This window comes from Pseudoflavonifractor sp. An176 (genome assembly GCF_002160435.1).
GTDB classification, from domain to species: domain Bacteria; phylum Bacillota; class Clostridia; order Oscillospirales; family Oscillospiraceae; genus Enterenecus; species Enterenecus faecium.
On record NZ_NFKO01000003.1, the window covers coordinates 115,344 to 173,014 of the forward strand.

Genomic DNA, 57,671 nt, shown 5'->3' on the forward strand with positions numbered 1-57,671 from the left:
GCAGAGCAGGGGCTTCTGGAGCAGTTCCCCACCACCTGCCACCGAGTAGAGGACGTGCTGCGCTACTTCTTAGATACCAACCAACTGCCCTAATCTCACCATATAAGACGGAGGACAACTCATGTTTCCAGAAGGATTTCTCAAACGGCTGGAGGTCCAGCTGGGCCCGGAAGAGCTGGCGGAGTTTCTGGCGGCGGCCGAACATCCCCGGTGGGTGGCGCTGCGCCTGAACAAACTGAAAACCCACACCCCGCCCCCTCTGCCCCAGTTTGGCCTCTCCCCGGTGCTTTGGGCAGACAGCGGCTATTACTATGACCCCGATACCCGGCCCGGCCTGTCTCCCTACCATGAGGCGGGGCTGTATTATCTCCAGGAGGCCAGTGCCATGGCCCCGGCAGGGCTGCTGGATGTGCAGCCAGGCATGCGGGTGCTGGACCTGTGCGCTGCCCCTGGCGGGAAGTCCTCCCAGCTAGCTGCCCTGTTGGACGGACAGGGGCTGTTGGTGTCCAACGAGATCGAACCCAAGCGGGCGGTGATTCTCAGCCGCAATCTGGAGCGCATGGCAGTGGCCAATGCCCTGGTGCTCAATGAGCATCCCCGCAAGCTGTCTGAGCGGTTCGTGGAATATTTTGACCGGATTCTGGTGGATGCTCCCTGTTCCGGCGAGGGCATGTTCCGCAAGGAAGAGGCGGCCTCCACCGACTGGAGTGTGGAGACGGTACAGATGTGTGCCCACCGCCAGGGCGAGATTCTCCACTCTGCCGCCCAAATGCTCCGCCCCGGCGGCCGCATGGTGTACTCCACCTGTACCTTTGCCCCTGAAGAGAACGAGGGGGTCATTGCCGCCTTTCTCCAGACTCACCCTGACTTTTCCCTGCTCTCCGTGGACGCCCCTTGGTTTGCACCGGGCCGCGCGGACTGGGTGGACGCCCCGCCCTGCGGCTTAGAGCATACCTTCCGCCTCTGGCCCCATAAGCTCCACGGCGAAGGCCACTTTGCAGCGGTGTTGGAGCGTCAGGGAGATGCAGCGGGTCAGGACCAGCCTTTGGAGCCCGCCATTGCCACACCCAAGGAATTGAGGGAGTTCTGTGACGCCGCTGGGGTCACGCTACCCCAGGGAAAGCTCATCTCTTTTGGAAAGAATCTGTGGATGGTCCCGGAAGAGATGCCCGCCCTGAAGGGACTCAAGGTGCTGCGTGCTGGTCTGGAGCTGGGCCAACTGCTGAAAAATCGCTTCGAGCCCGCCCACGCCCTGGCCCTGTGGCTGAAAGAATCGGCCTATCAGGTGGACTATTCGGTAGACGCTCCGGAAATTGCCGCCTACTTGTCCGGGAACACCATCCCCGGTACCCAGACGGGATGGACCCTTCTGAAAGTGGACGGGCTGTCTCTGGGCTGGGTCAAGGGCAGTAACGGCGTGCTGAAAAACCACTTTCCCAAGGGCCTGCGGCGTACGCTGCGCTAAGGATGCATCAAGATGGGAAAATCGGGCAAACTGATTTTGCCATGTGAAATGTGTTGAGAGGTGAGGGAAAATGCGCATTGCATGTATCGTCCTGGCCGCTGGGAAGAGCACCCGGTTCGGCGCAAACAAGCTGCTGGCGCCTCTGGTGGACAGACCGCTGCTGGTGCACACCCTGGACGCTATTCCACGTTCCTGCTTTTCTCAAGTGGTGGCGGTGGTCAGCAACCCAGCGGTGGAACAGCTGTGCCGCCGCTGCGGGGTGGACGTGCGAGTCTATGAGGGCGGTCCTCAGAGCAAATCCATCCGCTTGGGGTTGGAGAAGTTAGAAGACGCAGATGGGTGTCTGTTTGTCCTGGGGGACCAGCCCCTGTGCAGCGCAGACAGCATCCGCCGTCTGGTGGCTGATTTTCAGGCGCGGCCCCAGACCGTGCACCGTCTGGCCTACCAGGGCCAGCCCTCCAGCCCAACTCTCTTCCCTGCCCACCTCTTCCCTGACCTGATGGAGCTGACCGGAGAGCACGGCGGCATGGCCGCCGTGGGCGACACTCCGGTATGTTACGTGGAGGCAGGAGGCCCCCACGAGCTGTGGGACGCCGATACGCCGGAAAAATTGTCCAGAATTCAGCAATATTTACAGGCACACCCCTAAAGTCAGTCTAAAGAATAAAAAAGAGCCGATGTCTGTGAGATCACTCACAGGTTCATCGGCTCTGCGTCTTTGCGGCTGGCTCTTTGATGACAGTAATGTGTAAATGTTCTGCTTTGATTAAACATTCATGTTTGCATTTCGGGCAGTAGAGAGGATAATTAACCAAAACTGTGTCCTCTCTTATTTTATCACGGGTTTTACCTCCACAAAGAGGACACAATATCCATTTCGCGTCCATATCATCCCCCCTTTATCTTTACCCTTTGTTCTTAGCGCAGAAAATGTTAATTGCGTTACTGAAGTGTGATGCTTAATTTCCGCGCTAGGGGCGTGTTAAAGGGCTGCTGGACGATGGATTTTTTGGGCGTCGTCCAGCAGATTGAAATTCATACTGGCTATACCATATAATCACTTCGTAGTGCTTCCACCAGGTTGCATTTCAGGATTTGTTTGCCGCCCAGGTAATATGCCAGTGCGACAAAGCCAAAAAGTGCCACGATAAAAAGTAGGATGGGAACGATTGGAGCCACCGCCAAAAATTCCATTGGGTTCAGGTAGCTTGCCGTTATCATAAACCACACGAATAAGGAAGTAACGGGCAACGTGATCAAAACGGGACGGCCAGCGATGACAAGGGCCTCGATCCAGAACATTTTTCGCATACTCTCAGGAGTCATTCCGATGGACATATATCTTGCAAATTCTCTTTTTCTTTGACGGATAAATCCCAATGTATTAGAAAATACGTTGGCAATCCCGATGATGGCCAACAACACACACAACGCCCCGACTACCAGTTTGTACCCGTTCAGCATAGCATCGTTGTCTATCTTTTCCTGAACCCGGTTTTCTACCTCAAAAGATAAGTCATGTCCCAGCACATTCGTTAGTTCGGTTTCAATCGCATTCAGTTTTGTCAGAGTTCTCTCATTTTCTGAAAGAATGCGAATATAGGTGCCTGGTCCCGCATTTCCAATCGTTTCCTGAATCTGTTTCCAGGTGGAAAGGGAAACAAATTGAACTAAAGCATAATTATCATATTCTTCTCTTAAAATCGGAGGTTCTTGTGTAAGGCCCAAAACCGGGATCGACACAGTTGTAGCCATGTCTTCCTTGTTTTGCAAAGTCATCGTGTCTTGGTTCTCTGATAAAAATGGAACGTATTCCTTGTATCTGAAATTGCTGTTTATGTTGTCCCAAATACGATTCAGAACAACGCTTCCGTTCTCCGCTGAAGAAACACCAATCTGTTCACAATACTTGACAAAACTGCTGTCATCCATAATTACAATGGGAGCCTGAATGGTATAAATTCCATCCGCCGCACTGACATCGCTTCCTGCGATTGCTTCAAGGCCTCCCAGACTTTTTACTTCTTCGCTAATAGCGTCCGCCGGAACAAAGCAAGTGGCATCTGCCTTTTGATAGATTACACTGTCTGTATCAGCCAAAGCATGGATTTCATTCGTATAAGCAAAGTCCTCGATCTTTGTGTCCTCAAGCGTTCCCATAACATCCCAGGCATCCTGGTAGCGTTCAAAATAGGTATGGTTTGTACTGATTCCAGATAGAGTAAAAAAGCTCAGCATTAGAGCGAAGCCCAAAAAAGAAAGAGTCAATGACAGCGTAGCGGTTCGCAGAGATTTCTTCTGTGCTTTCAGCGCATTCCCGGCAAGCTCTCCTTCGGTTCCAAACAAAAGCGCAAGAATACGGGATTTTTTTCTCCGTTTTAGCTGCAATTCCTCCGTATTTTTTATGGCTTCCAGTGGGGTCATCTTGCTCAATTTCCTGGCTGGCAGCCAGGTGGAAATCAGCACTGTCAAAAACGAGGTTAGAATCGTGACTGCAAATACCAGCGGATGATAAGTAAAGACAGCTTCATGCCTGCCGACAATACCCTCTGCGAGGACATTGACTGCCTGGATAGTTCCAAACGTCAAAGCGATTCCGAAAAAACTTCCAAGCAAAATAGGAATGACGCAAAGCATCACCGCTTCCTGTAAAAGACAGATCCGAATTTGCCCCGGTGTCGCCCCAATGCTGGAAAAGATGCCAAATTGATGTACACGGGTATTCATAGATACAGCAAACGAGTTATGAATGATTAAAATCAAAGACACCGATACAAGTAGGAGTACAAAGAGATAAAAAGCCATCAATAAGGGCGGATTGCTGTCCTGCGGATCGTTGATGAAATAATTTGACAACAGTGATTCGTGATACGATACGGAAGTTTCAGGAACACCTAACTGCCGGGCGATAAGAGGCATATCCTGATACACAGCCCTCATGTTATCAAAGCAAATATCAACTACAAGAGTTTGATCGTCTGATAACTCCTCATTGAGCACAGCCGTTTTTACAGTGGCGAAATTTTCAATTTCCGACACTGTATCTTCTTCAAACGACCCGCTGATGCGTCCCTGCCAGTTTCCTTCTTCTAAAACAACAGATTCTATTTCATAATTCCAGAAGTTATAAAACAAACCGCACAATAAAGAAAGAAATAGAGCAGAAATAAACGCCGCAACCAAAACGGATACACTGGAAGCTCGATTCTTTTTGATGAATCCTATCGAATAGTCTTTCCACATATCCTTACCTCCGTTTCTGATCGCCAACGATTTTCCCATCTTCTATAGTAATAATGCGATCTGCCTCCAATGCGATCTTTTCATCATGGGTAATCAGAAGAATCGTCTGTTCCAGGTTACGGTTAGATAGTTTTAGCAAGTCAATAATTTCCTCTCCGTTTTTCCGATCCAGATTGCCGGTTGGTTCATCAGCAAGCAGGAGCGCCGGACGGTAGATCAAAGAACGGGCGATAGCAACACGTTGTTGCTGTCCGCCAGATAGTTGGCTGGGCAGTGCTTCCAGCTTATCTTCAATCCCCAACGAATGTACGATCTTCTCAAAGTATTCCTTATTGGGGTTGCGCTTATCTAGCAGAAGCGGCATGAGAATATTTTTTTGGACAGTAAGGGTGGGGATGAGATTATAAAACTGATAGACCAGCCCGACCTTCCTGCGCCGAAAGATAGCTGCCTGTGTTCGGTTCATGGTGGAAATATCCGTTCCCTCTATCAGGACTTTCCCATCTGTCGGCTTATCCACACTTCCCAAAATATGCAATAGGGTAGATTTTCCCGAACCGGATGCCCCTACGATTGCTACAAATTCTCCTTTTTGTACGGACAAGTCAATGTGATCCAACGCCACGACCTGATTGTTTCCAGAGCCATATACCTTTCGGACATTTTCACATTTTAGTATTTCCATGTCACTTTCTCCTCTCTAATAAATGGTCTTGCGTACAGTATAACAAAGTAAAGTGACATCTCAGTGACTGTATATCCTTATTTCAAAACAAGCACCGCCATTTTGTAAGTTACTGGCAGTTATGGTTCCGTTCTGCAATTCAAAGATGGAACGGGCAAGAGCCAGGCCAATTCCGATTCCATCTCCAACCGCACGTTGTCCCCGATAAAAACGATCGAAAAGATGTGGTAAGTCCTCTGTGTCAAAGCCAGCCCCGTCATCCCATACCCGAATTTCTACATAAAGAGGATTACCTGAGTAGTCACAATGAACTACGCCACCCGGTTTGGAATGTTCCATACAATTCTTTATGAGATTGATGAGGGCTTCCATTGTCCACTCCAAATCCCCAGAAAATTCGATACAGCCATTTTCTGGAATGTCAACGGAAATATGATTTTCCCGCAATAGATCATTTAGATTATCTGCCGCCAGATTTAACGCGGTATAAAGATCAACCTTTTCCCGCTTGAGCGGGAGTGTTCCAGCGTCGATTTTTGAAAGCATGAGCAAAGATTCTTCCAGACGATTTAATCGCTTCAACTGCCATTTGACTTGTTCTGTGTAAGCCACCGGAATCTCTTTTTCCATAAGCTGCAACGATAAAAAGGCTGCTGTGATTGGTGTTTTCAGTTGGTGCGCTATATTAGCAAGGTTCTCTGCAAAATTGTTCTTTGCAGCAACTGCTGTTTCCCTTGTTTGATAAAGCGTTGTGACAGTTTTGTATATTTCGTCCTGCAAATGAGAATATTCATCTTCCTGTGTTTGTACCAATGTCCCGTGTGAACCGATATTGACTTGCTCCAAATACGCAGTCAAATCAGCAATTCTCTTGTGAATTTTTATGCGGGAGAGTAAGATTTCGGCTGCAAAGGCACAGGCGGTCGCAAGGAAAAATAGAATCGGAAAAAACACTGTATCCGGCGGAAAACCATTGCAAAAATCATCGGCCCGGTATCCGTACTTTTCCAGATAATCGTTCCCTCTGAGCTCTTGTTCGGTCAAGGAATGATAATCTTTCAGGGCCTCTAATAACTGCGGTTCGGCTTCAGGAGAGCTTTTTAATATAATTTCACATAGCGCCGAGGTGTGTTCAAACGCTATCTGCCGATAGGTGTACAAGAAAAAAGTCGAGATAAGTATCATACCCGCCGCAAGAATAGCAAACGGAAAAAACAAAAGTATTCTTTGCTTCCATTTTTCGCTCATTTTGTGTCCTCCATACGGTAACCAAAACTTCGGATCGTTTTCAGACAGGATGGGTTATTTAGCTTTTCCCGCAGTCTTTTCATTGTGACCGTTAGCGTATTGTCGTTTACATAGTTCCCGCTGCAATCCCAGACTTGCTCTAACAGCTGGTTTCTGGTAATTGTTTTCCCCTTGTTTTCCATCAGAATCAGGAGAATGCGATACTCCGGCTGGCTTACGAAGATTTCTTCCTGCCCATCATAGACAGCCGTTCTTTCTTTATCCAACATCAAGTCATCGCAGGACAGCTTTGTATTGTCTATGCCTTCGATTCTTCGTAACAGAGCTAAAATGCGGGAATACAAAACAGCAAGATCAAAGGGCTTCACCACATAATCATCTGCCCCATTTTGGAATCCGGTAACAATGTCGTGGGAATCGCCACGAACCGTCAAATATATAATAGGGATATATTTCCATCTCTCCCGAATCCAAAGACACAATTCATTTCCTTGTCCGTCCGGCATATTCCAATCCAGCAAAACGACAGTAGGCAGGTGACCAATTAATGCTTTCCTGACATCGGAAATTCTATCAAAAACAGTCACTTTGCAATTCTGCTGTTCCAGATATTCTTTTACAGATTTTCCAATTGTTTCATCATCTTCCGCATAATAAACTTCAATCATATTGTTCTCCTCCCAGTTGCTTCGCACTCTTGTAAATAAGCAGAACACTAGCTGTTTTCACAGCTCTGAATATGCGCCCATCGGTGCAGAAATAATTTACCTACAAAGTTTCTTGTCGTCTATAATCAAAACACTATTCATGCTTTAACCTTCCTTGTTTGGTTCTACCGTCTATCGGCTTTTCCGCGTCTTTCGGAATCAGCCAGATTGTAGCCATCTTGATAGCGCCGGGAATACGGCCATCGGCGCAGTAGTAGTTTACCCTGCGAGGGGTCACGCCCCATTTTTTACTCGCTTCTTTCAAGGTCATATAGTCCATAGCGCACCTCCACAAAGTGCATTATAGTTCTGCTGCTCGAATAAAGCAAGGAACAGAAAATATACAAAGGTGTATATCGAATTGAAAATGAAGGGGAAAAGCCCAGTTAATAAACTAATCTGTGAATTAACGATTGTCCCACATCAGATTTTCTTCCTTGAAAAACAGGTTGAGGATTCTGAAGTGGAAACGATTGTTCGTATGCTACATAACTGTGATGAGCGGTCTATGCAAATCATCAAAGTCACAATAAGAGCCGCAATGGAAAGCTAGCCGAAAGAATAGTATGTACCCAGCCGATTGGCACGGGGTGTGCTTTTTGTCGCTTTACATCCTCATGAAAGTACGGTACAATATATTGTGTATCGTTGTGCATTGGCCATATGATTTGAAAATACAAGGTTTGGAGGAAGTGTCTTGTTGACCATCAGACAATATGTCCGGGCAGAGAGCCTGGAACAGGCCTACGAATTGAACCAAAAGAAAGCCAATCTCATCCTGGGCGGTATGCACTGGATGAAAATGACCACCCGCAGTGTGGACACTGCCATTGACCTGTCCGGCCTGGGGCTGGACACCATTGTGGAGACAGACCATACGTTTGAGATCGGCTGTATGGTTACCCTGCGCCAACTGGAGCAGCACCCTGCCCTCAATGCCTGGACGAACCATGCTGTGGCCGATGCCGTCAAGGACATTGTGGGCGTGCAGTTCCGCAACACCGCCACGGTGGGCGGCTCCATCTTTGGCCGCTACGGCTTCTCCGACGTGCTCACCGTATTCCTGGCCCTGAACGCCAAGGTGGTGTGCCACCACGCCGGAGAGATTTCCCTGGAGCAGTATGCCCAGATGCCCGCGGACCGGGACATCTTGGTGAAGCTGGTGGTGGACAAGCAGCCCATGCGGGTGTCCTACCAGGCTATGCGCCATGCCCGCACCGACTTCCCCATCCTCACCTGTGCGGTCTCCTGCGTGGATGGGGTGTGGCAGGCATCCGTGGGTGCCCGCCCCCACAAGGCGGCTCTGGTGCGAGACCAGGAGGGGCTGCTCTGTGGCGGTGTGGATGAGGCCAGCGCCGCCCGATTTGGAGACTATGTGGCCGGGCAACTGAATTATGGGTCCAACATGCGGGGCAGCGCTGCCTATCGCCGTCAGATTTGCGGCGTACTGGTGCAGCGGGCCGTGCTGGCAGCCTGTGAGGTGAAGTGACATGGAATTGAAATTTGAACTCAACGGCAAGAAGATTGCCACTGTGGTGGAGGCGGACAGCCTGCTGCTGGATGCGCTGCGCTCCCTGGGCTGCGCCAGCGTCAAGCGGGGCTGTGAGAGCTCCAACTGCGGCCTGTGCACCGTCTTTGTGGACGACAAGCCGGTGCTGTCCTGTTCCGTGCTGGCGGCCCGGGTGTCGGGTCGCAAAGTCACCACTCTGGAGGGACTTCAGGACGAGGCTGCCGACTTCGGGGCCTTCATCGCTGACCAGGGCGCGGAGCAGTGCGGATTCTGCAACCCCGGCCTGATGATGAATGCCATTGCCATGTTCCGGGAGAACCCCCACCCCACCGAGGAGGAGATTCTCTCCTATCTCAGCGGCAACTTGTGCCGTTGCTCCGGCTATGAGGGACAGCTGCGGGGCATTCAGTCCTATCTGGCCTTCAAGGATGCCCAGAAGAAAGGAGGGGTGTGAGGAATGCGCCATGTGAATCAACCCGTTCGTAAAAAGGACGCCATGGCCCTGGTCACCGGCAAACCGGTGTACACCGGGGACCTGCGGGACCCCAACGCCCTGGTGGTGAAGGTGCTTCACAGCCCCCATGCCAATGCCATGATCGAGAATATCGACACCTCCATCGCCATGAAGGTGCCCGGTATTGAGGCCATTTTCACCTACAAGGACGTGCCTCAAAAGCGGTTTACCATGGCTGGACAGACCTATCCTGAGCCCAGCCCCTATGACCGCTTGCTGCTGGACCGCCATGTGCGATTCCACGGGGACGCCGTGGCCGTGGTGGCCGGTGAAAATGAAAAGGCGGTGGACAAGGCCTTGAAGCTCATCAAGGTCACCTATCAGGTGCTCCCTGCGGTGCTGGATTTCCGCACTGCCAAGGATAACCCGGTGCTGGTGCACCCGGAGGACAACTGGGTGGCACACTGCCCGGTGGGGGCGGACAACCATCGGAACCTGTGCGCCCACGATGAGATGGGGCACGGGGACATCGAGGCGGTGCTGGCCGACTGTGATGTGGTGCTGGAGCGCACCTACCACACCAAGGCCAACAGCCAGGCCATGATGGAGACCTTCCGCACCTACACCTATATGGACACTTATGGGCGGCTGAATGTGCTCAGTTCCACCCAGATCGTCTTCCACGCCCGGCGCATCATCGCTCACGCCCTGGACATTCCCAAGTCCAAGGTGCGGGTGACCAAGCCCCGCATCGGCGGCGGCTTTGGTGCCAAGCAGAGCTGTGTCACCGAGGTGTTTCCCGCTCTGGTCACCTGGAAGACCGGAAAGCCCGCCTACCTGGTGTATAGCCGTCAGGAGAGCCAGACTTCCGGAAGCCCCCGCCACGAGATGGAGATCACGGTGCGCATCGGAGCCATGAAGGATGGCCGCATCCGTGGGTTTGACATGTATACCCTGTCCAACACCGGCGCCTATGGCGAGCACGGCCCCACCACCGTGGGCCTGTCCGGCCACAAGTCCATCCCGCTTTATAACCGCAACCAGGAGGCCTACCGCTTCACCTATGACGTGGTGTACACCAATATGCAGGCCGCCGGAGCCTACCGTGGCTACGGTGCCACCCAGGGTCTGTTTGCTGTAGAGTCCATTGTCAACGAGCTGGCCGCTGAGTTGAAGATGGACCCGGTACAGCTGCGGCTGATGAACCTCATTGCAGAGGGACAGGTGCCCCCTGCCTACTACTATGAGCCCTGTAACGCCTGTGCCCTGGACCGCTGCCTGAAGGAAACTGCCCAGCGCATGGGTTGGGACGAGAAATATCCCTGCCGGGATATGGGCAACGGCAAGGTGCGCAGCGTGGGCGTGGCTCTGGCCATGCAGGGGTCCAGCATTTCCAATGTGGACATTGGCGGCGCTACCATCAAGCTCAACGACGACGGCTTCTATGCCCTGACCATTGGTGCCGCTGACATGGGCACCGGATGTGACACCATTCTGGCTCAGATGGCCGCTGAGGTCATGGAGTGTGACGTGGACAATGTGGTGGTCTACGGTGCTGACACCGATGCCTCTCCCTATGACTCCGGCTCCTACGCCTCCTCCACCACCTACCTCACCGGGCGTGCCGTGGAGGAAGCCTGTGAGAAGCTGCGGGAGAGCATTCAGAAGATTGGTGCTGCTCTGATGAAGTGCGACGTGGAGGACACGGAGTTTGACGGCAAGACGGTCCGCTGTGTCAGCGACCCGCAGCGCAGCGTCTCCCTGGTGGACGTGGCCACGGCTTCCATGGTCAACAACCAGTTTGAGACCCAGTTCACCGCCACCACCTCCTCCCCGGTCTCCCCGCCCCCCTATATGGCTGGCATGGTGGAGGTGGAGATCGACAAGGCCACCGGAGCCATTCAGGTACTCAACTATGAGGCCACCGTAGACTGCGGCACCGTCATCAATCCCAACCTGGCCCGGGTCCAGACTGAGGGCGGCATTGCCCAGGGCATCGGCATGGCCCTGTATGAGGATATCACCTACACTGACAAGGGCGCCATCCGGGAGGACTCCTTCATGCAGTACAAGATTCCCACCCGTCAGGATGTGGGACGCATCCACGTGGAGTTTGAGTCCAGCTATGAGCCCACTGGCCCCTTCGGTGCCAAGTCCATCGGCGAGATCGTCATCAATACCCCCTCCCCTGCCATCGCCCACGCTGTTTATAACGCCACTGGTGTGTGGCACCGGGAGCTGCCCATCACCCCGGAGAAGATTCTGCTGGGTGAGAAGTACTACGAAACATCTTCTGTGTGAGTTTGTCACAGAAGGGCAAGATAAAAGGGTGTATGCTCAGAGTACAAAATTCAACAAGAAAAGGAGACGTTCCTCATGAATACCATTACCATCACCAAGGACAATTTTGACGCTGAGGTTCTCCAGGCCTCCCAGCCTGTGCTGCTGGACTTCTGGGCTGAGTGGTGCGGCCCCTGCCGCATGCTGGCCCCTGTGCTGGACCAGATTGCCGCTGAGCGCACTGACATCAAGGTGGGCAAGGTCAACGTGGACAACGAGCCTGAGCTGGCCCGTCAGTTCGGCGTGATGAGCATCCCTACCCTGGTGGTGATGAAGAACGGCGAGGCTGTGGCTCAGTCCGTGGGTGTGCAGCCCAAGGAAGCCATTCTCCGCATGATCTAAGACCATTTAGAAACCCGTAGCTGTGTTTGTCCAGCTGCGGGTTTCTCTTTTGATTGCTTTTTCTGAGAAAAGCAGGTATACTTTACATCAACTCTCTATGGATTCGAAAGGAGTTCCATGTTATGAAAGAGCGACGAAAAAAGGGCTTTCCCTGGCCCCAAGGCAAACTGGGAAAAATCCTTCTGAACCTCCTGGTTACAGCGGTGGTGGGGTTCCTCTACTTCTATATCACCCTTCCTGCCCTCAATCTACAGGCCACGGAGTTTTACGGATTCCTCTTCCTGCTGTGCCTGGTCTATATGGTCTGCGCCTTGATTACCTCAGGATTTCAGGACACCACGGTGGTGACCACCGGGAAAGATAAGGTGCGCCATTATCTCAGCTTTATCAAGCAGCAGTGTCTGCCCATCGGGATTTTCATGCTCTTGCTGGTGGTAGTAGGCGTGGTAGGACAGCTGGTATCCCTCCCCATTTTCCGGGCCCAGGCTTACCGGGAGCTGCTGACGGTCAACAGCGGTGAATTTTCCCAGGATATCAGCCAGATTTCCTTTGATGAGATTCCCACCCTGGACCGCACCTCTGCCGAGTACCTGGGGGACCGCCAGATGGGTACCCTCAGCGACATGGTCAGCCAGTTTGAGTACGGCGGAGATTCCACCCAGATCAACTACCAGGGCCGCCCCGTCCGCGTGGCCCCTGTGGCCTATGCCGATCTGTTCAAGTGGCTGACCAACCGGGGCGAAGGTCTGCCCGCCTATGTGCTGGTGGACATGGTCACCCAGGAGGCTCAGGTGGTGCGGCTGGAGGAGGGGATGAAATACTCCTTCTCCGAGCCTTTGAACCGGAACATCATGCGTCACCTCCGATTCCAGTACCCCACCTTCATGTTCTCCACTCCCCGCTTTGAAATCGATGAGGACGGACAGCCCTGGTGGATTGCCCCCCGAGTGGTAAAGACCATCGGCCTGTTTGGCGGCACTGACATTCAGGGTGCTGTCCTCTGTAACGCCATCACCGGAGAAAGCCAGTATTATGATGAGGTGCCCTCTTGGGTAGATAACCTGTATACCCCTGCCCTCATCATGCAGCAGTATGACTACTATGGCACCCTGGTCAACGGATTTATCAACTCCATCTTTGGCCAGAAGGATGTGACCGTGACCACAGAGGGGTATAACTATATCGCCATCAACGATGACGTGTATGTATACACCGGTGTCACCTCCGCCAACTCCGACCAGTCCAATCTGGGCTTCCTCCTCTCCAACCAGCGCACCAAGGAGACCATTTTCTACGATGCCCCCGGTGCCACAGAGGCGGCGGCTCAGGCATCTGCCGAGGGTGTGGTGCAGGACCTGGGCTACACCGCCACCTTCCCCCTGCTGATCAATGTGGCAGGACAGCCCACCTACTTCATTCCCCTCCAGGATAACACCCTGCTGGTGAAGAGCTATGCCATGGTCAACGTGGCCCAGTATCAGCTGGTGGCCACGGGAAGCACCGTAGCCCAGTGTGAACAGCAGTATATCCGCATGCTCACAGACAAGGGCCTGACGGAGGAGGAGGAAGTGCCTCAGACCACGGCCCAGGGTGTCGTGGCGGAGATTCGCAGCGCTGTGCTCAACGGCAACACCTACTACTATGTGCGCCTGGAGGAAGAGAACGTGTTCTACTCCCTCTCCGCCGTAGAGAATCCCACTGCCGTCATCCTCAATGTGGGCGATCAAGTGACCATCGAGCACGAAATGGCGGAGGATACCACTGCCATTCTCCAGGGATATTCCTTGAGCATTGACGCAACTGCGCCGGCATCAAACCCAGAATCTTAATAAAAAGCGCCACCGACGAAATCGTCGGTGGTGCTTTTTACAGTTTCAATTGAGAAAACAGGGGGCTTTCCAGATCCACGATGTCGTCCACAGGAATGTCTCTGCCCTCCATGGTGCGGAACAGCCGTCGGAAAGTGTCCAGGGCCCGCACATGTCCGGTAAACACTTGGTACGCTCCCCCGGCTTTGCGGGTGTCCGGCTGAAAATAGGTGACTGTGACCTGTGGGTGTCGGTGCACCTGTTCCAGCAGGAACTGCTGCTTTCGGTCCAATATGAGTTTTTCGTCCTCACTGAGCTGGCGTCTGGCCTGGGTAGTACGGGCCGTCTCTCGAATGGCGGCATCGTGGCCGGTGAGCGCAGCAAAGGGGGCAAATTGTGCCGCCCGGTCCTGCCGGGACATGGGTGGACGCACATGAGTGGTGGGCCGAGGCACAGAAAGGATGTCCTCGTAGGGGTGTCGCTTCTCCCTCATGCCTTGTGACCCCCAATCTGTCCATTGCGCTCCCGGGTGGTGGCTCCGTCCCGGAAATTCATCCCTTTGAGAAGGGCGTTTTTTCCGTACTTCTTTTTGATGCTGAGAATGGCCTGCTGCTTCTGGCGCTCTCGCTTTCGCTGGGCTTGCCGCTGTTGGCTGTCGTCAGAGAATAGACTCATCTGTTGGAACCCTTGCGTAGGCAGGCAGTCTTCCCGCAACACCCGGTTGGCGGTGACATTGAGCCGCCGAATGAGCAGCTGGGGATTGACAATTCGGTCAAATAATCTGGTTATTGCCTCCACAATCTCTGTGGTGGAGGAGGTGTATTCCGGCAAATGAGTGGTGCCGTGGGCGTGCTTGGGGATGGCTCGTCCATAGGCATCGGTGGAGACAGCACCCCGGTAGGCCAGCCTCCGCTGGGGATCGGTGAGATTCTCCCGGTCGTAGCCCACCGTCAAAGTGAGCTGGTCGGTCATCAGTCGATGGTCCACTAAATCCAGCACCAGGAGATCTGCCATCTCCTGCACCACCAGCCGCGCCTTTTCCGCCGGGTATGGGGTTTTCAGTACCTGGCCCGACCCCACACTGTTGGTGGTAGGGCGATAGGATTTGATATCGGAGATAGTGCACGGCTCCCACCCCCAGGCGTGATCAATGAGCAGCTCCGCATTCACCCCAAACAGTTTGTAGAGTAGTTCCTCGTTGTAGTAGTCCTCTCGTCTGCCCAGGGAGCATCGGGCAATGTCGCCCATGGTGTACAGCCCCTGCTGTTCCAGCTTTTTGGCGTACCCCCGGCCCACCCGCCAGAAATCGGTGAGGGGCCGGTGGGCCCAGAGGTTGCGGCGGTAGCTCATCTCGTCCAGACGGGCGATGCGAACCCCATTTTCGTCCGGCTGAATGTGCTTGGCCTCAATGTCCATAGCGACCTTGGCCAGATACAGATTGCTGCCAATGCCAGCGGTGGCGGTGATTCCGGTGGTGTGGAGCACATCCAGCAGAATGGTACGGGCCAACTCCTCCGCCGTCATGCCATAGGTGTCCAGATAGGGGGTTACATCCAGAAACACCTCGTCAATGGAGTAGACATGCATGTCCTCTGGGGCGATATATTTCAGATACACGTTATAGATGCGGGTGCTGAACGAAATGTAGTGGGCCATCTGCGGTGGGGCTACCAGGTAGTCCAGGGCCAGGTCCGGCCGGGCCAGCAGCTGGGGTGCCTGGTGGGAGGTTCCCGTGAAGACTCCGCCTGGGGCCTTGCGCCGCCGCTGGGCGTTGACCTCCTTCACCTTCTGCACCACTTCAAAGAGCCGGGCCCGCCCGGAGATGCCGTAGGCTTTCAGGGCAGGAGACACCGCCAGACAGATGGTCTTCTCGGTACGGCTCTGGTCGGCCACCACCAGGTGGGTGGTCATGGGGTCCAGTCCCCGCTCCATGCACTCCACGGAGGCATAAAAGGATTTCAAATCAATGGATAGATAGGTCTTCTCCTGCATGCCCCTGCGCTCCTCTCTCGGTGATGGGACTATTCTACCACAGAGGATGTCCCATAACCAGGACTTTCATCCTCTCAGTCGGCATGGGTGAGCAAGGCAAAAATTTTAGTTTTCCCAACTGTGCGCACCGCCAGAGCACATCCCGCCAAATAAAAGAGAGCAAAGCCAATGGAAGCCAGCCAGACCAGGGGCTGCCCGCTCCAAAGGGTCAGGACCACTCCGCTGAGGATACATCCCATCAGGCACAGCCCCATCTGTTCCAGGAAGAAGGAGCCGAACACCCGCGTTTGGGAGGCACCCAGCCCTCGCATAATGGCAAACTCCATGCGCCGACCATTGACCATCAGCCAGGACACCACAAAGCCCATAACTCCCATGAGGAGGAAGAGCACGGGGAAGAGAATTTGACTCAGGGTGATGTAGCGCCCCAGTGCCTCCACGGTCTGGGTAAAGGTGGAGTCGTTGAGCATGACCACGATGCGATTGCCGTTTAAATCCCCTGGGATAGAATATTCTTCCTGGGCCAGATACTCCCGGAAATCCTCCAGATCATAGGAGGACTGGAGGGTAAATCGACAGCCGGGGAAATAGTCCCATGGCACTGCACTTTGCTGTGGGCTCTCCGCCTGCCAAGGGGGCAGGCGGAGACGGCTGAGCGGCACATAGATGGTCTTGTCCGTGCCCTCCGAGGCATAGGAACCTACAGGGAACACCGTAATGGTGCCGCCCTTCTCGGAGTTGATGTTAATGTCATCCCCTAAGCGGATTCCCTGCTCCTCCATCCAAGTTTGGCTGGCAATACAGGGCAGCGGGGTGCTCTGGGGGGTGTTGTAGTAGCTGGGGTCTTCCAAGAAGCTCTCGTCCCAGCCCTCCAGCCAGGTGATGGTGGGTACTTGGCTATAGATGAATCTGGGAGATACCTCCAAACCGTTGAGAAAGACCAGCTCCGGCTGCTTGGAAACCCACTCGCCCCGGAGTTTATTGCCGAATGCGGTGTTTGGAAAGTCTGGCATCTCATCCGGCATCCAGTAGTGGGTGGAGTCATAGACCTGCATGGACGAGAGCAGACCCGAGTCCCAGAGGTGCCAAGGGTCTTCCAGCATGAGTCCGGTATACTGCCTGCCATTGACATAGGTAAACTGTCCTGTAATGGTGGTGTTCTCGTACAGAGTAGCCCGCTGCTGATCCCAGCCCTGGGCCGTTGCCATGAGAAACCCTAAGAAAGCAGATAGGACCAGGGCCACGCCAGGTACTACCATGGAGCGCCAACCGCCCCGGCGGGCGGAGAGCCAGGCAAAGCGCATGGCACCCTTCCCCGTGATACTGGTTCCGCTGCGGGGAACTCGCACTCGGCTCTTCCCTCGGCAGAGGGTATTTTTCCTCTGGGCCAGCTGTGTAAACAGGGCACACAGCACCAGAGCGAGTAGAAATACGATAACAGCGGACACCCACGCAGGCCACAGCGGCACATGTTGAGGCAGCTCTGCCTCTTTGGTGGTACCCAGAGCTCCGTTGCTGTACCGCTGATCGGCAGCATACAGAGCCCGGGCCCCTTGCAGGGCCAGCCCAATGAGCAACTGCATAGACACGGCAGACACTACCATGCCCGCAAGCACAGCCACGCCCGCTACAAGGGTGACTCCAGAGAGAAGCCACAGCCGAACCTTTCCCTTGGGGGTACCCAGGGACACCATCACATCCACGGCCTGCTGCTGTCGTCCCACGAAGAGGAAGGCGAACAGGCACAGTACCGCCAGCGCCCCTACCAGGGCGGCAAAGGTGACTCCTTGGGCGGTGGCCTCCATGGCTTGTAGGGGCTGGGCTGCGGTGGCATAGCCCTGGTCGTACAGAGTGATCTCCACCCCGTCAGGGGCCATGGCCGTCATCTGCTCCACGGCCTCCACAGCTCCAGCGTTGTCCAAAACAGCACGGCCAAACAGATATCCAAACAGCGGGGCTTCCGGCAGGGCGTCTTGCCGAGATACCCAGAGGTGCCCTTCGTAGCCCTTGCCCTGATTGACAATCCCCACCACGGTCCAGGTGCGGCTGTCCCCTGTCTCCTCCAGAGCGAAGGGGTCTGTCTGGGTGGACTGCATCACCGACACAGAAAGCTCATCTCCCAGGTCCAAGTCCAGCTGTTGGGCGATGTCCTGGGTGACAACGCATACCCCCTTCTCCCCTTCCTGGGGGTATCGTCCCTCTTTGAGGTAGAGCGTCCCCTGTTGGAAAGGCTCCAAGGCGGGGATGTTGTCGCTGGCCTCCACTTGGATATAGTTGTTGCCCCGCTCATACTGTTTGGCGTACGCTGAAAAAAGGCTATCGGTGAATATGGGGTCGTCATAGCGGTCAAAGGAAACCCATGGGGATTGATCACAGCCCTCATAAAACTCTCTGACAACAATGCCTTGATTGGATGCGCCGCTGTCCATCCGCTCGCCGTGGATGAGATACCGCTTTCCCGGCTCTGCCACAAAGCCGCTGTCTCCAGGATAGACCTCTACGAGCACGCCGCTTTTTCCGTCATAGGAATACAGGTTCTCCCCAATGATTCCGCTGTAGTGGTCCAGAGCCAAGCGGAAGTTTACCAGTGTGTCGATGGAGGTCAACCTTCCGGTCTCTGGGTCGGTTTCAATATAACTGTCCCGGCGAAAGAAGCCGTCCTGATTTTTCAGCCAGTTCAGCTCCATGGAGAGGCCCCGGTCTTTGTCTATCAGGGTAACGGTTCCGTTCATCTGTTCGGTAACATATGCCGCTGACGTCTCCAATGGCGCACTGGAGTAATATGGAATATCCTCCCACACCCCCTTCCGGATATGGACGGTGCACCGGTCGTCGGAATAGATCAGGTATTCCTCGGGAAGATCCTCCAACTGTGCGGGACGCTCCTGAAAAGCGAATACCTCACTGAGTTGAAAGACCGACACCACCATCTTATCCTCATAGGGAATGGTGCCGTCCGGGCGCTGATAGCCGTCTGTCAGAACCATTCCCCGTTGTGTGGGTTCCCACAGCTCCACGCCCTGCACTTGGCTGTAGTCTCCCAGCTGGGAAAACGTCGCCCGGGCCGATTCATCGGCGGCATATTGGTCGGGGTAATTCTCTCCCTTGTACTCCACCAAGGCGATGGAGGTGTAGGTAGCGTCCATGGCTGCCAGCGTCTGAGCGCAATAGCTCCATAGCCCCAGTCCCAGGGACAGGGAGAGGGTGAGAAGGAAAATCAAAAGGGTGAAGAGAACGGTGCGACCACGAGAGCGCACGGTGCTGAGAATTCCATTGCGAAGAATCATAAACACACACCCTTTCCCTCAAGTGTGGCGGGCAATCGATTCCATCAATCTGCGTGGGTAAGGAGGGTAAAAATTTTGGTCCGTCCCACGGTACGTACGGCCAGAGCACATCCCGCCAAATAAAAGAGAGCAAAGCCAGCGGAAGCCAGCCAGACCATAGGCTTCCAACTCCAAAGGGTCAGGACCACTCCACTGAGAATACAACCCATCAGGCACAGTCCCATCTGTTCCAGGAAGAAGGAGCCAAACACCCGCTTTTTGGAGGCACCCAGCCCTCGCATGATGGCAAACTCCATGCGCCGACCATTGACCATGAGCCAGGACACCACAAAGCCCATAACTCCCATGAGGAGGAAGAGCACAGGGAAGAGAATTTGACTCAGGGTGATGTAGCGTCCCAGAGCCTCCACGGTCTGGGTAAAGGTGGAGTCGTTGAGCATGACTACGATGCGATTGCCGTTTAAATCCCCCGGGACAGAATATTCTTCCTGGGCCAGATAATCCCGGAAATCATCCAAATCATAGGCGGATTTCAGAGTGAAACGGCAACCCAGATAATCGACAATGTCGGTTTGCAAGCAACTCAGCGGCGCATAGAGGTTGTCAGCAGCTCCCCACGGAGTAAAGGAACCCACGATGCACACAGGAATATCGCCTGCCAGTTCCGTATAGACGGAAATTTGGTCGCCCAACTCCACCCCCTTCTCTTTCATCCAGCGTGTGCTGGCAACACAGGGAGTGATACCCTCCATGCCACTGGTGTAGTTGTTGGGCTCTGTCAGGAATCCCTCGTCCCAGCCCTCTAGCCATGTGATTTCCGGGCTTTTTTCGCTGTAAATAAAGTCTGGCGCAACTGCGAAGCCGTTGAGGAATATCATGTCTTCCTGCATTTCAATCCACCCAGCTCTGCGGTCCTGGCCATATACATTATCTGCGAATTGTGGCATGTCCTTGCTCAGCCAGTAGTGGTAGCTGCGATAGACCTGAATGTCAGACACCATACCGGATTCGCTGATCTGGAACGGATCGGATAGATGCAAATCTGTATACTGTCTTCCATTGGCAGAGGTAAATTGACCTGTGATGGTAGTATTGTCGTAAAGACTCCGGCGCTGGCTCTCCCAGCCCTGAGCGGTTACCATCAAAAAGCCCAAAAATCCGGATAACACCAGTGCCACTACGGGAACTACCACAGAGCGCCAACCGCCTCGGCGGGCAGAGAGCCAGGCAAAGCGCACAGCACCCTTCCCTGCGACACTGGTGCCGCTGCGGGGAACACGTACCCGGGTTTTACCCTGGCGAAGTGTGTTTTTTCGCTGCGCCTGGCCCACAAAGGCCACGCACAGGATCAGAGCAGCCACAAACACCACCACGCCTGCCACCAAGGCAGGCCAAAGAGGCACTTGTTGGGGCAGCTCTACCTCTTTGGTGGTGCCCAGAGCCCCGTTGCTGTACCGCCGGTCGGCGGCATACAGGGCACGGGCCCCTTGCAAGGCCAGCGCAATGAGCAGCTGCATGGAGGCGGCAGATACCGCCATGCCCACCAGTACAGCTACCCCTGCCACCAGGGTCACGCCGGAGAGGAGCCACAGCCGAATCTTACCCTTGGGCGTGCCCAGGGAGACCATCACGTCCACCGCCTGCTGCTGTCGCCCCACAAAGAGGAATGCAAATAGGCACAAGACAGCCAACACACCCACCAGGGAGGCAAACGTGACGCCCTGAGCCGTGGACTCCATGGCCTGTAGGGGCTGGGCAGCAGCTGCATAGCCCTGGTCATACAGGGTGATGCGCACCCCATCCGGAGCCATGGCTTCCATCTGGTCCACCGCCTCAACCGCACGGTTGTTGTCCAAAACAGCCCGACCCAACAGATAGCCAAACAGGGGCGCTTGAGGTAGATCCTCTCCCCTGGAAACCCAGATGCGCCCCTCGTAGCCGCTGGCCTGGTTCACAATCCCAACCACGGTCCAGCCTCGAGTGTCGTCCGTTTCTCCCAAGGCAAAGGGGTCGTATTCGGTAGACTGCATCATGGACAGAGAGATGGTGTCCCCCACCTTCAAATTCAGCTGTTTGGCAATGTCCTGCGTTATGGCGCATACGCCGCTCTCCCCCGCTTCGGGATATCGCCCGTCGATGAGATACAAGGTTCCTTGTTGGAAGGGCTCCAGAGCGGCGATGTGATCGCTGGATTCCACTTGGATGTAGTTGTTGCCCAACTCATATTTTTGGGCGTACTCTGTAAAGATGCTGTCGTTGAATACTGGGTCATCATAACTGTCAAAGGCCACCCAGGGCGACTGGTCACAGCCCTCGTAGAACTCCGTCACCCGAATGGCACGGCTGGAACTGCCGCTGTCATACAGTTCTCCGTGGAGGAGGTAACGCTTTCCGGGCTCGGGTACAAAACCACTGTCCCCGGGGTCAATTTCCACCAGAACACCACTCTTCCCCTCATAGGAGTAGAGATTTTTCCCGATGATGCCTGTATACCCTGCCGGAGCCTGTCGATATCCCAAGAAATATTCTTCCCAATAGCTCTCACCTGTGGCAGGGTCTGTCTCATAGGACTCTCCACGATCGAAGACGTTCCCCGCCTCCTCCATCCAGCTCAAATCCAATGTGATGTCGCGGGTCTCGTCTATTAGAGTGAGTCTAGGGCTGGCAACCACTCGGACATCCTCTTTTCTGCTGGAGAGCAGGGAATAATACTGAATATCTTCCCACATGCCCTCCTTGGTTTTTACAGTGCAGGTGGGGCCTTCCCGAATCATATACTCCTCCGGGAGGTCTTCCAGCTCAATGGCGAAGGACTCTTGAACGTACTTCTGGGTGATCTGGAACACAGCCAAAACCACCTGGTTCTCATAGGGAATGGTGCCGTCCGGACGCTGATATCCCTCGGACAGGGCAACGTCCCAATCGGTGGTCTCCCACAGCGTTACCCCAGGCACCTGGCTATAGTCCCCCAACTGTGCCAGGGACTGGCGGGCGGTATCGTCCGCTGCATAGGGGTCGGGATAGTTCTCTCCCATGTGTTCCACCAGGGCAATGGAGGTGTATGCCTGGTCCATGGCCTCCAGCGTCTGGGCGCAATAGCTCCACAGGGCCATTCCCAGGGACAGGGAGAGGGTCAAAAGCAGGATGAGCAGGCTGAATAGGACGGTACGCCCTCGGGCCCGAACTGTACTGAGAATACCGTTTCGTATCACCATGGGATTCGCCTCCTCACCTTACCACCTGACCGTCTTTCAGTTCCAGAATGTCATCTGCTTTCTGGGCCAGGGTGCGGTCGTGGGTGACAATGATGACACAGTACCCGTCGTCATGGGCCAAACTCTGGAGGATGGAATAGATATTCTCACTGTTGGCCGTATCCAGGTTTCCGGTGGGTTCGTCCGCCAAGAGAATTTTGGTGTCCATGCCCAGGGCGCGGGCAATGGCCACCCGCTGCTGCTCACCGCCGGAGAGCATGGTGGGATAACGGCCCAGCACGGTCTCGGGCAGTCCTACTTTTTTCACCAAAATCTTAGCCTTTTCCTTTGCCTCCTTGGGGCTTGTCCCCCGCAGCTCCATGGGGTACATCACATTTTCCGCCACCGTGAGCAAGGGGAACAGCCGGAAATTTTGATAAATCACCGCCACCTGCTCCCGACGGTACTGCTCCAACTTCATTTGGCTGGTGGCCACATCGTGGCACAGCACCTCTCCTTCTGTGGGCAGGTCCAGCCCCGCCAACAGAGAGAGCAACGTGGTTTTTCCGCTGCCCGATTTGCCCACCACGGCGTACACCTTTCCACCATCAAAGGATGCGGTGATGTTCCGCAGGGCCTCTACCTTTTGATACTGCGTCTGATACGTATAGCTGACGTCTCTAAGTTCCAATACTCCCATGATTCACCGCTCCTTTTTTTGCATTTTGTGGTTTGTTTAAGTATACAACATGCCACAAAATGATGCAACGGCTCTATGGTCAAAATAACCATATTGGTGAATGACATATTGACATTTCTCGATGGATTGAATATACTGCCATTAGATTGAAATTCTTCGATGCGATAGGAGGGATTACTGTGCGAGATCACGCCTCAGATATGAGGGTGTTTAAGGCCTTTTGCGATGTGAATCGGCTGCAAATTTTGGAGCTATTGCGCAGCGGTGAGAAGTGTGCCTGTGCGCTGTTGGAGCATTTACACATCAGCCAGTCCACCCTCTCCTATCACATGAAGATTCTCTGTGACTCCGGTGTGGTGGTGGGACGTACGGAGGGAAAGTGGACCCACTATTCCCTGCGGGAGGAGGGCTGTGCCTATGCCCGGCAGCGGTTGGAGGAATTGACGGACACCTCGGCTGCTGGCACCTCAGACAACTGCTGTGGATGAGAAAACCATCTGTTTCTTGAGATGGTTTTTTCTCAACTTGTTCAAATCGAAATTTTTAGAACTGTAATTGGAGGTATGGATTAGATGGAATGGATCAGATCAGGTTGGCTCTTCTTCCAAGATCAAGTCTTGGGAATGAAATGGCTCAACGAACTCATTGGAAATGGTCTGGCTGCGGTGGGACTGGATGGAACCCTGGGCGGGATTGTCCAATTTTTCCTCTACGACACCATTAAAATCTTTGTCTTGCTCTCGGTGCTAATTTTCGGCATCTCGTATTTGCAGAGTTACTTTCCACCCCAGCGTACCAAGAAGATTCTGGGTCGATTCCAGGGCCTGTGGGCCAATGTGGTTGCGGCTCTACTGGGGACGGTGACTCCCTTCTGTTCCTGTTCGTCTATCCCCATTTTTATGGGATTTACCAGTGCCGGGCTTCCGGTGGGTGTGACCTTCTCCTTCCTCATCTCCTCCCCCATGGTGGATTTGGGTTCCCTGGTGCTGCTGATGAGCGTGTTCGGCACCCGCGTGGCGGTGTTGTATGTGCTGCTGGGGCTGGTCATTGCCGTAATCGGCGGCACGCTTCTGCAAAAGCTGGGGATGGAACGGTATGTGGAGGATTTCATCCGACATGCGCCCCACATCGAAAGCCAGAGCGGCACCCTGACCCGGCGAGATCGTGTAGACTATGCCAAGGGTCAGCTGGTGAACACGGCGAAAAAGGTGGCCCCGTATGTTTTCCTGGGCGTGGGTATCGGCGCACTGATTCACAACGTGGTGCCCCAGACCTGGGTGGAGATGGTGCTGGGCAGCCAAAATCCCCTGGCGGTGATTCTGGCCACTCTGGTAGGAGTGCCCATGTACGCCGATATTTTCGGCACCATCCCCGTGGCGGAGAGTTTGCTGTTTAAGGGGGCTGGACTGGGCACTGTGCTGTCCTTTATGATGGCGGTGACGACTTTGAGCCTTCCCTCCCTCATCATGCTGAAACAGGCGGTGAAGCCCCGGCTGCTGGCGGCCTTTATCGGGATCTGTACCCTGGGCATCATCCTGGTTGGGTATTTTTTCAATGCCATTCAAGTTTTGTTAGTTTAATTATAGGAGGAATGTAATATGGCACTGTTTGGATTTGGTAAGAAGAAAAAAGAGGAGCAGACGGTCTCCTGTTCCTGTCAATGTGGTTGTTCTGCACCTGGAGTGGCCCCCAAGTCCGGGGCAGCCATTCAGGTGATGGGCACCGGCTGTGCCTCCTGCCACACCCTGCTGGAGAACACCCGGGAGGCGGTGCGTAGTCTGGGTCTGAATGTAGATGTGGAATATGTTCAGGACATGGCCACCATTGCCGGTTACGGGGTGATGAGCCTCCCTGCCCTGGTGGTGCATGGCAAGGTGGTATCCACCGGAAAGGTGCTTAAGCCCGCCCAGATCGAAGCCCTGCTGAAGGATGGCAAGGAATAAAGGAGATGAATGACATGGGAAAACCCAAGGTTACGTTTGTGTGCGTTCACAACTCCTGCCGCAGTCAGATGGCGGAGGCCCTGGGCAAAAAGTTGGCGGGAGATGTATTTGAGAGCTACTCCGGCGGCACCGAGGTAAAAGACCGCATCAATCCCGACGCCGTGCGCATGATGAAACAGCTCCACGGCATCGACATGGAGGAAACCCAGTACAGCAAGCTGGTCTCCCAACTGCCCCAGCCGGATGTGGTAATTTATATGGGGTGTAATGTCAGCTGTCCGGCCTTTACGGCCCCCTATACGGAGAATTGGGGTCTGGAAGACCCCACTGGACAGAGTGACGAGGTGTTTGAAGAAACGATTCGAACCATTTATAACAAGATTCTAGCACTCAAGGAAAAACTCTCTTGAGAGAAATCACTCCCCCGTACTCGGTGAAACTTGTTCCGAGCACGGGGGGTTTTTGTTTCTCTACTTGGCATTTGAGGCGAGATGAGATATGATGAATTTATCAAAATCAGGGAGGAGGCCGACCTATGGAAACCTACCACGTTGTACCCGATGCCCCCGAGTCCCGTTCTGATCCGACGCCCAGCTGGCAGACCACGATGACCCAAATCCTCTGGGGATTGGCCCTGAGCACCCTTACCCTGGAGATTCCTCTGCTGCAAGAGCTGCTGTCCTTCCTTGGTTTACTCCTGTTATACTTGGGCTTCCGAGCCGTACGACGGGAAAACAAATGGCTGTTCCGCTGTTATGTCTTCACCGCAGTGCGTTGTATCGCCCTGGTACCGATCTTTGCCCTAAACGCCACCATCTTTCAAAATCAATTCTATACCTCTGCTTTGGGATATCTGACAAACCTGGCGTCGATGTTCCTGGTGCTGGTCACCCTATTCGCCCTGTGGCGGGGACTGCTTCAGCTGCGAAAGGCCTCCGGAGTGGAGGCATCCACCAGATCCGCCGGTGGACTGGTGGTGTGGTATGTGGGCTTGGCCCTGCTGTCCGTGGTTGGAATGATTGGGCTGTTTGGATTTCTCGTTCTGATCATTCTCTATGTCTTTTGCCTCTACCGTATCTTCCGATTCTCTCAGGCAGTCACCGCCGCCGGATACCCGCTCCCTCGGCTGCGAGTTTGGCTCTCAGAGGGACGGTTTGCGCTGTGTTTCACTGGGTGCATTCTGGTGGGCGTGGCAGGCGGATTTCTCTTCTTCCACAGTTACTCCATGGATTGGATGCTGCTGTCTGCTCCGCCCTCTTCTCAAGAACAAGAAATCAAAGAAAAGCTTCGAGACTTGGGCTTCCCAGACACGGTTTTAAATGACCTCTCTATGGAGGATTTGCAGGATTGTCAGGGCGCCCAGCAGGTGGTGGTGGATGAGTACACCCGCTCCTTTGAGGAACATACCACCTCCGAGGGTAAAGTACCTCAGCTGCACCTGACAGGCATTGGGGTGCAGTTGTCCGAAGAGCCGGAGCGTTGGAAGCTCATCCACCACTTCCAGTGGGAGGATAGCCCCGCCTTTTACGGTACAGAGTCGTTCCAACTCACCCCTGCCTACACCAACACCTCGTATTGGATTCCTGCCGAAGATGCGGTGCACGGCCGCCTTCTGTACGACGACAACGGCGCGACCTTCGTCTCTCCCTATGCCCGCATGGAGAAAGCCTCTTACACCTACGACTCCATCTTTTGGGGCCAGCAAACGAATTCAGATTGGTTCGCCTCCTTCTCTCTTCCTCGTCAGGGAAGCAATCACCGGGGCTATGTGGCATACTCTGTGTTTCCCACTTCTCCTGGCGAAACAGTCTGGATCGATTCTTGGGTTCAGTACACCCACCAGACTTCACCATTTCAGTACCCGGTGCTCACGGCCACAGACCACCAGCAAAAGAGTCCCTCTTTAGGGGCGGGACGCCCCTTTTCCACCGTTCAAACCATGCTGCAATTTGCCCCTTAACCTCTGAAAGTTCAATGCAAAACAGGGATTCCTCCATTTTGGGGAGGAATCCCTGTTTTCATTACAGAATGTCGATGTACTCCCCGCTGAGGGCCTTGTTCATGCTGCGTACGGCACAGAACTTGCCACACATGGAACAGCTGTCCTCGTGCTCCGGGGCCCGGTCATCCCGGATGCCCTTGGCGGTCTCCGGGTCAATGGCACATTCCCACTGCTTGTCCCAGTCGAAGGTCCGCCGGGCATCGGCCATGGCGTCGTCCAGGTCTCTGGCGTGGGGGATTTTCTTGGCGATATCCGCGGCGTGGGCAGCAATGCGGGAGGCGATGATTCCCTGCTTCACGTCCTCCACATTGGGCAGAGCCAAATGTTCGGCGGGGGTCACATAGCACAGGAAGGCAGCGCCTGCCGAAGCGGCCACTGCCCCGCCGATGGCGGCAGTGATGTGGTCGTAGCCAGGGGCGATATCCGTGACAAGGGGACCAAGCACATAGAAGGGAGCGCCCATGCAAATGGTCTGCTGGAGCTTCATATTGGCCTCAATCTGGTCCAGGGGCATGTGGCCGGGGCCCTCCACCATCACCTGTACGTCTTTGGCCCAGGCTCGGCGGGTCAGCTCGCCCAGGCGTACCAGTTCCTCAATCTGGCACACGTCACTGGCATCGGCCAGACAGCCGGGGCGACAGGCATCTCCCAGGGAAATGGTCACGTCATATTCCCGACAGATATCCAGAATCTCATCGAAATACTCATAGAAGGGGTTTTCCTCCCCGGTCATGCTCATCCAGGCAAACACCAGGGAGCCGCCCCGGGAGACGATGTTCATTTTCCGCTTGTGGTTTTTGATCTGGTCGATGGTTTTGCGGGTAATGCCGCAGTGGAGGGTGACAAAGTCCACCCCGTCCTGGGCGTGGAGTCGTACCACGTCGATGAAGTCCTTGGCGGAGAGTGTGGCCAGATCCCGCTGATAGTGGATGACACTGTCGTATACGGGGACCGTGCCGATCATGGCGGGGCACTCCTGGGTCAGCTTCCGGCGGAACGGCTGGGTGTTGCCGTGGGAGGACAGGTCCATGATGGCCTCCGCCCCCATATTCACTGCTGCCATCACCTTCTGCATCTCCACGTCATAGTCTTTGCAGTCCCGGGACACCCCCAGATTGACGTTGATTTTGGTGCGAAGCATAGAACCCACGCCGTTGGGGTCCAGACAGGTGTGGAGTTTATTGGCACAGATGGCCACCTGTCCTTTGGCTACCAGCTCCCGAATCTCCTCCTCCGTGCGGTACTCTTTGGCGGCCACCGCCTTCATCTCCGGGGTGATGATGCCCTGACGGGCTGCGTCCATCTGGGTTGTGTATGTTCTCATGTTGATCTCTTCCTTTCTGGATGCGGGTTGGATGAGCGTTGAAACAGAAACAGCGGGGATACCTGACTTGGTATCCCCGCTGATGACGGCATATGTCTCCCTACGTTGGCATTATCCAAATCAGGTCCATGGGTCGAAGGGCACACCTTCCTCTCAGCCTGTCTACAAGCTCCCCGTTTTCAATTGTAAGCAATGGTATTATACAACGTTTCAGAAGAGAACTCAAGAAGTTTTTCCAGCCAGGTTCAGCCCCCGGTACCGGTTGAAACAGGCGAAGATCTCCTGTCGTCTGGGCCGTGCCAAAAAGGCTCCCTCACGACCGCACAGCGCTTCCAGGCCCTTGCGGTCCATGATTTGTTCCAGTTCCTCCACTACTTGTTGTAGGGTGCGTCTGCCGTCCATGAGATACTTCTGGGCATATACCAAGCAGTATCCCAGTGCGGTGAGCTGTTCCGGGTCGGTGAGCTGCTCCACGTACCGAAGGTCGATGGTCTCGCGGTTAATGGATACCCCATCCCGCCCCAAGGTTTTCAGTTTTGCGCGATCACCTTGGCCAAACTCCTCCGATCTACGGGGACAGCGGTGTACATTGGGAGCCGGTGCAGGCTCCAGGTGGGCACAGGTGGAGGGGAATGCCTGTGCCGCCTCTTTGGCCAGTGCGGTAATGTCCCTGGGGATATATCGGTCCATTTGAATGATGTGGTGAGCGGGGTGGAAATAGGCGCCAGAGCTGCCTGCCACCAAAATGGTGGAGATACCGTGGGTGTGATACAGCTCTTCCACACGCTCCAAAAACGGGGTGATGGGCTCCATGTCTCGGTGAATGACCCGCTGCATCAGCTCGTCCCGAATCATGAAGTTGGTGGCGCTGGTGTCCTCATCCATGAGCAGCAGAGAGGTTCCAGCCTCCATACTCTCCACCACATTGGCAGCCTGGGAGGTACTGCCGCTGGCGTCCTGGGTGGTGAAGCGGGTGGTGTCTTTTCCATTGGGCAGATGGTTTATGAACATGGAGATATCCGTCTGGGCAATGCTTCGGCCATCTTCTGCCCGGATTTTAACGGCGGTATGATCCGTGATGACGTATTCCCGTCCATCCCCGGAAATGTGGTTGTATACCCCTGCCTCCAGTGCCTTGAGCAGGGTGGATTTTCCGTGATATCCACCGCCCACAATGAGGGTGATGCCTTTAGGGATACCCATGCCGGTGACAGTTCCCCGGTGTGGCAGTTCCAAGGTGACAGACAACTCCTGGGGTGACTGAAATGGTACACTGCCCTTCATGGGCTGGGCAGAGATGCCAGTGGCTCGAGGTAGGATGCTGCCATCTGCCACGAAGGCACACAGACCCAGTTTGGGAAGTATTTCACGAATATACTGCTGGTCCTCCGCCAGATCTGCCACCCCTTTCAGCCGCTTCCCGTCCAAATTTCGGTACATGAGGGATGCTTCCACGCACTGGGGCAGGAACTCAAACAGCATCTTTCTCAGTTCTCCGGCGTTTACCGTACGGCCATTGGCGGGAAATCCTGCCTCAAAGCGCAATACGATATCTCCGGTGGCTGGATCCAGGTTGCATGCCGTGCGCTCCAATACCTCCTGTCCACAGCGGCTGGTGGAAATAAGCCCGCTGTGCCCGGAGCCTCTGGCCAGTCCGGACACTTGCCCAGCTTTCCGGGCAAACAAGCGGGTGATGGCGTCTTGTAAGGCGATGCGCTGACAGGGCATTTGGTACAGCGCACGAGGGAATCCGGCCTTCTCTCCTTTGACATGGATGCTCAGTTTGGAGGGAGCGGCAAAGGGGTCTCCTTGAACGTGGTCAATGGACAGCACATAGCCCGGAAACTGATAGGCTCCTCGGGTATCCTTATAGGCCGGGTAGCTCCTTCGGTCTATGCGGGTGAGCAGCTGTTGAAGTTGTGCAGCGGTCTGCATGGTCTTGCCCTCCTGATACACATGGTTTCTGTTTCCCAGTATACCCCACCCCCTGCCCCGGTTCAAGTGGTGTACATGGCCATAAAATCCGCTGGACGAAATTAAAAAAGTCCAGCAACCCAAAGGCTGCTGGACTTTTTGGCGGAGACGGTGGGATTCGAACCCACGGACGGTTTTACCCGTCAAACGATTTCGAGTCGTTCTCGTTATGACCACTTCGATACGTCTCCATCAATGATAGCTGATATAGAATACATGATTTTCCTCCAAAAGTCAACGTTCTTTTTCGCTACTACAGGTTATAGTAAGATATTGACAGCATTTAATGGGAATTTAAGGGCTCGTAATCATTTTTTACGAAAACAACACATAGTATACTAAAAGTATATGCGCTTTCATTTGCTTTTTTGTGCATCTTGACTTTATTGTTCTATCGCAGTATAATGAAAGCCACAAAATAAACCACAGCATCATTACCTCATGAGTTGTTCGAGGAATTGGGAGGCATATACCTTGAATCACACCGAATATCTCAACGATGCCATCGCCCGTTTCAGCGCCGGAACCAGCCACGACGCCTATCGATTTATGGGCTGTCACAAGGAGGTCCGGGACGGAAAGGAGGGCTATGTGTTCCGTGTCTGGGCCCCTCATGCCCGCTCTGTCCGGGTTTTGGGCCGATTTAATGACTGGGACACCGATGTGCCGGCCATGGACAAGCTTACCGATGGAATTTGGGAGCAGTTTTTGCCCGAGGCCAAACACTTTGACGAGTACAAATTCTACATCGAACGCCCGGATGGCTCCTTTGTCTTCAAGAGCGATCCCTACGGCGTACATACCTGCACTCGGCCCGAAACTGCCAGCAAGATCTATGATCTGGACGGCTTTGAGTGGACCGATCAGGAGTATTGTGCCGCCCGGGCCAAGGAGCAGCCGCTCACCCGTCCTCTGAACATCTATGAGCTGCACCTGGGGTCCTGGCGTAAGCATGCCGATGGCAACTACATGACCTACGAGGAATACGCCAAGGATTTGGTCAAGTATGTCAAGGATATGGGCTATACCCACATCGAGCTGCTTCCCATCAGCGAGTATCCCTTTGAGCCCTCCTGGGGCTATCAGGTCACTGGATATTATGCCCCCACCTCCCGGTACGGCACACCCAAGGACTTTATGAAGTTTGTAGACATCTGCCACAGCGCAGGTATTGGTGTGATTTTGGACTGGGTGGGCGCGCACTTCCCCAAGGATGAGACGGGTCTGTATGAGTTCGACGGCGGTTGCTGTTACGAGCCCTCCGACCCTCTGCGCAAGGAGCACCCGGACTGGGGCACCCACATTTTCGATTATGGCCGTTACGAGGTGCGGTCCTTCCTCATCTCCAATGTGGTCTACTGGTTAGACATGTACCATGTGGACGGCATTCGAGTGGACGCCGTGGCTTCCATGCTCTATCTGGACTACGGACGCCGGGATGGTCAGTGGCGCCCCAACCAGTACGGCGGCAATACCAATCTGGACGCGGTGAAGTTCTTACAGGACATGAGCGCCGCTGCCTTCGAATTTAACCCCGGCGCTCTGGTCATCGCCGAGGAGTCCACCGCCTTCCCCATGGTCACCAAGCCTGGGTATGACGGCGGATTGGGCTTTAACTTCAAGTGGAATATGGGCTGGATGCACGACATGCTGGATTATATGTCTACCGATCCCCTGTTCCGCAAGGGCCGTCACAACAACATTACCTTCTCTCTGACCTACGCGTTCTCGGAAAACTTTATCCTCCCCCTCTCTCATGACGAGGTGGTCCACGGTAAGTGCTCCCTGCTCAACAAGATGCCGGGAGACTACGAGGAGAAGTTCCAGAATCTCCGGGCCTTCTACGGCTATATGATGACCCATCCCGGCAAAAAGCTGGTGTTCATGGGCGGAGAGTTCGGTCAGTTTATTGAATGGGATTTCACCAAGGAACTGGACTGGTTCCTTTTGGAATATGATAAGCACCGTCAGCTGCAAGACTATGTCCGGGATTTGAATCACTTCTACCTGGCCCATCCTGCCCTGTGGCAGAATGACAACGATTGGCACGGCTTCCAGTGGATTGCCTGTGACGACAACAGCCAGAGCGTGATCTCCTTCCGGCGCGTGGATGCCAAGGGAAAAGAGGTTGTGGTTGTGTGCAACTTCTGCCCGGTCACCCGCGAGCACTACTGCATCGGTGCGGCCAAAGCCGGTACTTATATTCCTGTTTTGTCCAGCGACGACGTGAAATATGGTGGCACTGGTATCCCGCTCAAGCCGGTCAAGGCCAAGGCGAAACCCATGCACGGGCTGAAATACTCCATCGAATTGACTCTGCCGCCCCTCTCCACCGTATATTACGAGCGAGAGGCGCCCCAGAGAACCCGCAAGACGGTGGAAGGCGTGCCCAGCGCAAAGGTGAAAAAAACCAGAGTTTCCAAAAAACAATCCGCTGGCAAAAAGGCCAGCAAATAACCATCGCATATAACCAGCGAGGAAAGATGAATTAGGGGGGCTTCACTGTGATCGAACGAAAAAAAGAATGCATCTCCATGCTCTTGGCCGGCGGCCAGGGCAGTAGATTGTATGTACTGACAGAAAACACCGCAAAACCCGCCGTGCCTTTCGGCGGCAAGTATCGCATCATTGACTTCTCTCTCTCCAACTGCGTCAACTCCGGCATTGATACCGTGGGTATTCTCACCCAGTATCAGCCCCTGGAGCTCAACGACTACATCGGCAACGGCCAGCCTTGGGACCTGAACCGGAATTTCGGCGGCGCCCATGTGCTTCCTCCCTATACCAAGACCACCAGCAACCAGTGGTATAAGGGCACGGCCAACGCCATCTATCAGAACATCCCCTTCATCGAGAGATATCAGCCCGAATACGTGCTTATTCTCTCCGGTGACCACATCTATAAGATGGATTACAACAAGATGCTGCAGTTCCATAAGGAGAAGGGCTCCGAGTGCACCATTGCAGTCATCAACGTCAGCATGGAAGACGCCACTCGTATGGGCATTATGAGCACCGACGAGAACCAGGCCATCGTGGACTTCGAGGAAAAGCCTGCCCATCCCAAGAGCACCCAGGCCTCCATGGGTGTGTACATCTTCACTTGGGCCGCTCTGAAGAAGTACCTGATCGCCGACGAGGCCGACCCCAACTCCGAGAACGACTTCGGCAAGAACGTCATCCCCGCCTTCCTGCGGGACGGCCGCCCCATGTATGCCTATCCCTTTGAAGGCTACTGGAAGGACGTGGGCACTCTGGGCAGTCTGTGGGATGCCAACATGGACCTGTTGGACCCCAAGGACCCCCTGGATATGCGTAACCCCCACTCCAAGATCTATGCCCGGAACTATGCCAGCCCCTCTACCATGATCGCCCCCTCCTCCAAGGTGTCCAACTCCTTCATCACCGAGGGCTGCCGCATCAAGGGTACGGTGGAGAACTCCGTGATCTACACCGGCTGCGAGGTGGAAGAAGGCGCTGTGGTCAGCGGCACCGTCCTGATGCCCAACACCATCGTCCGCAAGGGCAGCACCGTCAGCTACGCCATCGTGGGTGAGCAGTGTGTCATCGAAGAGAACGTCACCATCGGCGCACGCCCGGAGGACTGCCTGGGCGAGGATTGGGGTATCAGCGTTGTGGGTCATAAGAAGACCATCCCCTCTGGCACCGTGATCAAACCCAAGGAAATTGTTTAAGGGGGGCTACAAAGATGAAAATGTGTGGAATTATTTTCTCCGAGATGTATTCGGATGAGTTGAACGCTTTTACCCATGACCGCAACATGGCGGCTATCCCCTACGGCGGCCGTTACCGCCTGGTGGACTTCGCCCTGTCCAACATGGTCAACTCCGGCATCACCAGCGTGGGCGTGCTGGCCAAGCAGCACTACCACTCTCTGATGACCCACCTGGGCAACACCCAGGAGTGGGACCTGAACCGCAAGAACGGCGGCCTGCAGATTCTCCCCCCCTACGCCAGCGAGAGCCTGAACCAGGCCAACCGCGGCAAGCTGGACGAGCTGCGTAACGCTCTGGACTTCCTCCGGGAGGACACCTCTCCCTATGTGGTGATGGCAGATGCCCACGTGATCTGCAACATGGACTTCCGCCCCGTGGTGGAGTCCCACATCAACAGCGGCTGTGACATCACTGTGGTTGCCACTCAGAGCAAGATGAGCAACAGCAACACCTACAAGTCCGTCATCCAGGTGGATGGGAACATGCGGGTCACCAGCTACGCTCTGGACCACGTGCCCCAGCCCGGCGACTACTGCGGCATGAGCATCATGGTTATGGACCGTCAGGTGCTCATTGACACCGTGTCTGAGTTCACCGCCCGGGGTGTCTACTTCCTGGAGCGTGACTTCATTCAGTCCCGCTTCAACACCGGGGACCTGTCCATCAACATCTATCCCTTCACCGATCCCGTCCTGCGGGTCAACGACATTGAGAGCTATTTCAGCAGCAATATGGCTCTGCTGGACGAGGGCATCAGCAATGCCCTGTTCCGTCCTGACCGTCCCATCTATACCCGTGTCAACGACGAGGTTCCCTCTCACTACGGCATGGACTGCAACATCTCCGGCTGTATCATCGCCGACGGCTGCATTTTGGATGGCAATGCGGAGCACTCCGTCATTGGCCGTGGCGTACGCATCGCCAAGGGTGCCACAGTGAAGAACTGCATCATCATGCAGGGCAGTGTCATCGGCGAGGGCGCCAGCCTGGAGAACGTCATTGTGGACAAGTGGGCCACCATCACCGCCGGCAGCCAGCTCAAGGGCCTGGAGACTGCTCCCGTGATCATCCGCAAAGGAGTCACTGTATGAAAATCTTATTTGCCGCCAGTGAAGCCGCTCCCTTTTTAAAAACGGGAGGGCTGGGCGACGTGGCATCTGCGCTGCCCAAAGCGCTCAGTGCCGATGAAAACGCACAGGTGGCTGTCTTTCTCCCCTACTACAAGGCTATCAAAGACAGTCCCCGGTGGGACATTGAGTTTCTCTGTAACTTCCGGGTGCCTCTGTCCTGGCGCAGCGTGTACTGCGGTGTGTTCCGTGCCAAGGACACCCAGAGAAACCTGCAGTACTACTTCATCGACAATGAGTACTACTTCTATCGGGACAACGCCTACGGCTACTACGACGACGGCGAGCGCTTCGCCTTCTTCTCCAAGGCCGTTTTGGAGTCCCTGCAATACCTCAACTGGTATCCCGATGTCATCCACGCCAACGACTGGCAAACTGCCATGATTCCCGTCTTTCTCCGGGCCTTCTACATGGGTCTGGATGCCTACCAGCCCATCCGCACCCTGTTTACCATCCATAACATGGAGTATCAGGGCAAAGCGCCGGACTCCTTTGTGGACGAGGTGCTGGGCTTGCCGGAGGATTGGCGGGGTACCACCCAGTTTGACGGCTGCACCAACATGATGAAGGCCGCCATTCTGGTGTCTGACCGGGTGAGCACCGTCTCCCGCACCTATGCCTACGAAATTCAGGACCCCTATTACGCCCACGGGCTGGACGGGGTGCTGCGCCACCACAGCTATAAGCTCATCGGCGTGGTCAACGGCATCGACACCGATGTCTTTGACCCCTCCACCGATCCCCTGATCCCGGTGAATTACACCTGTGACCAGTTGGACAAGAAGGCGGAGAACAAGCGGGCGCTCCAGGAAAAGCTGGGATTGGAGTGCCGGGATGACGTGCCCATGGTGATTATGATCACCCGTCTGGTCTCCCACAAGGGTCTGGACCTGGTGCAGGCTGTCATGGATGACCTGATGCAGGAGGATATCCAGTTGGTCATTATCGGCACAGGCGAGCAGAATTATGAGGATATGTTCCGCTCCTATGCCGACCAGTACCCGGAAAAGATGTCTGCTAACATCGTTTTCGACAACAAATTGGCTCACGAGACGTACGCCGGCGGCGATCTGGTGCTGATGCCCTCCAAAATGGAGCCCTGTGGCCTGACGCAGCTCATCGCCATGCGCTACGGCACCGTACCCATCATCCGGGAGACCGGCGGATTGTACGATACCGTACCCGCTTTGAACCCGGAGACCATGGAAGGGCGCGGCTTTACCTTCAAAAGTTACAACGCCCATGACATGCTGGATGCTGTCCGGCGCGCTGCTGCTTTCTATCAGGACAGCAAGCACTGGAAGCTCCTGCAAAAAAATGACATGAAATTTGATAGTTCTTGGAATCAGTCCGTCCAGGAGTATTGGCAAATCTATCGTTCCATGTTATAATTGTGCCGTGTTGCCTCCCCCCGATTACAGCCCGCTCATGCGGGCTGTGCTCGGGTACGGGCAACACGGTTTTCAAATTTTTGCGGATGCCTTGTGATCCGCACAGAGGAGTTCAGTTTCATGAATCAGAAACAGATTATTGAAAAACTGGAAGAGACCTTGTTACGACGCTATGGCTGTCATTCTGACACCGCCTCTCCCCAACAGATCTACCGCTGTCTCTGCTATCTCGTCAATGAGATGCTGGTAGAAAAGAACACACAGTTTAACCGCAAGACCAACAAGGACCAGGACAAGCAGGTATACTACATGTCCATGGAGTTCCTGGTTGGTACCTCCCTGCGGAATAATTTGTATAATTTAGGTCTGGAAGAGCTGTTCACCCAGGCACTGGATAAGTGCGGCATCGACATCCACGACCTGTATGAGATGGAGCCTGATGCCGGTTTGGGCAACGGCGGTCTGGGCCGTCTGGCCTCCTGCTATATGGATTCTGCCACCACTCTGGGCATTCCCTGCACAGGCTATTCCATTCGCTATGAGTTCGGTATCTTCAAGCAGAAGATCATCGACGGCTGGCAGATGGAGTTTCCCGATGACTGGCTGACCATGGGCGATGTGTGGCTGGTGCCCCGAGAGGACGAGGCCGTGGAGGTCAAGTTCGGCGGCGAAGCCCACGGCTGGGACGACAACGGCAAGTACCGTGTGGCCCACGTCAACTATCAGTCCGTCATGGCTGTGCCCAACGATATGTATATTTCCGGCCACGACACCGATGCCGTGAACAAGCTGGTGCTGTGGAGCGCCAAGTCTCCCCGCAGCTTCGATATGACCGCTTTCTCTCGTGGCGACTATGCCAAGGCCCTGGAGGGCGACACCATGGCTGAGGTCATCTCCAAGGTCCTATACCCTGCCGATGACCACATTGCTGGCAAGCGGCTGCGCCTGCGCCAGCAGTATCTGCTGGTATCTGCCTCCCTCCAGACCATTTTGCGCAAGCACCTGAAGACCTATCGCAGTCTGGATAACCTGGCCGACAAGGTGTCCATCCACATCAACGACACCCACCCCGCTCTGTGCGTGCCCGAGCTGATGCGTCTGCTGCTGGACGAGTACGACTACGGCTGGGACGAGGCCTGGGAGATCACCTGCAACACCCTGTCCTACACCAACCACACCGTTATGAGCGAGGCGCTGGAGCGTTGGAGCGAGAGCCTCTTCTCCGAGCAGATGCCCCGTGTGTATCAAATTGTGTGCGAGATCAACCGCCGCCTGGTGGAGGATCTGCGGGCCAAGTATGGCAACGACATGGGTAAGATCAACTACATGGCTGTCATCGCCAACGGCGAGATTCGCATGGCCAACCTGTGTCTGGCCGCCTGCCACAAGATCAACGGCGTGTCCAAGCTGCACACTGAGATTCTCAAGAACAGCATCTTCCGGGACTATTACCAGATGGAGCCCAACCGCTTCCTCAACGTCACCAACGGCATCGCCTACCGCCGCTGGCTGTGCCAGTCCAACCCCGACCTCAGCGCTCTGCTCAAAGAGCTCATTGGCGACGGGTTTGTCAAGGACTCCAGAGAGTTGGAGAAGCTGCTGAAGTACCGGGACGATGCCAGCGTGCTCAGCCGCCTGCAGGAGATCAAGCTGGCCAATAAGCAGCGCCTCAGCGATTTGATTCTCCAGCGCAACGGCATCCAGGTGGACCCCAATTCCCTGTTTGACGTCCAGATCAAGCGTCTGCACGAGTACAAGCGCCAGTTGCTCAACGTCCTCCAGATTCTGCACATGTATCTGGAGATCAAGCACAACCCCAATGCCCCCTTCCAGCCCCGCACCTTCATCTTTGCCGCCAAGGCCTCCGCTGGATACATCATGGCAAAGCAGATCATTCAGCTCATCTGCGCGGTGTCCCGCCTGGTCAACTCCGACCCCGTGGTGCGCGACAAGCTGAAAGTGGTGTTTATGGAGGACTACAACGTCTCTCTGGCTGAGAAGATCATCCCTGCCGCCGAAATCTCCGAGCAGATTTCCATTGCCGGCAAGGAGGCCAGCGGCACCGGTAACATGAAGCTAATGATTAACGGCGCCGTTACCTTGGGTACACTGGATGGGGCCAATGTGGAGATTCGGGAGCAGGTGGGCGATGAGAACATCGTGCTCTTTGGTCTGCGTACCCCCGAGGTCAACGACCTGTGGCATCACGGGTACAATCCCCTCGTATATATTCATAACGATCCCCAGCTCCAGGCTGTGATGGATCTGCTGCGCACCGGTTTCTCCAACATGCGCTTTGACGATATCGTCAATTCCCTGATTACCAACCATCGTGGACCTGCCGACCCCTATATGTGCCTGGCGGACTTCCACGACTACGTGCGGGCTCAGAACGATGTGTCCGCCCTGTATGCTGACCAGCGCAAGTTTACCAACATGTCCCTGGTCAACATCGCCAAGGCCGGTCTGTTCTCTGCCGACCGCGCCGTCACTGAGTATGCCGAGAACATCTGGCATCTGAAGTGACCTATTTTTCCTCATTGTCTGGAGTTTTGATGGATGAACGTCGCATTTAATTGCCTGTTAGAAGAATATAAGACTCCTTTCGGCTGCGTGATGGAAAACCAGCCCTGTTCCCTGACGGTGAAGGTGCCGGACTACTACGCCGTCAGCGGCGTGGATGTGATTCTCACCACCGACACCGCCTACGGGATGCAGGTATCCTTCGAGTTGACCGACACGCAGGACGGATATCAAATTTATAAGACGCAGTTTTCCCTCCCCCGGTGCGGACTGTATTTCTATCACTTCCGCTGCCAGGGCGCTCAGGGGCCGTTCCAGGTCTACCGCTGCGGAGAGACGGATACCAGCATCAACCAGGGAGACCTCTGGCAGTTGACCTGTTACCCACAGCAGTTTCACACGCCCAAGGCCTATGCCGGAGCCGTGATGTATCAGATCTTTCCCGATCGCTTTTTTCGCTCGGGCTCCTGTGATCTGACCGAGAAACTGCAGCCCTACTGGGTACACAAAAACTGGGACGACACCCCCCATTATCTCCCCAACGAGCACGGAGAGGTACTGAATAACGATTTCTTCGGCGGAAATCTGCGGGGAATTCGGGAAAAGCTGCCCTATCTCAAACGGATGCATGTGGATGTCATCTATCTCAACCCCATCTCCATGGCGTTTTCCAATCACCGCTATGACACTGCCGACTACATGCGTCCCGACCCCATGTTGGGGACCGAAGAGGACTTTTCTGCCCTGTGTGCCGACGCCCACAAGCTGGGTATGAAGGTGATTTTGGACGGTGTGTTCTCCCACACCGGCAGCAACAGCGTATACTTTGACCGCAACCATATCTTCGGACACGGTGCGGTCAGTGACCCCAATTCCCCCTACCGCAGTTGGTTTGATTTCCAGGAGTACCCCAACCGCTACACCTCCTGGTGGGGCATCGACACCCTCCCCTGCGTCAATGAGATGGACCCGGCTTTTCTGGAGCACATCATCACAGGAGAGAACAGTGTCATTGCCCACTGGATGAGCTTGGGCGCCGACGGCTTCCGTCTGGACGTAGCCGACGAGCTGCCCGATGACTTCATCGCCCTGTTCCGCCAGCGCCTCAAGGAGCTGAACCCTGAGGCGCTGCTGCTGGGCGAGGTGTGGGAGGATGCCTCCAACAAGATCAGCTACGGAGCCCGGAGAAAGTATTTCTCCCACGGAGAGCTGGACTCGGTGATGAATTACCCCTTCCGCAGTGCGATTCTCTCCTTCTTGGCCCAGCCGGATGCCAACAGCTTCCGGGCCAACATCATGTCGGTGGTGGAGCACTATCCCCAGGAGGTTCTCCACTGCCTCATGAACAGCCTATCTACCCACGACACCCCCCGCATCCTCACCCTGTTGGGTGACAGCTTTGACGGCTCCAAGCAGGAAAAGGCCAACCGATTCCTCAGCGAGGACGCCAAACTCTGGGCGGTGCGGCGGGAGTGCGCAGCGGCGGCGCTCCAGTTCACGCTGCCCGGGATGCCCTGTATCTACTACGGAGATGAGGCAGGGCTGGAAGGGTTTGAAGACCCCTTTAACCGCCGGTGCTTTCCCTGGGGGCGTGAGCTGACCTCTCTGCAGACGGCCTATGAGTCTCTCAGCCGCATCAAAGGCAGATATGCTGCCCTCAAACGAGGCCATATCACCTTTGAAAACCCCAACGATCATGTCATTCATTTCATCCGCACCTTGAACGGGCAGCGGATTCACACCATTGTCAACGGAGGCTCCGACCCCATGACCCTCCCCATCACGGGACAGCTGCTGTTCCAGTCCAATATCAATATGGAAAAGCGGTTGCTGCATCTGGAGCCCTGGGGTGTTGCCATTATTTTGGAATAAGCGTATCTTGACGACAAGAAAAAGAGGAGTTGAGCGCAATGAAGCAAGTGTGTTTTGGCGTGGACATCGGCGGAACATCCGTGAAGCTGGGGCTTGTGGACGAAGAAGGCCCTCTGCTGCACAAGAGCGAATTTCCCTCTCCCCGTGACCCTGCCGCCATGTTTGACCGGATTGCTCAGGAAATCCAGCAGGTAAAGGCGCAATTCGACGACTGTGCCTTTGTGGGTGCAGGCGTGGGCGTCCCCGGACCTGTGTTCAACCAGGAACAGGTCAAGGGCTGTGTCAACCTGGGCTGGGGGGATATCAACGTGGCCACCGAGCTGTCCAGCCGCACTGGTCTGGTGGTAAAGGTGGAAAATGACGCCAACCTGGCCGCTCTGGGCGAGCTGTGGCACGGCGCCGGCAAAGGCCGCAAGAGTTTGGCCATGCTCACCGTGGGCACTGGCATTGGCTGTGGCATTATTTCCAACGGCCAAATCATCTCTGGCGCCAACGGTGCAGGCGGTGAAGCTGGCCATATGCCCATGAGCTTCCACCAGGACTGGCAGTGCTCCTGTGGCAAGTACGGCTGTCTGGAGGTCACCGCCTCTGCCACCGGTATCATCCGCGCTGCCCGGGAGTTCCAGCCCTTCAAGGACATGGAGAAGGTTACCGCCAAAGATGTGTTTGACGCAGCCAAGGAGGGGAACCAGCAGGCCATGGAGGTCATTCAGACCGCAGCCAAGGCCCTGGGTGTGGCCTCTGCTATGATCGGCTGTATCGTCAACCCCGAGATCTTCATCATCGGCGGTGGTGTGTCTGCTGCTGGCTCTATCCTCATGGACCCCGTGGTGGATGCCTACCGGGAAAATGTGTTCTCCCCTGCCCGTCAGGCCACCTTCGCACTGGCTCAGTTGGGCAACAACGCCGGAATTTATGGCGGCGCTGGTCTGTTCTTCTATCATGCTTAATTCCCTTAACCAAGGGTAAATTTATTTCACAAGGAGTTGCACACTATGTTAACGTTGGATTTGTCCCATCTGGATGGTTTCGTGTCCAAGGAGCAGCTGACCGCTATGACCGACGAAGTGGCCGCCGCTCACGCCAAGCTGTATGATAGTTCCGCCCCCGGCTCCGATTTCACCGGCTGGGTGCGTCTGCCCGAGGCCTATGACAAGGAGGAGTTTGACCGCATCCTCAAGGCCGCCAAGAAGATTCGCTCTGACTCCGAGGTGCTGGTGGTCATCGGCATCGGTGGCTCCTACCTGGGCGCCCGTACCGCCCTGGAGATCTTTCCCTCCGACGGTCCCGATATCTGCTTTGTCGGCTGCTCTCTCAGCCCCAATGAGATTCAGAAGGTCATGCGCCGCATCGGCAACCGCAGCTGGTCCATCAACGTGATCTCCAAGTCCGGCGGCACCATTGAGCCCGCCATCGCCTTCCGTATTTTCCGTGAGCACCTGGAGAAGAAGTACGGCGCTGAGGCCAACAGCCGTATCTACGCCACCACCGATAAGGCCCGTGGTGCTCTGAAGTCCGTGGCCGACAAGAACGGCTGGGAGACCTTTGTCATTCCCGACGAGGTGGGTGGCCGCTTCTCCGTCCTCACCGCTGTGGGCCTGCTGCCCATCGCTGTGTCCGGCACCGACATCAACGAGCTGATGGCCGGCGCTGCCGAGGCTATGGAGAAGTATGACCTGCGCTCCATGGACAACCCCGTGTGGCAGTATGTCGCCGCTCGTAACCTGCTGTATCGCCAGGGCAAGAAGATCGAGATCTTCTGCAACTACGAGCCCTCCTATACCTTCTTCGGCGAGTGGCTCAAGCAGCTGTTCGGCGAGTCCGAGGGCAAGGATGGCAAGGGCATCTTCCCCGCCAGCGTGCAGCTCACCACCGACCTGCACTCCATGGGTCAGTTCATCCAGGACGGCGAGCGCATCCTCTTTGAGACTGTGATCTATGTGGATGACACTGGCTGTGACGTGGCTGTGCCCCACTGCGACGACGACGGCGACAACCTGAACTATCTGGCAGGCAAGCCCCTGAGCTTTGTCCGTGAGATGGCTTGCCAGGGCACCTTGGCCGCTCACCACGACGGCGGCGCTCCTGCTATGGTCCTGCGCAGCCCCAAGATGAATGCCCGCACTCTGGGCGAGCTCTTCTACTTCTTTGAGCTCTCCTGCGGCATCAGCGGCCACGTGCTGCAGGTCAACCCCTTCAACCAGCCCGGCGTGGAGGCCTATAAGAAGAACATGTTTGCTCTCCTGGGCCGTCCCTAATTTTCGTTTCATGCAAACTCCTATGTCTGTCTCTGGGCAGCCATAGGAGTTTTTACATACTCTTTACAAAATACGACAGGAAATCTTGACACAGGTTTTGTAAAGTATAGATAGTGGTGTATTACGTCCATTTCACAGCTAAAACCGCTGTGAAGATCATATAACAGGAGGATAGACATGAAGCATGCAGTGATTGATATCGGTTCTAACTCCATGCGTTTGACGGTGTATTCCGTGGAAAAAGAGAGTTTTACCGTTCTGTTTAAAGAAAAGATTATGGCCGGGCTGGCCAATTATATGGAGCACGGCATCCTGACGGAGGAAGGTATCCGCAGAGCTGGAGCTGGACTGCTCTCCTTTGCAAAGACGCTGGACCACCTGGAGATCACCAACATCTCCGCCTTTGCCACCGCCTCCCTGCGTAACGTCCATAACTCCCAGCAGGCTGCTGCCGCCATCAGCCAGATGGTGGGGTTCCCCATCGAAGTGCTTTCTGGCGAGGAGGAGGCCACGTTCGGTTATGTGGGTGCCATGCAGGACACTGCCATGGACAGTGGACTGTTTGTGGACATTGGCGGCGCCAGTACCGAGTTGGTGGAGTTTGAACATGGCCAGGTGAATCAGGCCTCCAGCTTCCCCATTGGCTCACTGAAGCTGTACCGGGACTGTGTCAAGCGAATTCTTCCCGGAAACGGCTCCTATGAGCGCATGGAGAAAGCTTTGAAGCGGGAGCTGGGCAAACTGCCTGCCCAGGACCTTACTTCCCATCAAATTGCAGCGGTGGGCGGCTCTGCCCGAGCCGCTTTGAAGCTGTCCCGCACGGTCTTCCAGCTGCCCCAGACCTGCCGGTCTGTCACCGCTGACCAGCTGGATGAGGTATTTGCCCTACTCCGCTCCGACCAGCGCACGGCCACCGATCTGATTTTGAAGGCAGCACCTGAGCGGCTGCACACACTCATCCCTGGCCTGATGATTCTGCGCCATGTGGTGAAAACTTGTCAAGCAAACGAGGTCATCGTCAGTCGGTACGGTGTCCGGGAGGGTTATTTATGCCAGAAGATACAGTCAAAACTATGAAAGATTACAGCTACACCCAAAACCGAGAACTGAGCTGGCTGCGGTTTAATCGCCGCGTGTTGGAAGAGGCAGCGGATCAGACCGTGCCGCTGTTGGAGCGCCTGAAATTCATCTCCATCTTCACCAGCAACCTGGATGAATTCTTTATGATTCGAGTGGGCAGTCTCTTCGACCTGGCTGCCATTTCCAACAACAAAGAGCGGGATAACAAAAGCGGCATGTCTCCCCGGGAGCAGCTGCGTTGTGTCTACGAGACCATTCCTCCCCTCATCGACCTAAAAAACCATCTCTACGAGTCCCTCTGCACTCAGCTAGAAGAAGAGGGCATCGTGGATGTTTCCATGGACCAGCTGACAGAGGCGGAACAGCAGTACGTCTCCCGGTATTACACCGCCAACGTACTTCCCACCCTCTCTCCCCAGATTGTGGACTCCCACCACCCCTTCCCCCACCTGGAAACAAAGCGGCTTTACATTTCTCTGCTGTTACGGGAGAAAAAAGATCGACTTTCTCTGGGATTTGTCCCCCTCCCTGCCTCCCTGCCCGCTTTTCTCATGCTGCCCAATTCCAATGGCCGCTATCTCCGTATGGAACAGATGCTCCTCCACTGGGCGCCCTCCCTCTTTGAGCGATACAAGGTGGCAGACAGCTGTGTCATCTGCGTCACTCGCAATGCAGATATCAGCTTTGACGTAGATAAGTTTGAGGACACCACCGAAGAGGACTTCCGGAACCATGTCAGCAAGCTGCTCCACCTTCGAGGTAAACAGTCTGCGGTGCGCCTAGAGGTCTCTCGGCCCATTTCTCAGGCCTTTCTGGACATTTTACGGGACAGATTGGACCTGGAAGCGCACCAGGTGTTTGTGGACCGCTCTCCGTTGAATATGAGCTATGTCTTTGCCCTGATTGGTCAGCTGCCTGCTGATGTCAGTGAGAAACTCCTCTTTCCTCCCTATCAGCCTCGCCAACCGGAGGATTTGAACCCCAAGCAGAGCATGATTCAACAGATTCAGCAGCGAGACCGACTCCTGTTCTATCCCTTTGACTCCGTCAACCCCTTCCTGCAATTGCTTCAAGAGGCCGCCGAGCGCAAGGATGTCATCGCCATTAAAATGACTATCTACCGTCTGGCCTCCTCTTCCAAGATTGCCCGTATTCTCTGTCGTGCAGCGGAAAACGGGAAGGAAGTCACCGTACTCATGGAGCTGCGAGCCCGTTTTGACGAGGCCAACAACATTGCCTGGTCCAAGGTGCTGGAAGAGGCCGGGTGCCGGGTCATCTACGGTGTCGAAGATTATAAGTGTCACAGCAAGATCTGCCAGATTACCATGCGCCGGGGCGATACCCTCCACTATATCACCCAGATCGGTACAGGAAATTACAACGAAAAGACCTGCGCTATGTACACCGATCTGTGCTTTATGACTGCTGATAAGCAGATTGGCCTGGACGGTGCGGCGTTCTTCCGCAACATGCTGGTGAGCAATCTCAACGGCAGCTATCAGCGCCTTCTGGTCTCCCCCAACGGTATTCACCAGGCTCTCTTAGACCACATGGATGAACAGATTATCTTGGGACATCAGGGATATATCTGCATCAAAGCCAATTCCCTCACAGAACGGGCCATCATCAACAAGCTTCAGCAAGCCAGCCAAGCAGGCGTAGAGGTCCAGCTGATTCTCCGGGGCATCTGCTGTATTCGGCCTGGAATTCCCGGAAAAACAGAGAGCCTCCATGTCACCAGCATTGTGGGCCGCTATCTGGAGCACGCCCGCATCTACTGCTTTGGTCGGGGAGAACAGGCCAAGTATTTCATCTCTTCGGCGGACTTGATGACCCGAAATCTGTTGCGCCGGGTTGAGATTGCCTGCCCCATCGATGACCCACAGGTAAAATCCCAGCTGGAATGGATTCTCCGCACCCAGTTGTTGGACAATGTGAAGGCCAGCTCCATGCTCAGCGACGGGAGCTACCTGAGAAAAACCAGCACCGTCTCCCCTCTCAACAGTCAAGAGGAGTTTATGCGTACCTCTTCCCACACGGCACAACCTAGCTCCGCACCTGCTAAGTCCAAGACCCAGGGCTCCCTATTGCAGCGGCTAAAGGATCGCTTTCCCTGGACCATTACAAGAAAGTATTGAAATTTCCCCAATTCTGTGGTATACTCCATACCCGTAGTCATAATGAGATATGCGGGTATGATGGAATTGGTAGACATGCGAGATTTAGGTGCTGTCACCTCAGTGAAGAAGTTTTTGTAAAAATAGCGGCAGGGAGTTCCTGCTGCTCATATATGCGGGTATGACGGAATTGGCAGACGTGCAGGATTTAGGTGCTGTCACCTCAGTGAAGAAAGTGCAGGTGTGGTATGGAAAGTCAGATGACAAAAGGGCATTGCTATCTCTGTGGCGCAATCGTTGCAAAATCGGGTTTTTTGAAGCATTTTTCCTCCAGACATTCTGGCGGGGAGGAAGCGGAGAACCAGAAATGTGTCCTCCTTAAGGTGGAGGACGCCGAGGATAAGGTGTATTGGCTGTACCTCGATATGCCGCTGACCTCTACGCTTAAAACGCTGGATACTTTTTTGCGGGAGATCTGGCTTGAGTGCTGTGGGCATATGAGCGCATTTTATCAACGCGGCGGGGTGGAGATAGGGAAGAGCACAAAGCTGGAGCGCATTCCGACCGGTTCCGTTCTCTTTTACGAGTATGATTTCGGCAGTACGACAGAGCTTCGGATTACGTTTCTGCATCCTGTGTCCCGTCCCAAACAGCGCAAGGCTGTCCGTTTGCTGGCTCGGAATCTGCCTTTGCTTTTCGAGTGCGGACAGTGCGGCGAGGCGGCGGATTACGTCTGCTGTGAATGTGACGCGATGGAGGAGTACCCGTTTTTCTGCGAGAAATGTATGGCGTCCCACGAGCACGAAGGATGCGCACTGCCCGTGGTCAATTCCCCAAGAATGGGCGTATGCGCGTACTGCGGGGAATACGATGTATACGAGTATTCGGACGGTACCGAAAAAGAAGGGTGAAAGAGCAGCGCAAGCAGGATGTGCTGTCTGCATCTATCCTTCTCAAGCAAAAACGAGATATCAAAAGCGACAGGAAAAACTCCTGTCGCTCATATAAGCGGGTATGATGGAATTGGTAGACATGCGAGATTTAGGTTCTCGTGAAGCGATTCGTGTGGGTTCGAGTCCCACTACCCGTACCATGTTATCCCAACACTATAGATGCCGTAGGCGCAACGCCTACGGCATCAACCGTTTCCGGGATTTTTCTCCTCAAAATTTCACCGAAAATTCCATAGATGCAAACGCCCTGTTTTCCCCGACTGGTGGGACTCGAACCCTCCTCTACCCCGTCGTTGGCACAGATATAGGCAAACAGCGCCCTTTTTGAACAAAGCAGTTTCAAAAAGGGCGCTACTCTTCTCCAAATAGAATATACAGCGTTTCTAGGCGTCAATTTGTTGGTCGTGATCGATCATCAGATTGGCGCCTTTTTTCATTTCCAGCAAAATTCAAAAAGGGCGCCACGCCCCAAAGAGGTAAACAGTATGAAACGAGACACATTTTTTCAGGAGCTTCGCCGAGTACTCCAACGGGTAGGCTTCACCACCCAAGCAGAACAGGATAGTCTGTTACCTGTGGAATGGGATGGCCACCCTCTTTGCAGGATCACAGAGGGCGGCGGTGTACGCTACCGACAGGAGGATGTGGCAACTTTGGAACGGGAACAGGCCTGTGAGCAGGCAACCCATCTGGCCGGTACAGTGCGGGAATACATGACGTTGCTGGAGCAGGCTCCCCCCTTGAGGGCACAGGGACTGACCGGAGACTTTCGAGTGCTGGCCGACTTCAACGGGACTGTGCTGGCTGGACACCAGACCAAATTCGGCATCCACTTTGTCACCTGGGACCGGGACTTCCGCTGGACAGGTCTCAACTACGGCCACTACTTTCAGGAAAACTATGTGGCGGCCAAGCAAGACTTTGCTATCCGTTCCGGCCTTGTCCCCCAGCACCAAGTTTTTAACCAGGAACAGCTCACAGAAATCTTTCATTGCTGCGCTGATACCCTAAATACCAACCTGAATCTGTCCCCCAAGCAGGAGGCATACATCCGGGATATCCAAGAGCAGATTGAAAGTGGCATACCAGATATCACGGAACAGCTCAGAGAGCAGGAGCACCAGCCCACAGAACCTTATATCCCCCAGCAGACCATGTGAAATTGCGCCGGAGTTCTAACCAAGACTCCGGCGCTTTTTCTATTTCAGCGAAAGGAGGACATTGCCCATGCCCCATTACTTCACACGGGATTCCCCTCTATGATAGCGAGGAACCCGGATCACTTTTACAAGAGATGAGGCAGATCATTTTAACTCAGAAGGGACGTGATACAAGTGAAACTCATCCAACGCATCCTTACCACAGCTCTGTGCAGTGCCCTGTGTCTCGGGATACTGCCTGGAGCAGCGGCACCCCCAGAAACGCAGCCATCCCAAGAGGTGGTGACAGAGGCAGCTGAACCCACCGTTGAGGCTACCACAGAGGAAGAAATGCCCCTGCTGGCCACCATGTCGGCCTGGTCTCCCGGCGAGGTGGTCAACACCTGGGAGGGGGAGCCATACACCTCCATCACCGGCCATAAGTACGCTCTGATGAAATTTAGCTTCATGCGCTACTACAGCGACGGTACCAAAAAAATTATCACCAGCACTCAGGCCAGTGGCTATACCAACAACAAGTACTATGTGGGAAACACCCTGGCCTACTGCATCGAGTCCGGTAAGGCCTTTGACGGAGGAGACTACACCTCTGGAGAAGCTGGCACATCGGACTATCTCAAACTACTGTCTCCCACGGCCCGTGAAGGCATTATGCTGGCCATGCTCTACGGCTATAACCCGGAAAACCCCAGCTATATGCCCACCGAAAGTGAGGTGGGTTGTGCCTTCAACGTGGACGACTTTGCCTTTGCCACCCAGATCATTATCTGGGAGTATCAAAGCGGCATCCGCACCAGCCCCACCTCCATTTCCGATCTATCCTATGGGGGCAAAACCATCGAGGCAGACAACTATGTGAAGTGGATCGAGGGACATCCGGCTAAGAACTGCTACAACTGGATGCTGGACCAAATGGCTGAACATCGAGTAATCCCCAGCTTTGCCAGCACGGATGTGGGCCTCAATATGGCTCACACCATGCAGTATGATGCCATCAGCGGTAAATACACCGTAACCCTCACAGATACCAACCACACCGGCTGTGACATCACCTTTCCCTCTACCAGCGGGATTACCGTCTCCCGCCAGGGCAACACCTACACCTTCTCCACCACCCAGGAGATCACCGATCCCGTTACTCTGACGATGCGGAAGAACATCCCCCAAAATACAGGAGCCCTGCTCATCTGGTCCAACGGTGTGGGCCAGACCTTAGCCACCGGAGTGCAAGACCCGGTGGTTTTTTATTTGCAGCTGCGCACCCAGCCCCTGGGGATGCTCACCATCCACAAGTCCGGCCAGGGAGACCAGGACCTGTCTGGGGTGAAGCTCCAACTGCTGGATGACCAGGGAAACGCGGTGACCTGGAGCCAGCAGGCGGATGGACGCTATGCCGCTCTGGTGGTGCAGAACGGCCAGTTTGTCCCTGGGCAAAGAACGGATACTCTGGTCACCGACGCAAAGGGCCGGGTGGAGCTGGTGAACATCCCCTTTGGCACTTACACCCTGCGGGAAATCCAGACAGAGGAAGGCTATCAGCTTCTGCCCCAGCCCATCACCATCACCCTGCCCTATGGGGTAGCCGGTGCCAAGGACACCACCAGTGATGAGGTGTACTACAGCAATGGCACCAACTACTATTACCATCTCACCTACGACTTGCGCAACACCCTGGTGTATCGCCTGCCCGCCACAGGAGGCTATGCCATCTGGCTGATGAGTGCCGGATTGGCACTGGCCTGCCTGTGTGTCACTGGGCTGGCTATGCATAAAAAACATCAAACTGAACATTAAGGAGGACAATCAATCATGAAACAGAAGATGTATCGCTTTACCGCCATGGGGCTGGCCCTGTGTGCCGCCCTTGGCCTGTCTGGAACGGCCCTGGCCTATACCACCCAGGATGCCACCATCGACTACGGACGCACTGCCAGTCTCACCGTCACCAAGTATGACCTCACCGCCACCACTCAGGCGGGGGTAAGCACCGGTGGGCTGGTGTCCACCGGCAAGGAAAGCCACGAGGCAGAGACCATGCTCCAGGACTACACCCTGGGCGGTGTGGAGTTTACCTACCTGCGCCTGGGCGGCATTGATATGTACTCGGATCAGGATGCCGCCAATGCCACCGTCCAGGTCATCTACGGGGTGGACAACGAGGACGTGCGGGACACGCTGGGTCTCACTTCGGAGGACGTGGTGAAAACCGAGGATGGCATCCCCTGGTATACCTCCGATACCCTGATCGACGCTTTGGAGGAACAGCTCACTGCCAACCGCCGAGCCACCAAGGATGCGCTGGAGGCGGAGGCCAACCAGAGCGGCACTGCCATGCCTCTCACCGATGACATCACGGGCACCTCTTCCGTGGACGGCCTGGACCTGGGCCTGTACCTGGTGGTGGAGACTGAGGTGCCGGAGAATGTCACCTCCACCGTCAACCCCTTCCTGGTGTCTCTGCCCATGACGGACACCCAGACCGCTGACGGCTGGTTCTACGATGTCCATGTCTACCCCAAAAACGAGACCGGGAACCCCACCCTGGAGAAAGAGGTGGCAGACCTGGCCCACGGCATCAGCTTCTCCGGCGACGTTGATGGGCTGGGCTACCGGGATGTGGCCACCGGCAGCACCGGGGACGTGATGGGCTACCGCTACCTGTCCACCCTGCCCACCATCACCTCCAACGCCACCCAGCTCACCCAGTACCGCTTCGAGGATATTCTCTCTCCCGGCCTGGAGTACAACCAGAACGACGTGATCGTGTGCTGGTATAAGAGCTATGAAGCGGCCCAAAAGGACTACACCGTTGCCACCCCTAACACCCCTGCTACCCAGGGCGCCAACGCCGTGGAGACATGGGAGTGTAACGAAAAGGGACAGGGCACTTATTTCGATGTGTCCTACTCCAATGGTAGTGACGGCTCTACCATGATGACCCTTCAGTTCAACGAGGCTGGTCTGGAACGCATCAACAGCCCCGTGGACAACAGCCAGCAGGAAGGGCGGTATTCCGACTGGACCTGCGTGGTGTACTACACTGCCAAGATCAACAGCACCGAGGACATGATTCTGGGTGATGAGGGCAACCCCAATACCGTCACCCTCACCTGGGAGCGCACCAGCCAGGACTATATCGACACCCTCACCGACGAAGCTAAGGTGTACAGCTATGGCATCCACCTCACCAAGAAATTTTCCGCCGGAGGCACCAACTTTGACGCCGTCCAGTTCATTGCCCAGAACGTGACCAACGTCACCGGCAACTACTATGTGGTGGCAGAGGCCACCCCTGCAAAGGGTGTGTACTACGCCACCGGCACCACCACCAATGTGGACGAGGCCACCCGCATGACCCCGGATGAGACCGGCCACCTGTATCTGTATGGTCTGGAGGAGGACACTTACCAGCTTACTGAGACCCAGACCGATGCTGGCTACACCCTGCTGGAGGATGTGATCACCGTGGACATGGACACCAAGTACACACCCGGTGTGCAGGTTGGCTCCCTCACCGCCACCGCCACTGTGGACGGCTATTCCGCCACCATGGAGGCCATGGGGGACAGTGGAAATGCCCTGGTTCCCCTGACTGCCCTCAACACCCGTGGATTTGACCTGCCTGAGACCGGCGGAAAAGGCACCATGGTGACCACTGTGGTGGGCATCGTGCTGGCCAGCGGGATGCTCACCGGGTGTATCGCCCTTCGCTACTGGAAGCGAAAGGGTGAGCTGGATGAAAAGAAGTAAAGCGCCTCTTTTGTTGGGGCTGGGCTGTGTGCTGGCTGTGGGGATGATGCTCTACCCCATGGCCAGCAACTGGCTTTCGGGGCAAACACGCTCCCAGGTCATTACAGAATATTAGACGGCGGTGGAGGTGCTGGACAACCAGGCTACCCAACAAGCCCTAGAGCTGGCCCAAGCCTACAACCGGGATCTGCTGGAGCAGAGCTGTTCCATTGCCGGATTCTCTGTCTCCGGTGCCCCAACCCCAGACAATAACATTCTCACCGCCCTGGACCCCACTGGAGGCGGCATGCTGGCTACCCTGGAGATTCCCGCCATCGACGTGATTCTCCCCGTGTACTACGGAACTCAGTCCACCACCCTTACCTCTGGTGTGGGGGTGGTGGAGGGCAGCTCCCTGCCGGTGGGAGGAGAAGGCAGCCATGCAGTTCTGGCTGGTCACAGCGGACTAGCCTCATCCCGGCTCCTCTCCGATCTGGATCAGCTCACACAAGGTGATGTGTTCTTCCTGCGGGTGCTGGATGAAACTCTGACCTATGAAGTGGACCAAATCTCTGTGGTTCTCCCCGATGATGTGAGCCAGATTGGGATTGATCCACAAGGAGACCATGTAACCTTGCTCACCTGCACTCCTTACGGCGTGAACTCTCACCGTCTGCTGGTGCGTGGCACCCGGACGGAGTGGACAGCGGAGGGCACCACAGTTCCAGACACTGAGAACCTGGTCTACGAAAGCAGTTGGTGGAGCGAATACCGCACAGCACTGTGCATCGGGTTTGGTATCTATCTTGCCATGCTGGCGATAGCTGTTCCCATTGGCGTTTGGAGGTTCACTCGTAGGAAGAAAGAATAGGAAGTCTGACTGGACCGCAGGAAAAAGGGTTTACAGCGCAAAGGGTTTATAGTACGATGATAGAAAAGTCAGCATTTACGAACGAAAAATGGAGGACAACTAATAAAACATAATGGGGGATATATCATGAGATGTGAAAGTTTAGGCGCTTTGGTTGGTAGTCTAATTGGCACAGTCGGGACAGGAATTGCAATCTATTTTACAGGTAGCATTTGGTCAGCGGTAATCGGCTTTGCTGGGTTTCTTTTTGGCATGAAAATAGGGAGCATATTCGATAAGCAAAAGTGATTTCCTCATGTGTGGGCAATACGACATGAATATTGTGAATATTGCCCGTATGTGTGTCCTAAGCGGTTATTACCTTACCATATCAGTTTTATTTGTTCTCTAAAACCGTAAAGAAAAAACGAGATAGAGTGCTCACGCTGTAAGGCAGATATGTTTGCAGCGGATATGGATGATATTCCGATAAAAACTATACTTCAGCTATGGAGGGTGGAAGCTATGAAAACTCAGAACCAATGCCTTATACTTAGCACCGTTTTCCTGTTGGCCTTTGTTTGGAATGTATTGTGTTTGTTCGGGTTTCTGCCATTGAAATTTTATATTCTTTCCTTGGTAGTCGTAGTGTTAGGAAATTTCTTGAATATCATGATAGCTTGTCGCACCACCGAACAGGAGTCGCATAAGAATAATAAGAAAAATATTCCCGTATTCGTTATGTTCCTGTGCATTGCTGTAGCGTGGTTGACTACACTGATTGCATGCATCGTATATCCTCGATAATTTGGAAAAAGGAACTGGATTTCATGGGGAAAGCAGTTGGTGGAGCGAATACCGCACAGCTCTGTGCATCGGATTTGGCATCTACCTTGCCATGCTGGCCGTGGCTGTCCCGGTGGGTCTCTGGTGGGTTAAGCGGAGGAAAGCAGTTTACAGCAAGAGTAGTCTGTGATATTCTAAGGCAAACACCAATCTCCAATCAGGAGGAAAGGGTAATGCAAAAACAGGAACGTAAACTAACGCATAAAGAGCAGGAACGAAAAAAACGATTGGAACAGATTTCCCAAAAAATGAGTGCAGATGGTTATCGTAAACGGGACCTGACTGTGGGGGTTATTTTCGCCAATGTCGTGGGGCCTCTGATGATGCTGCCATTCTGTGTGATTGTTGGAGTAATATATCTCTGCACCAAATTTTCGGGAGATCTTTTGTCTTTTCGTATCGGATGGAGCTTCTTTCCTCTGCTTGTCGTCTTGATTGTTCTGCATGAGGCGATACACGGGCTGACGTGGGGGATTTTTGCAAAAGGACACCTTAGGTCGATATCATTCGGAGTGATTTGGAGTGCGCTTACCCCATACTGCACTTGTGGGGAACCGTTGAAAAGATGGCAATATGTTCTTGGGGGATTGATGCCAACATTCATTCTAGGATTTGGAATGGCCGCTGTTTCTGTTGCCTTGCAGTCTGATCTGTTGTTTCTTCTGTCTGAAGCCATGATCGTCGCAGGTTGCGGAGATTTCCTGATTGTCTGGAAACTATTAACGTACAACGCAAGTGGAAAAGACGTCATGTTTTATGACCACCCCTATGAATGTGGCACTGTGGTATTTGAACGTGAGAAATGAACTCAGGGATAACCTGGACATTACCCGTGTTGTATGTATCGGTCATTCTGAGTGACATGGAAAAAGGAGATGGATTTCATGGGGAAAAAAGAACGATTTGAAGTGGTCTATTCCCAAGGCATGGCTAAGGGTATGGAAATTTGGGTGGACAAGGAAACCGGTGTCAACTATTTGTTTAGCCATTCCGGGTATGCAGGAGGATTGACCCCCTTACTAGATCGAGATGGAAAACCTGTTATTTCGCCTATTGTCAAGGAATAACGTAAACTGAACAGACTTGCTTTGAGCAGGAAATCTTCCGAGATTTCCTGCTTTTTTCTTTGCAACAGAAAAGGAGTGGATGAAATGAATTTGAAAGCGAATTGTCCCCAGAAGCAGTTACGGCATGGCTAGATGGCTGCTGGGACTGGCTCTGGCGGTGGATTTGGTGCTGATGGTAATTCTCTGCCAGCCCATTGCTGCCCCCATTGTGTATGAGCAGACGGCGAAAGAGGAAGTTGCCGTGGTGGAGCAGGGACAGAAAAAGCCAGGGATTCACCAAGACCTGAGAGAAGCCATGGAGGCGTACAACCTCCAGCTGTCCCAGGATCAGTCCGGCCTGGACAGTGTGGGCAGCTATGAAGCACCGGGGTTGAACTTAGAAGACTACGGAATGGAAGCCGATGATGCCGTAGGCTATGTAGAAATCCCCGCTATGGAGGTCACCTTACCCCTCTATCTGGGAGCCTCCAGAGCGCACATGAACGATGGAGCGACGGTGCTGGGTCAGACCAGTATGCCCATTGGAGGCATCTCCACCAACTGCGTCATTGCCGCCCACCGGGGCTGGAATGGAAAGGCCATGTTCCGGGATGTGGAGCTGCTTCAAGAGGGGGACTTGGTGTACCTCACAAACCTCTGGGAAACCCTGACCTATCAGGTGACGGGAATCTCTATCATCTGGCCCGACGAAGTGGAGGCTGTGGCCATTCAGCCGAGCCAAGACATGGTGACCTTGCTCACCTGCCACCCCTATATTGTGGGCACCCATCGGTATCTGGTGTACTGCCAGCGGGTGGAGCAGGATACTTCTGTTCAGGAACCCGCTGTGACCACCCCCAACATCCAGCAAACACAGGTTGCAGTGAAAGCATCACAATCTGAAATCGAGCTTGAAAGCCATTTGCAGTTGGTAGCACTGGGACTGAGTATTTGTACCGCTGTGGTGCTGATTTACACCATGGCAACCATCCAAAATAATCGAAAGACAGGTGATAGAAAGAGATGATAGGCGCAGAATTGAGCAATATCAACCACCCGGAATTTGGTGTTGTTACCATTCCCCTTCCCATCCCCAAAGAGCAGTATGACAGCTGTGTGGAGTTGCTGGAGTCGCTGGAAATTGGGGATGCCTCCAACCAGGACTGCCATTTGGACGAGCTCCACTGCCCCTGGCCAGTGCTGAATCAGCTGGAGGGCACTCAGGTGAATCTGGAGGAACTGGACTATTTGGCCAAGCGGCTGGACAGTTTTGATGATGGCGAGGTGGCACAGTTCCAGGCTATGGCCGAAAAACAGAATCTCACCAACATGAAGGATCTCATCAACCTGACCTTCTGCTGTCAGCAGGCCACCGTCATCACGGACTTCTCTGATTTGGAATCCGTGGGCCGCAGCCACTATATGAACCTCAACGGCGGCTGTGCCAGCCTGGAAGAACTGGAGAATGTAGATGGTGTGGAATCTGCCCTCCTTCTGATCGAGGGGAATCAAGGCGTGGTCACCCCCTACGGTGTGGTCTACGACAACGGGATGCAGCTGGAGCAGATCTACGATGGCAAGCACTTCCCCTTTTATCTCTACGATGACGCAGTGCTGTCCCTGGGTCTGATCTCCAAGGGACAGCCGGAAAACACCAAAAAAGCCACTTGGCTCTACCTTCCCACCACAAGGAAACAGCTGGAACGTGGAATGCTTCGCTCTGGCATCCAAGACCCGGAGGATATGTGCTTTCAAGTAGGAAACAGCGAATTCCCTATGGAGGTGGATGTAGCACTGGATTTCAAACAGGAAAGCATCTTCGACCTCAACGACCTGGCATGGGCTGTGGCCAGACTTGACCGGGATAACCTTCAAAAGCTGGGGGCTGTGGTAGCCTTGGCTGAGCCAGAGAATGCCAGCCAGATCCGCTGTCTGGCCGAGAATCTGGATTTGTTCCAGTTTGCCCCCGGCGCCCATACCCCTGCAGAGTACGGAATGTTCATGATCCAGCAGTCCGGCCACTTTGAGTATGACCCCAATCTGGACGAGTTCTATGACTACGAGAAGTACGGCCTGCAGCACATGAATCAAGAGACTGGTACATTTACCGACCGGGGGTATGTGGCCTACCACGGCACGATAAGCCTGGAGGTACTGATGATGGGAGAAACACACCAAGAAGAACAAACTTTTCAAATGGGAGGTATGTAAATGTCAGTTCCCAAGGAATGGCTGAATTTCCTGCGAGAGCAATTCCCCGCAGAAACCAGAATTAAACTCAGAGAGATGAAAGACCCCTATACCCAGCTGGAGCCGGGCAGCACCGGCACCCTGGACTACATCGACGATATCGGCCAGTTCCATATGAACTGGGACAACGGCAGCGGCCTTGCACTGATCATCGGGGAGGACAGCTTCTCCGTGATTCCACCGGAACTCACTACCCTGAAGCTGTATATGCCCCTGACAGCGGACCTCTACACCCGCAACGAGTACGGCGACATAGAGGAGGACTGTACCCAGCTGGATGGCAGAATGCTGCGTGGCTACGAAGGTGACATTCTCAGCGCTCTCACCAAATACCGTATGCCGGAAGAAATGGAGCGTGGGCTGATGCACTGGTACAGCGAAGATGACAGCGTCAACCGGAAAGTCCAGTCCGCTGTGTTCACGGTCGAGGATCGAGACGGTCAGCTCTGGGGTGTTGCAGAATGCCGTGTGGCCGGTACCCTGTCACCGGAAGAACTTTCTACCCTGAAAGACT

47 protein-coding genes, 2 tRNA genes and 1 riboswitch (2 of these 50 cut by a window edge) are annotated in these 57,671 nt (G+C 54.7%); of the genes, 35 read left to right on the top strand and 14 right to left on the bottom strand.

The genetic code is table 11. The features are described 5' to 3' along the window. From B5F12_RS03135 to B5F12_RS03145, 3 genes are all read left to right on the top strand, one after another. Positions 1 to 93, top strand: partial view of an HAD family hydrolase gene (locus B5F12_RS03135; protein WP_087230137.1) — the end only. It extends 705 nt beyond the left edge of the window; the window shows 93 of its 798 coding nt (coding positions 706–798); the start codon falls outside the window, past its left edge; its stop codon occupies positions 91 to 93. A gap of 28 nt (positions 94 to 121) precedes the next feature. After that, positions 122 to 1,465, top strand: a complete 1,344-nt coding sequence (locus B5F12_RS03140) for an RsmF rRNA methyltransferase first C-terminal domain-containing protein (protein ID WP_087230140.1) — start codon at positions 122 to 124, stop codon at positions 1,463 to 1,465. Positions 1,466 to 1,535: 70 nt separating this feature from the next. Continuing rightward, a complete protein-coding gene (locus tag B5F12_RS03145) occupies positions 1,536 to 2,114 on the top strand; it encodes a nucleotidyltransferase family protein (protein ID WP_087230143.1) in 579 nt (192 codons plus the stop codon). A 52-nt stretch (positions 2,115 to 2,166) separates the two neighbouring features. Here B5F12_RS03145 and B5F12_RS03150 read toward each other — a convergent pair whose 3' ends face one another. From B5F12_RS03150 to B5F12_RS03175, 6 genes are all read right to left on the bottom strand, one after another. Beyond that, the gene (locus tag B5F12_RS03150; RefSeq protein WP_087230146.1) at positions 2,167 to 2,352 is read right to left on the bottom strand and encodes a cysteine-rich KTR domain-containing protein; all 186 of its coding nucleotides are present in this window, start codon (positions 2,350 to 2,352) and stop codon (positions 2,167 to 2,169) included. A gap of 157 nt (positions 2,353 to 2,509) precedes the next feature. Beyond that, positions 2,510 to 4,708: an ABC transporter permease gene (locus B5F12_RS03155; RefSeq protein ID WP_087230149.1), complete on the bottom strand. Its 2,199-nt coding sequence runs from the start codon at positions 4,706 to 4,708 to the stop codon at positions 2,510 to 2,512. 4 nt (positions 4,709 to 4,712) lie between these two features. Next, positions 4,713 to 5,393: an ABC transporter ATP-binding protein gene (locus B5F12_RS03160; RefSeq protein WP_087230152.1), complete on the bottom strand. Its 681-nt coding sequence runs from the start codon at positions 5,391 to 5,393 to the stop codon at positions 4,713 to 4,715. Between the two features lie 60 nt (positions 5,394 to 5,453). Next, a complete protein-coding gene (locus B5F12_RS03165) occupies positions 5,454 to 6,641 on the bottom strand; it encodes a HAMP domain-containing sensor histidine kinase (RefSeq protein WP_087230155.1) in 1,188 nt (395 codons plus the stop codon). Next, on the bottom strand, positions 6,638 to 7,309 hold the full coding sequence (locus B5F12_RS03170; RefSeq protein WP_087230158.1) for a response regulator transcription factor: 672 nt from the start codon (positions 7,307 to 7,309) through the stop codon (positions 6,638 to 6,640). The genes B5F12_RS03165 and B5F12_RS03170 overlap by 4 nt, the downstream gene beginning before the upstream one ends. A gap of 133 nt (positions 7,310 to 7,442) precedes the next feature. After that, on the bottom strand, positions 7,443 to 7,628 hold the full coding sequence (locus B5F12_RS03175) for a helix-turn-helix domain-containing protein (protein WP_087230161.1): 186 nt from the start codon (positions 7,626 to 7,628) through the stop codon (positions 7,443 to 7,445). 417 nt (positions 7,629 to 8,045) lie between these two features. Between B5F12_RS03175 and B5F12_RS03185 the strand changes: the two genes are divergently transcribed. From B5F12_RS03185 to B5F12_RS03205, 5 genes are all read left to right on the top strand, one after another. Next, positions 8,046 to 8,837, top strand: a complete 792-nt coding sequence (locus B5F12_RS03185; RefSeq protein WP_087230167.1) for an FAD binding domain-containing protein — start codon at positions 8,046 to 8,048, stop codon at positions 8,835 to 8,837. Between the two features lies 1 nt (position 8,838). After that, a complete protein-coding gene (locus B5F12_RS03190; protein ID WP_087230170.1) occupies positions 8,839 to 9,312 on the top strand; it encodes a 2Fe-2S iron-sulfur cluster-binding protein in 474 nt (157 codons plus the stop codon). Positions 9,313 to 9,315: 3 nt separating this feature from the next. Then, positions 9,316 to 11,613, top strand: coding sequence for a molybdopterin cofactor-binding domain-containing protein (locus B5F12_RS03195; RefSeq protein ID WP_087230173.1), 2,298 nt, complete (start codon positions 9,316 to 9,318; stop codon positions 11,611 to 11,613). Between the two features lie 48 nt (positions 11,614 to 11,661). Further along, positions 11,662 to 11,994 (top strand): thioredoxin, encoded by a 333-nt coding sequence (gene trxA, locus B5F12_RS03200; protein ID WP_275532466.1) that lies wholly within the window; start codon positions 11,662 to 11,664, stop codon positions 11,992 to 11,994. Between the two features lie 122 nt (positions 11,995 to 12,116). Next, on the top strand, positions 12,117 to 13,823 hold the full coding sequence (locus B5F12_RS03205; protein WP_087230179.1) for a hypothetical protein: 1,707 nt from the start codon (positions 12,117 to 12,119) through the stop codon (positions 13,821 to 13,823). Positions 13,824 to 13,860: 37 nt separating this feature from the next. Here B5F12_RS03205 and B5F12_RS03210 read toward each other — a convergent pair whose 3' ends face one another. The 5 genes from B5F12_RS03210 to B5F12_RS03230 form a co-directional block, all read right to left on the bottom strand. Beyond that, entirely contained in the window at positions 13,861 to 14,295 is a 435-nt protein-coding gene (locus B5F12_RS03210) for a hypothetical protein (protein WP_087230182.1), read from the bottom strand. Further along, complete coding sequence (locus B5F12_RS03215; protein WP_087230185.1) at positions 14,292 to 15,794, bottom strand: Y-family DNA polymerase; 1,503 nt, start codon at positions 15,792 to 15,794, stop codon at positions 14,292 to 14,294. Before B5F12_RS03215 ends, B5F12_RS03210 begins: the two co-directional genes overlap by 4 nt. A gap of 74 nt (positions 15,795 to 15,868) precedes the next feature. After that, the gene (locus B5F12_RS03220; protein ID WP_087230189.1) at positions 15,869 to 19,081 is read right to left on the bottom strand and encodes an FtsX-like permease family protein; all 3,213 of its coding nucleotides are present in this window, start codon (positions 19,079 to 19,081) and stop codon (positions 15,869 to 15,871) included. 44 nt (positions 19,082 to 19,125) lie between these two features. Then, the gene (locus B5F12_RS03225) at positions 19,126 to 22,296 is read right to left on the bottom strand and encodes an FtsX-like permease family protein (protein WP_087230192.1); all 3,171 of its coding nucleotides are present in this window, start codon (positions 22,294 to 22,296) and stop codon (positions 19,126 to 19,128) included. A gap of 13 nt (positions 22,297 to 22,309) precedes the next feature. Then, entirely contained in the window at positions 22,310 to 22,975 is a 666-nt protein-coding gene (locus B5F12_RS03230; RefSeq protein ID WP_087230195.1) for an ABC transporter ATP-binding protein, read from the bottom strand. A 200-nt stretch (positions 22,976 to 23,175) separates the two neighbouring features. Between B5F12_RS03230 and B5F12_RS03235 the strand changes: the two genes are divergently transcribed. The 5 genes from B5F12_RS03235 to B5F12_RS03255 all read left to right on the top strand — a co-directional run bounded on the left by B5F12_RS03235 (position 23,176) and on the right by B5F12_RS03255 (position 26,878). Beyond that, on the top strand, positions 23,176 to 23,463 hold the full coding sequence (locus B5F12_RS03235; RefSeq protein WP_204221465.1) for a metalloregulator ArsR/SmtB family transcription factor: 288 nt from the start codon (positions 23,176 to 23,178) through the stop codon (positions 23,461 to 23,463). A gap of 84 nt (positions 23,464 to 23,547) precedes the next feature. After that, positions 23,548 to 24,555, top strand: coding sequence for a permease (locus B5F12_RS03240; protein WP_087230201.1), 1,008 nt, complete (start codon positions 23,548 to 23,550; stop codon positions 24,553 to 24,555). Between the two features lie 18 nt (positions 24,556 to 24,573). Continuing rightward, a complete protein-coding gene (locus B5F12_RS03245; protein ID WP_087230204.1) occupies positions 24,574 to 24,918 on the top strand; it encodes a thioredoxin family protein in 345 nt (114 codons plus the stop codon). A gap of 14 nt (positions 24,919 to 24,932) precedes the next feature. After that, complete coding sequence (locus B5F12_RS03250) at positions 24,933 to 25,328, top strand: arsenate reductase ArsC (RefSeq protein ID WP_087230207.1); 396 nt, start codon at positions 24,933 to 24,935, stop codon at positions 25,326 to 25,328. Positions 25,329 to 25,453: 125 nt separating this feature from the next. Continuing rightward, positions 25,454 to 26,878 carry a hypothetical protein gene (locus B5F12_RS03255; RefSeq protein ID WP_087230210.1) on the top strand — a complete coding sequence of 475 codons (1,425 nt, stop codon included), beginning with the start codon at positions 25,454 to 25,456 and terminating at the stop codon, positions 26,876 to 26,878. A gap of 61 nt (positions 26,879 to 26,939) precedes the next feature. Here B5F12_RS03255 and thiC read toward each other — a convergent pair whose 3' ends face one another. From thiC to B5F12_RS03270, 3 genes are all read right to left on the bottom strand, one after another. Further along, positions 26,940 to 28,244 (bottom strand): phosphomethylpyrimidine synthase ThiC, encoded by a 1,305-nt coding sequence (gene thiC / locus B5F12_RS03260; protein WP_087230213.1) that lies wholly within the window; start codon positions 28,242 to 28,244, stop codon positions 26,940 to 26,942. Positions 28,245 to 28,324: 80 nt separating this feature from the next. Beyond that, positions 28,325 to 28,429: riboswitch (TPP riboswitch) on the bottom strand. 37 nt (positions 28,430 to 28,466) lie between these two features. Continuing rightward, on the bottom strand, positions 28,467 to 30,179 hold the full coding sequence (locus B5F12_RS03265) for an ABC-ATPase domain-containing protein (protein ID WP_087230216.1): 1,713 nt from the start codon (positions 30,177 to 30,179) through the stop codon (positions 28,467 to 28,469). A 139-nt stretch (positions 30,180 to 30,318) separates the two neighbouring features. Continuing rightward, a tRNA-Ser gene (locus B5F12_RS03270) sits at positions 30,319 to 30,409 on the bottom strand. 283 nt (positions 30,410 to 30,692) lie between these two features. On the opposite strand from B5F12_RS03270, the gene glgB reads away from it, so the two are divergent. The 22 genes from glgB to B5F12_RS03380 all read left to right on the top strand — a co-directional run. Next, complete coding sequence (glgB, locus tag B5F12_RS03275) at positions 30,693 to 32,675, top strand: 1,4-alpha-glucan branching protein GlgB (RefSeq protein WP_242954872.1); 1,983 nt, start codon at positions 30,693 to 30,695, stop codon at positions 32,673 to 32,675. A gap of 47 nt (positions 32,676 to 32,722) precedes the next feature. After that, positions 32,723 to 33,913, top strand: coding sequence for a glucose-1-phosphate adenylyltransferase (locus B5F12_RS03280; RefSeq protein WP_087230223.1), 1,191 nt, complete (start codon positions 32,723 to 32,725; stop codon positions 33,911 to 33,913). A gap of 14 nt (positions 33,914 to 33,927) precedes the next feature. After that, entirely contained in the window at positions 33,928 to 35,046 is a 1,119-nt protein-coding gene (gene glgD / locus B5F12_RS03285; protein ID WP_087230226.1) for a glucose-1-phosphate adenylyltransferase subunit GlgD, read from the top strand. Further along, on the top strand, positions 35,043 to 36,473 hold the full coding sequence (glgA, locus tag B5F12_RS03290; RefSeq protein ID WP_087230229.1) for a glycogen synthase GlgA: 1,431 nt from the start codon (positions 35,043 to 35,045) through the stop codon (positions 36,471 to 36,473). The genes glgD and glgA overlap by 4 nt, the downstream gene beginning before the upstream one ends. Before the next feature lie 120 nt (positions 36,474 to 36,593). Further along, complete coding sequence (locus B5F12_RS03295; RefSeq protein ID WP_087230232.1) at positions 36,594 to 38,999, top strand: glycogen/starch/alpha-glucan phosphorylase; 2,406 nt, start codon at positions 36,594 to 36,596, stop codon at positions 38,997 to 38,999. A 33-nt stretch (positions 39,000 to 39,032) separates the two neighbouring features. Next, on the top strand, positions 39,033 to 40,868 hold the full coding sequence (locus B5F12_RS03300; protein ID WP_087230235.1) for a glycoside hydrolase family 13 protein: 1,836 nt from the start codon (positions 39,033 to 39,035) through the stop codon (positions 40,866 to 40,868). A 38-nt stretch (positions 40,869 to 40,906) separates the two neighbouring features. Then, positions 40,907 to 41,818: an ROK family glucokinase gene (locus tag B5F12_RS03305; protein ID WP_087230238.1), complete on the top strand. Its 912-nt coding sequence runs from the start codon at positions 40,907 to 40,909 to the stop codon at positions 41,816 to 41,818. Between the two features lie 36 nt (positions 41,819 to 41,854). Further along, positions 41,855 to 43,126, top strand: a complete 1,272-nt coding sequence (locus B5F12_RS03310) for a glucose-6-phosphate isomerase (RefSeq protein ID WP_204221457.1) — start codon at positions 41,855 to 41,857, stop codon at positions 43,124 to 43,126. A gap of 177 nt (positions 43,127 to 43,303) precedes the next feature. Further along, positions 43,304 to 44,203, top strand: a complete 900-nt coding sequence (locus tag B5F12_RS03315; protein ID WP_087230245.1) for a hypothetical protein — start codon at positions 43,304 to 43,306, stop codon at positions 44,201 to 44,203. Continuing rightward, a complete protein-coding gene (gene ppk1, locus B5F12_RS03320; RefSeq protein WP_242954873.1) occupies positions 44,176 to 46,344 on the top strand; it encodes a polyphosphate kinase 1 in 2,169 nt (722 codons plus the stop codon). Before B5F12_RS03315 ends, ppk1 begins: the two co-directional genes overlap by 28 nt. A 227-nt stretch (positions 46,345 to 46,571) precedes the next feature. Continuing rightward, positions 46,572 to 47,234 (top strand): hypothetical protein, encoded by a 663-nt coding sequence (locus B5F12_RS03325; RefSeq protein ID WP_087230251.1) that lies wholly within the window; start codon positions 46,572 to 46,574, stop codon positions 47,232 to 47,234. Positions 47,235 to 47,331: 97 nt separating this feature from the next. Continuing rightward, positions 47,332 to 47,416 (top strand) — tRNA-Leu (locus B5F12_RS03330). A 504-nt stretch (positions 47,417 to 47,920) separates the two neighbouring features. Then, positions 47,921 to 48,436, top strand: coding sequence for a hypothetical protein (locus tag B5F12_RS03335; protein WP_143482313.1), 516 nt, complete (start codon positions 47,921 to 47,923; stop codon positions 48,434 to 48,436). Positions 48,437 to 48,718: 282 nt separating this feature from the next. Continuing rightward, a complete protein-coding gene (locus B5F12_RS03340; protein ID WP_143482314.1) occupies positions 48,719 to 50,230 on the top strand; it encodes a SpaA isopeptide-forming pilin-related protein in 1,512 nt (503 codons plus the stop codon). A gap of 15 nt (positions 50,231 to 50,245) precedes the next feature. Then, complete coding sequence (locus tag B5F12_RS03345; protein WP_087230261.1) at positions 50,246 to 52,186, top strand: SpaH/EbpB family LPXTG-anchored major pilin; 1,941 nt, start codon at positions 50,246 to 50,248, stop codon at positions 52,184 to 52,186. Next, positions 52,173 to 52,301, top strand: a complete 129-nt coding sequence (locus tag B5F12_RS12250) for a hypothetical protein (RefSeq protein ID WP_275532695.1) — start codon at positions 52,173 to 52,175, stop codon at positions 52,299 to 52,301. The genes B5F12_RS03345 and B5F12_RS12250 overlap by 14 nt, the downstream gene beginning before the upstream one ends. A 12-nt stretch (positions 52,302 to 52,313) precedes the next feature. Beyond that, positions 52,314 to 53,036, top strand: a complete 723-nt coding sequence (locus B5F12_RS03350; RefSeq protein WP_204221459.1) for a class C sortase — start codon at positions 52,314 to 52,316, stop codon at positions 53,034 to 53,036. Between the two features lie 998 nt (positions 53,037 to 54,034). After that, a complete protein-coding gene (locus B5F12_RS03360) occupies positions 54,035 to 54,667 on the top strand; it encodes a DUF3267 domain-containing protein (protein WP_087230267.1) in 633 nt (210 codons plus the stop codon). A 78-nt stretch (positions 54,668 to 54,745) separates the two neighbouring features. Further along, entirely contained in the window at positions 54,746 to 54,928 is a 183-nt protein-coding gene (locus B5F12_RS03365) for a DUF6440 family protein (RefSeq protein WP_087230270.1), read from the top strand. 124 nt (positions 54,929 to 55,052) lie between these two features. Then, positions 55,053 to 55,934 carry a class C sortase gene (locus tag B5F12_RS03370; RefSeq protein ID WP_087230273.1) on the top strand — a complete coding sequence of 294 codons (882 nt, stop codon included), beginning with the start codon at positions 55,053 to 55,055 and terminating at the stop codon, positions 55,932 to 55,934. Next, positions 55,931 to 57,118, top strand: coding sequence for an antirestriction protein ArdA (locus B5F12_RS03375; RefSeq protein ID WP_087230276.1), 1,188 nt, complete (start codon positions 55,931 to 55,933; stop codon positions 57,116 to 57,118). The genes B5F12_RS03370 and B5F12_RS03375 overlap by 4 nt, the downstream gene beginning before the upstream one ends. Next, positions 57,119 to 57,671, top strand: partial view of a DUF4314 domain-containing protein gene (locus B5F12_RS03380; protein ID WP_087230279.1) — the 5' portion only. 428 nt of this gene lie beyond the right edge of the window; 553 of the gene's 981 nt are visible here — the first part of the coding sequence; the start codon lies at positions 57,119 to 57,121; the stop codon falls past the right edge of the window.

Excerpts from the sequence above, each read along its gene's own strand:
- B5F12_RS03140 (WP_087230140.1), top strand. The coding sequence starts at position 122 with ATGTTTCCAGAAGGATTTCTCAAACGGCTGGAGGTCCAGCTGGGCCCG.
- B5F12_RS03145 (WP_087230143.1), top strand. The coding sequence starts at position 1,536 with ATGCGCATTGCATGTATCGTCCTGGCCGCTGGGAAGAGCACCCGGTTC.
- B5F12_RS03150 (WP_087230146.1), bottom strand. The coding sequence starts at position 2,352 with ATGGACGCGAAATGGATATTGTGTCCTCTTTGTGGAGGTAAAACCCGT.
- B5F12_RS03155 (WP_087230149.1), bottom strand. The coding sequence starts at position 4,708 with ATGTGGAAAGACTATTCGATAGGATTCATCAAAAAGAATCGAGCTTCC.
- B5F12_RS03160 (WP_087230152.1), bottom strand. The coding sequence starts at position 5,393 with ATGGAAATACTAAAATGTGAAAATGTCCGAAAGGTATATGGCTCTGGA.
- B5F12_RS03165 (WP_087230155.1), bottom strand. The coding sequence starts at position 6,641 with ATGAGCGAAAAATGGAAGCAAAGAATACTTTTGTTTTTTCCGTTTGCT.
- B5F12_RS03170 (WP_087230158.1), bottom strand. The coding sequence starts at position 7,309 with ATGATTGAAGTTTATTATGCGGAAGATGATGAAACAATTGGAAAATCT.
- B5F12_RS03175 (WP_087230161.1), bottom strand. The coding sequence starts at position 7,628 with ATGGACTATATGACCTTGAAAGAAGCGAGTAAAAAATGGGGCGTGACC.
- B5F12_RS03190 (WP_087230170.1), top strand. The coding sequence starts at position 8,839 with ATGGAATTGAAATTTGAACTCAACGGCAAGAAGATTGCCACTGTGGTG.
- B5F12_RS03195 (WP_087230173.1), top strand. The coding sequence starts at position 9,316 with ATGCGCCATGTGAATCAACCCGTTCGTAAAAAGGACGCCATGGCCCTG.
- B5F12_RS03205 (WP_087230179.1), top strand. The coding sequence starts at position 12,117 with ATGAAAGAGCGACGAAAAAAGGGCTTTCCCTGGCCCCAAGGCAAACTG.
- B5F12_RS03210 (WP_087230182.1), bottom strand. The coding sequence starts at position 14,295 with ATGAGGGAGAAGCGACACCCCTACGAGGACATCCTTTCTGTGCCTCGG.
- B5F12_RS03215 (WP_087230185.1), bottom strand. The coding sequence starts at position 15,794 with ATGCAGGAGAAGACCTATCTATCCATTGATTTGAAATCCTTTTATGCC.
- B5F12_RS03220 (WP_087230189.1), bottom strand. The coding sequence starts at position 19,081 with ATGATTCTTCGCAATGGAATTCTCAGCACCGTGCGCTCTCGTGGTCGC.
- B5F12_RS03225 (WP_087230192.1), bottom strand. The coding sequence starts at position 22,296 with ATGGTGATACGAAACGGTATTCTCAGTACAGTTCGGGCCCGAGGGCGT.
- B5F12_RS03230 (WP_087230195.1), bottom strand. The coding sequence starts at position 22,975 with ATGGGAGTATTGGAACTTAGAGACGTCAGCTATACGTATCAGACGCAG.
- B5F12_RS03235 (WP_204221465.1), top strand. The coding sequence starts at position 23,176 with ATGAGGGTGTTTAAGGCCTTTTGCGATGTGAATCGGCTGCAAATTTTG.
- B5F12_RS03240 (WP_087230201.1), top strand. The coding sequence starts at position 23,548 with ATGGAATGGATCAGATCAGGTTGGCTCTTCTTCCAAGATCAAGTCTTG.
- B5F12_RS03245 (WP_087230204.1), top strand. The coding sequence starts at position 24,574 with ATGGCACTGTTTGGATTTGGTAAGAAGAAAAAAGAGGAGCAGACGGTC.
- B5F12_RS03250 (WP_087230207.1), top strand. The coding sequence starts at position 24,933 with ATGGGAAAACCCAAGGTTACGTTTGTGTGCGTTCACAACTCCTGCCGC.
- B5F12_RS03255 (WP_087230210.1), top strand. The coding sequence starts at position 25,454 with ATGGAAACCTACCACGTTGTACCCGATGCCCCCGAGTCCCGTTCTGAT.
- thiC (WP_087230213.1), bottom strand. The coding sequence starts at position 28,244 with ATGAGAACATACACAACCCAGATGGACGCAGCCCGTCAGGGCATCATC.
- B5F12_RS03265 (WP_087230216.1), bottom strand. The coding sequence starts at position 30,179 with ATGCAGACCGCTGCACAACTTCAACAGCTGCTCACCCGCATAGACCGA.
- glgD (WP_087230226.1), top strand. The coding sequence starts at position 33,928 with ATGAAAATGTGTGGAATTATTTTCTCCGAGATGTATTCGGATGAGTTG.
- glgA (WP_087230229.1), top strand. The coding sequence starts at position 35,043 with ATGAAAATCTTATTTGCCGCCAGTGAAGCCGCTCCCTTTTTAAAAACG.
- B5F12_RS03295 (WP_087230232.1), top strand. The coding sequence starts at position 36,594 with ATGAATCAGAAACAGATTATTGAAAAACTGGAAGAGACCTTGTTACGA.
- B5F12_RS03300 (WP_087230235.1), top strand. The coding sequence starts at position 39,033 with ATGAACGTCGCATTTAATTGCCTGTTAGAAGAATATAAGACTCCTTTC.
- B5F12_RS03305 (WP_087230238.1), top strand. The coding sequence starts at position 40,907 with ATGAAGCAAGTGTGTTTTGGCGTGGACATCGGCGGAACATCCGTGAAG.
- B5F12_RS03315 (WP_087230245.1), top strand. The coding sequence starts at position 43,304 with ATGAAGCATGCAGTGATTGATATCGGTTCTAACTCCATGCGTTTGACG.
- ppk1 (WP_242954873.1), top strand. The coding sequence starts at position 44,176 with ATGCCAGAAGATACAGTCAAAACTATGAAAGATTACAGCTACACCCAA.
- B5F12_RS03325 (WP_087230251.1), top strand. The coding sequence starts at position 46,572 with ATGGAAAGTCAGATGACAAAAGGGCATTGCTATCTCTGTGGCGCAATC.
- B5F12_RS03345 (WP_087230261.1), top strand. The coding sequence starts at position 50,246 with ATGAAACAGAAGATGTATCGCTTTACCGCCATGGGGCTGGCCCTGTGT.
- B5F12_RS12250 (WP_275532695.1), top strand. The coding sequence starts at position 52,173 with ATGAAAAGAAGTAAAGCGCCTCTTTTGTTGGGGCTGGGCTGTGTGCTG.
- B5F12_RS03360 (WP_087230267.1), top strand. The coding sequence starts at position 54,035 with ATGCAAAAACAGGAACGTAAACTAACGCATAAAGAGCAGGAACGAAAA.
- B5F12_RS03365 (WP_087230270.1), top strand. The coding sequence starts at position 54,746 with ATGGGGAAAAAAGAACGATTTGAAGTGGTCTATTCCCAAGGCATGGCT.
- B5F12_RS03370 (WP_087230273.1), top strand. The coding sequence starts at position 55,053 with ATGGCTAGATGGCTGCTGGGACTGGCTCTGGCGGTGGATTTGGTGCTG.
- B5F12_RS03375 (WP_087230276.1), top strand. The coding sequence starts at position 55,931 with ATGATAGGCGCAGAATTGAGCAATATCAACCACCCGGAATTTGGTGTT.